Source organism: Clostridium carnis (genome assembly GCF_054657435.1).
Window position 1 is genome coordinate 1 of sequence record NZ_BAAHYS010000001.1, and the last position, 57,671, is coordinate 57,671.

General features: G+C 27.0%; 62 protein-coding genes and 2 pseudogenes (1 of these 64 running past the window's edge). 16 read left to right on the forward strand and 48 right to left on the reverse strand.

The annotated features are described in order from the left end of the window. The 9 genes from ACYQ1T_RS00005 to ACYQ1T_RS00045 all read right to left on the reverse strand — a co-directional run. The coding region (locus ACYQ1T_RS00005) for an AIM24 family protein (protein ID WP_459830532.1) at positions 1-516 on the reverse strand (516 nt) is incomplete at its 3' end. Between the two features lie 96 nt (positions 517-612). Further along, positions 613-1,098 carry an LURP-one-related/scramblase family protein gene (locus tag ACYQ1T_RS00010; protein WP_459830534.1) on the reverse strand — a complete coding sequence of 162 codons (486 nt, stop codon included), beginning with the start codon at positions 1,096-1,098 and terminating at the stop codon, positions 613-615. An 84-nt stretch (positions 1,099-1,182) separates the two neighbouring features. Further along, positions 1,183-1,851: a Crp/Fnr family transcriptional regulator gene (locus tag ACYQ1T_RS00015; protein ID WP_459830537.1), complete on the reverse strand. Its 669-nt coding sequence runs from the start codon at positions 1,849-1,851 to the stop codon at positions 1,183-1,185. A 99-nt stretch (positions 1,852-1,950) separates the two neighbouring features. Then, entirely contained in the window at positions 1,951-3,360 is a 1,410-nt protein-coding gene (locus ACYQ1T_RS00020) for an aminotransferase class I/II-fold pyridoxal phosphate-dependent enzyme (RefSeq protein ID WP_459830540.1), read from the reverse strand. A 46-nt stretch (positions 3,361-3,406) separates the two neighbouring features. Continuing rightward, complete coding sequence (locus ACYQ1T_RS00025; protein ID WP_459830542.1) at positions 3,407-4,633, reverse strand: M16 family metallopeptidase; 1,227 nt, start codon at positions 4,631-4,633, stop codon at positions 3,407-3,409. 155 nt (positions 4,634-4,788) lie between these two features. Then, on the reverse strand, positions 4,789-6,144 hold the full coding sequence (gene scfB / locus ACYQ1T_RS00030) for a thioether cross-link-forming SCIFF peptide maturase (RefSeq protein WP_459830544.1): 1,356 nt from the start codon (positions 6,142-6,144) through the stop codon (positions 4,789-4,791). Positions 6,145-6,275: 131 nt separating this feature from the next. Next, on the reverse strand, positions 6,276-6,413 hold the full coding sequence (scfA, locus tag ACYQ1T_RS00035) for a six-cysteine ranthipeptide SCIFF (protein ID WP_459830546.1): 138 nt from the start codon (positions 6,411-6,413) through the stop codon (positions 6,276-6,278). Positions 6,414-6,593: 180 nt separating this feature from the next. Continuing rightward, entirely contained in the window at positions 6,594-7,958 is a 1,365-nt protein-coding gene (locus ACYQ1T_RS00040; RefSeq protein ID WP_459830548.1) for an MATE family efflux transporter, read from the reverse strand. Positions 7,959-7,970: 12 nt separating this feature from the next. Next, entirely contained in the window at positions 7,971-8,411 is a 441-nt protein-coding gene (locus tag ACYQ1T_RS00045; RefSeq protein WP_459830550.1) for a MarR family winged helix-turn-helix transcriptional regulator, read from the reverse strand. A 212-nt stretch (positions 8,412-8,623) separates the two neighbouring features. On the opposite strand from ACYQ1T_RS00045, the gene ACYQ1T_RS00050 reads away from it, so the two are divergent. Continuing rightward, entirely contained in the window at positions 8,624-9,328 is a 705-nt protein-coding gene (locus ACYQ1T_RS00050; RefSeq protein WP_459830552.1) for a PHP domain-containing protein, read from the forward strand. A gap of 69 nt (positions 9,329-9,397) precedes the next feature. Here ACYQ1T_RS00050 and ACYQ1T_RS00055 read toward each other — a convergent pair whose 3' ends face one another. From ACYQ1T_RS00055 to hflX, 5 genes are all read right to left on the reverse strand, one after another. Further along, positions 9,398-10,129, reverse strand: coding sequence for a YebC/PmpR family DNA-binding transcriptional regulator (locus tag ACYQ1T_RS00055; protein ID WP_459830554.1), 732 nt, complete (start codon positions 10,127-10,129; stop codon positions 9,398-9,400). A gap of 125 nt (positions 10,130-10,254) precedes the next feature. Continuing rightward, a complete protein-coding gene (locus ACYQ1T_RS00060; RefSeq protein ID WP_459830556.1) occupies positions 10,255-10,902 on the reverse strand; it encodes a YigZ family protein in 648 nt (215 codons plus the stop codon). Further along, on the reverse strand, positions 10,903-12,306 hold the full coding sequence (locus ACYQ1T_RS00065; protein WP_459830558.1) for an aminotransferase-like domain-containing protein: 1,404 nt from the start codon (positions 12,304-12,306) through the stop codon (positions 10,903-10,905). Positions 12,307-12,319: 13 nt separating this feature from the next. Further along, positions 12,320-13,222 carry a nucleotidyltransferase domain-containing protein gene (locus tag ACYQ1T_RS00070; RefSeq protein ID WP_459830561.1) on the reverse strand — a complete coding sequence of 301 codons (903 nt, stop codon included), beginning with the start codon at positions 13,220-13,222 and terminating at the stop codon, positions 12,320-12,322. A gap of 136 nt (positions 13,223-13,358) precedes the next feature. After that, on the reverse strand, positions 13,359-15,158 hold the full coding sequence (gene hflX, locus ACYQ1T_RS00075; RefSeq protein WP_459830563.1) for a GTPase HflX: 1,800 nt from the start codon (positions 15,156-15,158) through the stop codon (positions 13,359-13,361). 112 nt (positions 15,159-15,270) lie between these two features. Between hflX and hpt the strand changes: the two genes are divergently transcribed. Beyond that, a complete protein-coding gene (hpt, locus tag ACYQ1T_RS00080; RefSeq protein WP_459830566.1) occupies positions 15,271-15,795 on the forward strand; it encodes a hypoxanthine phosphoribosyltransferase in 525 nt (174 codons plus the stop codon). A 59-nt stretch (positions 15,796-15,854) separates the two neighbouring features. Here the strand turns inward: hpt and yunB are convergent, their stop codons facing one another. Continuing rightward, positions 15,855-16,511: a sporulation protein YunB gene (gene yunB, locus ACYQ1T_RS00085; protein ID WP_459830568.1), complete on the reverse strand. Its 657-nt coding sequence runs from the start codon at positions 16,509-16,511 to the stop codon at positions 15,855-15,857. Positions 16,512-16,618: 107 nt separating this feature from the next. Between yunB and ACYQ1T_RS00090 the strand changes: the two genes are divergently transcribed. Next, positions 16,619-19,357 carry a transglycosylase domain-containing protein gene (locus tag ACYQ1T_RS00090; protein ID WP_459830571.1) on the forward strand — a complete coding sequence of 913 codons (2,739 nt, stop codon included), beginning with the start codon at positions 16,619-16,621 and terminating at the stop codon, positions 19,355-19,357. Positions 19,358-19,611: 254 nt separating this feature from the next. Continuing rightward, on the forward strand, positions 19,612-21,039 hold the full coding sequence (locus tag ACYQ1T_RS00095; RefSeq protein ID WP_459830574.1) for an alanine/glycine:cation symporter family protein: 1,428 nt from the start codon (positions 19,612-19,614) through the stop codon (positions 21,037-21,039). Positions 21,040-21,089: 50 nt separating this feature from the next. Here the strand turns inward: ACYQ1T_RS00095 and ACYQ1T_RS00100 are convergent, their stop codons facing one another. Beyond that, positions 21,090-21,941, reverse strand: coding sequence for a PepSY domain-containing protein (locus tag ACYQ1T_RS00100; protein ID WP_459830576.1), 852 nt, complete (start codon positions 21,939-21,941; stop codon positions 21,090-21,092). Positions 21,942-22,147: 206 nt separating this feature from the next. On the opposite strand from ACYQ1T_RS00100, the gene ACYQ1T_RS00105 reads away from it, so the two are divergent. Beyond that, complete coding sequence (locus ACYQ1T_RS00105) at positions 22,148-22,546, forward strand: YtxH domain-containing protein (protein ID WP_459830578.1); 399 nt, start codon at positions 22,148-22,150, stop codon at positions 22,544-22,546. A 27-nt stretch (positions 22,547-22,573) separates the two neighbouring features. Then, positions 22,574-22,897, forward strand: a complete 324-nt coding sequence (locus ACYQ1T_RS00110) for a hypothetical protein (protein ID WP_459830581.1) — start codon at positions 22,574-22,576, stop codon at positions 22,895-22,897. A gap of 46 nt (positions 22,898-22,943) precedes the next feature. On the opposite strand, the gene ACYQ1T_RS00115 is transcribed toward ACYQ1T_RS00110, so the two are convergent. From ACYQ1T_RS00115 to ACYQ1T_RS00145, 7 genes are all read right to left on the reverse strand, one after another. Further along, entirely contained in the window at positions 22,944-23,843 is a 900-nt protein-coding gene (locus tag ACYQ1T_RS00115; RefSeq protein WP_459830583.1) for a dihydroorotate dehydrogenase, read from the reverse strand. A 20-nt stretch (positions 23,844-23,863) separates the two neighbouring features. After that, positions 23,864-24,601 (reverse strand): dihydroorotate dehydrogenase electron transfer subunit, encoded by a 738-nt coding sequence (locus tag ACYQ1T_RS00120; protein WP_459830586.1) that lies wholly within the window; start codon positions 24,599-24,601, stop codon positions 23,864-23,866. Position 24,602: 1 nt separating this feature from the next. After that, the gene (pyrF, locus tag ACYQ1T_RS00125) at positions 24,603-25,481 is read right to left on the reverse strand and encodes an orotidine-5'-phosphate decarboxylase (protein WP_459830588.1); all 879 of its coding nucleotides are present in this window, start codon (positions 25,479-25,481) and stop codon (positions 24,603-24,605) included. Positions 25,482-25,492: 11 nt separating this feature from the next. Next, positions 25,493-26,689: a dihydroorotase gene (locus ACYQ1T_RS00130; protein ID WP_459830590.1), complete on the reverse strand. Its 1,197-nt coding sequence runs from the start codon at positions 26,687-26,689 to the stop codon at positions 25,493-25,495. Between the two features lie 18 nt (positions 26,690-26,707). Beyond that, positions 26,708-27,139 (reverse strand): aspartate carbamoyltransferase regulatory subunit, encoded by a 432-nt coding sequence (locus tag ACYQ1T_RS00135; protein ID WP_459830592.1) that lies wholly within the window; start codon positions 27,137-27,139, stop codon positions 26,708-26,710. After that, positions 27,140-28,063, reverse strand: a complete 924-nt coding sequence (gene pyrB, locus ACYQ1T_RS00140; protein ID WP_459836407.1) for an aspartate carbamoyltransferase — start codon at positions 28,061-28,063, stop codon at positions 27,140-27,142. Positions 28,064-28,290: 227 nt separating this feature from the next. Next, on the reverse strand, positions 28,291-28,428 hold the full coding sequence (locus ACYQ1T_RS00145) for a hypothetical protein (protein ID WP_459830594.1): 138 nt from the start codon (positions 28,426-28,428) through the stop codon (positions 28,291-28,293). Between the two features lie 247 nt (positions 28,429-28,675). Here ACYQ1T_RS00145 and ACYQ1T_RS00150 point away from each other — a divergent pair, with 247 nt between their 5' ends. Next, positions 28,676-28,876 (forward strand): hypothetical protein, encoded by a 201-nt coding sequence (locus ACYQ1T_RS00150; protein WP_459830596.1) that lies wholly within the window; start codon positions 28,676-28,678, stop codon positions 28,874-28,876. Between the two features lie 247 nt (positions 28,877-29,123). Here the strand turns inward: ACYQ1T_RS00150 and ACYQ1T_RS00155 are convergent, their stop codons facing one another. Beyond that, positions 29,124-29,888, reverse strand: a complete 765-nt coding sequence (locus ACYQ1T_RS00155; protein ID WP_459830599.1) for a polysaccharide deacetylase family protein — start codon at positions 29,886-29,888, stop codon at positions 29,124-29,126. 215 nt (positions 29,889-30,103) lie between these two features. Here ACYQ1T_RS00155 and ACYQ1T_RS00160 point away from each other — a divergent pair, with 215 nt between their 5' ends. Next, positions 30,104-30,451: a hypothetical protein gene (locus ACYQ1T_RS00160; protein ID WP_459830601.1), complete on the forward strand. Its 348-nt coding sequence runs from the start codon at positions 30,104-30,106 to the stop codon at positions 30,449-30,451. A gap of 140 nt (positions 30,452-30,591) precedes the next feature. On the opposite strand, the gene ACYQ1T_RS00165 is transcribed toward ACYQ1T_RS00160, so the two are convergent. The 10 genes from ACYQ1T_RS00165 to ACYQ1T_RS00210 form a co-directional block, all read right to left on the reverse strand. Continuing rightward, positions 30,592-31,263 carry a manganese catalase family protein gene (locus tag ACYQ1T_RS00165; protein ID WP_459830604.1) on the reverse strand — a complete coding sequence of 224 codons (672 nt, stop codon included), beginning with the start codon at positions 31,261-31,263 and terminating at the stop codon, positions 30,592-30,594. Between the two features lie 815 nt (positions 31,264-32,078). Next, positions 32,079-32,858, reverse strand: coding sequence for a serine hydrolase (locus tag ACYQ1T_RS00170; RefSeq protein ID WP_459830606.1), 780 nt, complete (start codon positions 32,856-32,858; stop codon positions 32,079-32,081). A gap of 227 nt (positions 32,859-33,085) precedes the next feature. Then, entirely contained in the window at positions 33,086-34,186 is a 1,101-nt protein-coding gene (locus tag ACYQ1T_RS00175) for a 6-phosphofructokinase (protein ID WP_459830608.1), read from the reverse strand. 492 nt (positions 34,187-34,678) lie between these two features. Beyond that, a complete protein-coding gene (locus ACYQ1T_RS00180) occupies positions 34,679-35,569 on the reverse strand; it encodes an undecaprenyl-diphosphate phosphatase (RefSeq protein ID WP_459830610.1) in 891 nt (296 codons plus the stop codon). 117 nt (positions 35,570-35,686) lie between these two features. After that, complete coding sequence (locus ACYQ1T_RS00185) at positions 35,687-36,790, reverse strand: hypothetical protein (RefSeq protein WP_459830612.1); 1,104 nt, start codon at positions 36,788-36,790, stop codon at positions 35,687-35,689. 83 nt (positions 36,791-36,873) lie between these two features. Continuing rightward, a complete protein-coding gene (locus tag ACYQ1T_RS00190; RefSeq protein WP_459830615.1) occupies positions 36,874-38,721 on the reverse strand; it encodes a tetratricopeptide repeat protein in 1,848 nt (615 codons plus the stop codon). 168 nt (positions 38,722-38,889) lie between these two features. After that, the gene (locus tag ACYQ1T_RS00195; RefSeq protein ID WP_459830617.1) at positions 38,890-39,678 is read right to left on the reverse strand and encodes an ABC transporter permease; all 789 of its coding nucleotides are present in this window, start codon (positions 39,676-39,678) and stop codon (positions 38,890-38,892) included. Further along, on the reverse strand, positions 39,671-40,438 hold the full coding sequence (locus ACYQ1T_RS00200) for an ABC transporter ATP-binding protein (protein ID WP_459830620.1): 768 nt from the start codon (positions 40,436-40,438) through the stop codon (positions 39,671-39,673). Before ACYQ1T_RS00200 ends, ACYQ1T_RS00195 begins: the two co-directional genes overlap by 8 nt. Positions 40,439-40,531: 93 nt before the next feature. Further along, on the reverse strand, positions 40,532-41,320 hold the full coding sequence (locus ACYQ1T_RS00205; protein WP_459830623.1) for an ABC transporter substrate-binding protein: 789 nt from the start codon (positions 41,318-41,320) through the stop codon (positions 40,532-40,534). Between the two features lie 118 nt (positions 41,321-41,438). Beyond that, the gene (locus ACYQ1T_RS00210) at positions 41,439-42,140 is read right to left on the reverse strand and encodes a hypothetical protein (protein ID WP_459830625.1); all 702 of its coding nucleotides are present in this window, start codon (positions 42,138-42,140) and stop codon (positions 41,439-41,441) included. Between the two features lie 234 nt (positions 42,141-42,374). Here ACYQ1T_RS00210 and ACYQ1T_RS00215 point away from each other — a divergent pair. Further along, positions 42,375-43,522: pseudogene (locus tag ACYQ1T_RS00215) on the forward strand (IS3 family transposase). 195 nt (positions 43,523-43,717) lie between these two features. Here ACYQ1T_RS00215 and ACYQ1T_RS00220 read toward each other — a convergent pair. The 7 genes from ACYQ1T_RS00220 to ACYQ1T_RS00250 form a co-directional block, all read right to left on the reverse strand. After that, a complete protein-coding gene (locus ACYQ1T_RS00220) occupies positions 43,718-44,509 on the reverse strand; it encodes a transposase (RefSeq protein WP_459830627.1) in 792 nt (263 codons plus the stop codon). After that, a complete protein-coding gene (locus ACYQ1T_RS00225; protein ID WP_459830629.1) occupies positions 44,502-45,359 on the reverse strand; it encodes an ISL3 family transposase in 858 nt (285 codons plus the stop codon). Before ACYQ1T_RS00225 ends, ACYQ1T_RS00220 begins: the two co-directional genes overlap by 8 nt. A gap of 32 nt (positions 45,360-45,391) precedes the next feature. Beyond that, positions 45,392-45,622 carry a hypothetical protein gene (locus ACYQ1T_RS00230; protein WP_459830632.1) on the reverse strand — a complete coding sequence of 77 codons (231 nt, stop codon included), beginning with the start codon at positions 45,620-45,622 and terminating at the stop codon, positions 45,392-45,394. After that, positions 45,570-46,067, reverse strand: coding sequence for a hypothetical protein (locus tag ACYQ1T_RS00235; RefSeq protein ID WP_459830634.1), 498 nt, complete (start codon positions 46,065-46,067; stop codon positions 45,570-45,572). The genes ACYQ1T_RS00230 and ACYQ1T_RS00235 overlap by 53 nt, the downstream gene beginning before the upstream one ends. Positions 46,068-46,207: 140 nt before the next feature. Beyond that, positions 46,208-46,384 carry a hypothetical protein gene (locus tag ACYQ1T_RS00240; protein ID WP_459830636.1) on the reverse strand — a complete coding sequence of 59 codons (177 nt, stop codon included), beginning with the start codon at positions 46,382-46,384 and terminating at the stop codon, positions 46,208-46,210. An 11-nt stretch (positions 46,385-46,395) separates the two neighbouring features. Then, on the reverse strand, positions 46,396-46,887 hold the full coding sequence (locus ACYQ1T_RS00245) for a helix-turn-helix domain-containing protein (RefSeq protein WP_343779417.1): 492 nt from the start codon (positions 46,885-46,887) through the stop codon (positions 46,396-46,398). 158 nt (positions 46,888-47,045) lie between these two features. Then, positions 47,046-47,249, reverse strand: coding sequence for a hypothetical protein (locus ACYQ1T_RS00250; protein ID WP_459830639.1), 204 nt, complete (start codon positions 47,247-47,249; stop codon positions 47,046-47,048). 134 nt (positions 47,250-47,383) lie between these two features. On the opposite strand from ACYQ1T_RS00250, the gene ACYQ1T_RS00255 reads away from it, so the two are divergent. Further along, complete coding sequence (locus ACYQ1T_RS00255) at positions 47,384-47,617, forward strand: hypothetical protein (protein ID WP_459830642.1); 234 nt, start codon at positions 47,384-47,386, stop codon at positions 47,615-47,617. On the opposite strand, the gene ACYQ1T_RS00260 is transcribed toward ACYQ1T_RS00255, so the two are convergent. Together ACYQ1T_RS00260 and ACYQ1T_RS00265 are read right to left on the reverse strand one after the other, a co-directional pair. After that, a complete protein-coding gene (locus ACYQ1T_RS00260) occupies positions 47,607-47,744 on the reverse strand; it encodes a hypothetical protein (RefSeq protein WP_459830645.1) in 138 nt (45 codons plus the stop codon). The genes ACYQ1T_RS00255 and ACYQ1T_RS00260 overlap by 11 nt on opposite strands. Before the next feature lie 35 nt (positions 47,745-47,779). Further along, the gene (locus tag ACYQ1T_RS00265; RefSeq protein ID WP_459830647.1) at positions 47,780-47,974 is read right to left on the reverse strand and encodes a helix-turn-helix transcriptional regulator; all 195 of its coding nucleotides are present in this window, start codon (positions 47,972-47,974) and stop codon (positions 47,780-47,782) included. 131 nt (positions 47,975-48,105) lie between these two features. Between ACYQ1T_RS00265 and ACYQ1T_RS00270 the strand changes: the two genes are divergently transcribed. Together ACYQ1T_RS00270 and ACYQ1T_RS00275 are read left to right on the forward strand one after the other, a co-directional pair. Beyond that, positions 48,106-48,441, forward strand: coding sequence for a helix-turn-helix domain-containing protein (locus ACYQ1T_RS00270; RefSeq protein ID WP_459830650.1), 336 nt, complete (start codon positions 48,106-48,108; stop codon positions 48,439-48,441). A 169-nt stretch (positions 48,442-48,610) separates the two neighbouring features. Beyond that, the gene (locus ACYQ1T_RS00275; protein ID WP_459830652.1) at positions 48,611-49,666 is read left to right on the forward strand and encodes a beta family protein; all 1,056 of its coding nucleotides are present in this window, start codon (positions 48,611-48,613) and stop codon (positions 49,664-49,666) included. On the opposite strand, the gene ACYQ1T_RS00280 is transcribed toward ACYQ1T_RS00275, so the two are convergent. Next, positions 49,563-50,186 carry a sce7726 family protein gene (locus tag ACYQ1T_RS00280; RefSeq protein ID WP_097034314.1) on the reverse strand — a complete coding sequence of 208 codons (624 nt, stop codon included), beginning with the start codon at positions 50,184-50,186 and terminating at the stop codon, positions 49,563-49,565. The two genes, ACYQ1T_RS00275 and ACYQ1T_RS00280, sit on opposite strands and share 104 nt — an antisense overlap. Before the next feature lie 155 nt (positions 50,187-50,341). Here ACYQ1T_RS00280 and ACYQ1T_RS00285 point away from each other — a divergent pair, with 155 nt between their 5' ends. Together ACYQ1T_RS00285 and ACYQ1T_RS00290 are read left to right on the forward strand one after the other, a co-directional pair. Then, positions 50,342-50,830, forward strand: a complete 489-nt coding sequence (locus ACYQ1T_RS00285) for an ImmA/IrrE family metallo-endopeptidase (RefSeq protein ID WP_459830655.1) — start codon at positions 50,342-50,344, stop codon at positions 50,828-50,830. Positions 50,831-50,913: 83 nt separating this feature from the next. Next, on the forward strand, positions 50,914-52,512 hold the full coding sequence (locus tag ACYQ1T_RS00290) for a recombinase family protein (protein WP_459830657.1): 1,599 nt from the start codon (positions 50,914-50,916) through the stop codon (positions 52,510-52,512). A gap of 169 nt (positions 52,513-52,681) precedes the next feature. Here ACYQ1T_RS00290 and ACYQ1T_RS00295 read toward each other — a convergent pair whose 3' ends face one another. Both ACYQ1T_RS00295 and ACYQ1T_RS00300 read right to left on the reverse strand, forming a co-directional pair. After that, positions 52,682-53,659, reverse strand: a complete 978-nt coding sequence (locus ACYQ1T_RS00295) for a bacteriophage abortive infection AbiH family protein (RefSeq protein WP_459830659.1) — start codon at positions 53,657-53,659, stop codon at positions 52,682-52,684. A 224-nt stretch (positions 53,660-53,883) separates the two neighbouring features. Next, positions 53,884-54,060, reverse strand: a pseudogene (locus ACYQ1T_RS00300) (ABC transporter substrate-binding protein); the annotation flags it as partial. A 220-nt stretch (positions 54,061-54,280) separates the two neighbouring features. Here ACYQ1T_RS00300 and ACYQ1T_RS00305 point away from each other — a divergent pair. Next, on the forward strand, positions 54,281-54,655 hold the full coding sequence (locus ACYQ1T_RS00305; protein ID WP_459830662.1) for a CidA/LrgA family protein: 375 nt from the start codon (positions 54,281-54,283) through the stop codon (positions 54,653-54,655). After that, positions 54,655-55,359, forward strand: a complete 705-nt coding sequence (locus ACYQ1T_RS00310) for an LrgB family protein (protein WP_459830664.1) — start codon at positions 54,655-54,657, stop codon at positions 55,357-55,359. Before ACYQ1T_RS00305 ends, ACYQ1T_RS00310 begins: the two co-directional genes overlap by 1 nt. A 117-nt stretch (positions 55,360-55,476) precedes the next feature. Here ACYQ1T_RS00310 and ACYQ1T_RS00315 read toward each other — a convergent pair whose 3' ends face one another. Together ACYQ1T_RS00315 and ACYQ1T_RS00320 are read right to left on the reverse strand one after the other, a co-directional pair. Then, positions 55,477-57,447: a DNA topoisomerase gene (locus ACYQ1T_RS00315; protein WP_459830666.1), complete on the reverse strand. Its 1,971-nt coding sequence runs from the start codon at positions 57,445-57,447 to the stop codon at positions 55,477-55,479. Positions 57,448-57,518: 71 nt separating this feature from the next. After that, positions 57,519-57,671, reverse strand: partial view of a TspO/MBR family protein gene (locus tag ACYQ1T_RS00320; protein ID WP_459830669.1) — the 3' end only. Its footprint extends 420 nt past the window's final position; 153 of the gene's 573 nt are visible here — the last part of the coding sequence; its start codon lies off the right edge, out of view — the gene reads right to left on this strand; the stop codon is at positions 57,519-57,521.

Sequence of the window (57,671 nt, forward strand, 5' to 3'; positions counted from 1 at the left end):
AGGTCCTAATATTTTCTTAGCTATTGTTCCCCCTGCATGTATAAAAGCTAAGCCATCTCCTTCTAATTTTTGAAGTATAAATCCTTCACCTCCAAAAAAGCCAGTTCCTAGCTTTTTATGAAATGCAATTCCAACGCTAATACCTTTAGCACAACATAAAAATGCGTCTTTTTGACAAATCAATTTATTTCCATAGATTCTTAAATCAACTGGTATTATTTTACCAGGATATGGAGCTGCAAATGAAATTTTCTCTTTAGTAACACCTGTATTAGTAAAAGATGTCATAAACAAGCTTTCTCCAGTAATAACTCTTTTTGCTGCTCCACCTAATTTACCAAAAATTCCACTTTGGCTTTTTTCACTTCCGTCTCCAAAAATAGTTTCCATGCTAATACTATTATCCATCATCATCATACCACCAGCTTCTGCAACTACAGTTTCTCTTGGATCAAGTTCAATTTCTACATACTGCATTTCATTTCCAAATATCTTATAGTCAATATCATGTACCATTTTATACCTCCTAAATAACTTTTAAATATTATTACTTAATTTCTTTAATTATACTACTATACTTACATCCATATACACATTTTAACTTAAATTATATTAATTATCAGAGTTAAACCTAACCATATCAATCATTACTAATAAACAAACTAAAAATATTTTATAATTTTCATCATATACTTCTAAGGAATATCTATCTCTTCCAAATGTGAACTCCTTATCAATTTTCCCAATTTCTATACTTCCATTTCTAACTGTATAATGTCTTCCCAAAATACTACTAGATTCCATATTTAAATTTCCTATTTCACCAGTAATATTATACTCTGGAACCATAAATTCTTTTTTTATTGTAGCAAGCTCCTTCATATCATGGTCATAAACTAAATACTTATGTGCTCCTAATCTTATTTGTTGCTTCATATATAGAAGTCTTTTTCCTTTATCTGCATTATAAATATTGATATTTTTTCCTATATCAAATTTATCTGCCTCAACTAGATATACAGGATTTTCATTTGAATCATAAACATCAAATTTTGCTCCAATAGAAAACAGTCTTTCTTTAATAAAATATTTACTCATTATACCACCTCTATTTAATAGTTTTCTAAAACCTTAAATAGAGTATATTATACCTCTTATCTGTTGTCAATATTTTCTTTAAATTTAATTGAAAAATTCATCTTCTAAAGCCTCTAAATTTAAAATAGTTATATCTTTTAAGGTAACTGATATAAGACCTAGCTCTTTCATTGTTATTAGCTCTCTTGATAATGATGGTCTAGGAATCCCAAGTTCCTCTGCTAATTCTTTTTTAGAATTTATTTTCAATGACATTGTATTATTTATTTTATAATTATCTAATAGCAATTTACATATTTTTCTTCTTATTGAATCTAATTCAACTAAATTTATTTTTCTATTCAACAAAACGATTTTTTGTGATAGAAGGCTTAATATATTTTCTGTTACCTTTGTATTTTCTTTTATAATTGATAAAATAGCTTCTCTTGAAAAAGATAATATTTTGCAATTTTCTATTGCTATTACAGTTGCTGGATACTCTTTATCTTTGGAAAATAATAATGCTTCTGCAAAAATATCACTTACATTAAAGTTTGCTAAAGTAAGAACTTTTCCATTTTCGTATATTGTTTGTATTGCTGCCTTTCCAGATATAATTACAGATAAACTATTACACTTTTCTCCTTGGTTTGCAACTATCTCACCTTTATGATAATCTTTCAACTTATAATTACTATTTTTTAAAATACCTTCAATTATACTTTCATCTATTCCCTTAAATAAAAAGGATTCTTTTAATGCTTTAATCATATTTACACCTCAATTTTTATTATTAAATATATTATAACTCAAAAAAGCCCAATAGGATTTATATAACTTCCCATTGGGCTTTAATAATAATTTAAAAACTTATTTACATATATTTATGAAGTTATCTTTAACTCCGATTATACTTCTTCTAGAGTTTACATATTCATCTATTATATCTATAACTTCTTTTGTTATTATTTCTCCTCCACAAACTAGAGGTACTCCAGGTGGATATGGTATTATAGCTTCTTTTACAACTTTTCCTTCTGCATTTCTATAATTAATCAACGTTCCTTCTTTTTCAAATATCTCATAAGGTTCCATAATTTTTTCTGGTATATAATTTAAATTTTTTCCAATATATACATCTTTTAATTTTTCCATATTTAAATTATTCATCACATTGTATATCTTTAAAAAGTCTTTTTCAAGATTAAATGGAGATAAAATTAAAATAACCCCTTTAGAAAAACTCATTTCTCCTTGTATTTTATTTTCTCTTAAATAATCTAAAAGCTTATGTCCACTATATCCATCCTCTAATATCATTATATATCTAGTTAAATCTAAGTGATATCCACTCCTTAAAGATTCTTTACTTAAAATAGTACATTTATTTAATAAATTTATTTTTTCTTTCCATACTTCTGATAATTTTATAAGTTTATTATAGTCATCTTTAGCATGATTATCTAAATAATATCTTCCATAATCTAATGAAGCCATTATTAAATATGATGGAGATGTTGTCATAAATGCTTTTAAATAAAACTCAATTTCACTATTTTCCTCATTTACTAGAAGATATCCCCCTTGAGTTAATGATGGTAAAGTTTTATGAGCACTTAAAACTACATAATCACCTAATGTTACTATTGATTTAGGTAATTTTTCATTAAATCCAAAATGTGCTCCATGAGCTCCATCTATTATTATTTTTAATCCCCTATTCTTTAATTCTAATACAAATTCCTCAATTGAATAGCTTATACCAAAATAATTTGGGTGGGTTATTATTATTCCCTTTGGGTTTTTGGATTTTTCTAGTGCTTTATATACATTCTCTTTATTGGGAGGTAAAAGTATTCCATTTTCTTCATCTATAACTGGTTCTACATATATAACTTTTAATTTTCTTAATATAATTCCATTATATATTGATTTATGGCAATTACGTTCAACTAATATCTCATCTCCTTCTTTAAAGGCAGAGAATATAGCTGCAAGGTTTCCACTAGTACTTCCATTTACTAAGAAGTATCCTTTTTTAGCTCCATAGGTTTTTGCAAGCATATCTTGTGCTTCTTTTATAACGCCCTCAGGACAATGTAAATTATCTAATGGATCTACTTCTGTAATATCTAAAAAGCATAATGTATTTGCAAATTCTTCTCCAATACTATCTCTAAGAAATCCTCTTCCACATTTATTTCCTGGCATAGATAATATTAGATTATTCTCTTTTTTATACTTTAATAATTCATTTAAAAGTGGAATCTTTTTCTCCAATAAATACACCTCTTTCTAACCTAAATAATTTAATTTTTTTAATTATTTATCTTATATTATTTTTTATAATTTCAATAGAAGGACTTTTTAATACACTTTTAGCAACTTTAAAAATTAAATCCTTTGATACTTTCTCTAAATCAACTAATTCCTTTTCATATATTTTATAATCATTAAACATAGCACTATATGTTGACAGCTCTTTTGCTAATATAATACTTTGTTCTTCTCTAAATAATCTCTTTAACTTTATAGACTTTACTAAATTAATTATATCTTCATTAGTTAATTTTTCTTTAAATAAATCTAAGTTTTCTATACTTTGATTTATTAGTTCTAATGTCTTATTTATATTATCACTAGATGTATTGAATGTTATTTTATAAAGCTTAATATATTTTTCTAAAGCTATCTTTGTAATAACATCATAAATAAGTCCATTTTTAGTTCTTAAAGTATCATATAATATAGAATTTACGCCTTCACCAAAAAATTCATTAAATATTCTTAATGCCTTTATTTCATTTTCATTAAGATTATGAATTGGAAAAACAATTTCTACTCTACAAGTATTACTTCCACTTCTTATATCTATAAATTTATCTTTAATAGGCTCTTCATACTTAACTTCACTTTTCTTTATCATATTTTTTAATGTTTTCCAACTTAAAAATAACTCTTCTACTATATTTTTTACCTCTTCAAAATCTAATGAAGTTACTATTGCAATAGATGTATTTTCTGGTACGTAGTAATTATTATAAAAATCTTTAATATCTACTAACGATATATTATTTAAATCCTCCATTGTACCTATTATTGGATATTTAATTCTTCTACTTTTAAATGAATTTATAAATAATTTATCTTCACAATATTGATCTAATTCCTCATCCCACTCTTTTAACTCTTCTTTAATTACATCCATCTCTTCTTTAAAACCAGCTTCTTCAAATAATGGATTTATTAATAAATCTGCAAAAATTTCTAACCCTTCTTTTAAGTCTTCTCCTAATAAAGTACCGTAATAAATTACATAAGGGAAATTTGTCATAGCATTTTGAAAACCAAATATTTTACTTAATTCATAATTTATATCACTTTCACTTCTTTTCTTAGTTCCTTTATAAATCATATGCTCTGTTGCATGAGCAACTCCAAGCTTTTCAGTTTCCATTGCCGCTCCCGCTTCTAAGGCAATAGAAACTGAAGTTAAGTTTGATAAACCTTTTTTATAAATTAATTTAATATTATTACTTAATAAATACTCCATCTTTCTCTTCCTTTTAATTTAAATTATTAAAGTGGCTATGTATAAAAATCTATTATCATAAGCTGACTTAAATTTTAAACAGCTAAATGATATATATCTATAATACATAACCACTTTATTAATTTTCTATTTCAATTTAGCTTATAATACAGCTACTATTCTGCTTTTAAAGCTATAGCACATTCAATTCTCTTCTTTTGCATTTTACATCCAATTTCATATGGAACTTTCATATCTCCATTAAAACTGAAATTATTTGCTTGACATCCACCGCTACAGTAGAATCTTGCCCAACAATCTCTACACTTTGGCTTATTATATATATGTGCTTTTTTAAATTCCTTACCTAAGTCCTTATTATACGTATCATCAAAAATAGTTCCAAGTTTAAACTCTTCTTTTCCTACAAATTGATGACATGGATAAACATCTCCCTGTGGAGTAATAGCTACATATTCAAATCCTGCACCACATCCTGAAATTCTTTTATATACACATGGTCCACCATTTAAATCTACATTAAAGTGATAGAAATTGTACTCTTCTTTTCCTTCTCTTTTTCTTTTAGCCATATCTTCATATAATTTATCATAGTTTTCCATAATTACAGGTAAATCTTCTTCTCTTAAAGCTAAAGCGTGTCCTTTTTCTAAAACTACTGGTTCAATTGAAACTTCATCAAACCCCTCATTTACCATAGCCATTACATCTTCATAAAAATCTGTATTAGCTCTTGTGAATGTACCTCTTACATAATACATCTTCCCTGGCGTTCTCTTTTTTATCATCTTCTTTATATTAGGAATTATGTCATCATAAGAACCACTACCATCTACTTTAATTCTTACATTATCATTTACACACTTTCTTCCATCTAATGAAAGTATTATATTTCCCATTTCCTTATCCATAAAATCCATCATATCATCATTTAAAAGAGTTGCATTTGTTGTCATAGTAAATCTAATATTCTTTTTCCACTCTTTTTCATTTTCTCTTGCATACTTGATAATTTCTTTTATAGTATCCATTATCATGGTTGGTTCTCCACCAAATAAATCAATTTCAATATTTCTTCTTGGACCACTTCTTTTTACAACATAATCTATAGCTTTTTTAGCTGTATCAAGAGACATTACTCCTTTATTTCCGTTGTATTCACCTTCATCAGCAAAACAATATTTACATCTTAAGTTACATCCATGAATTATATTTAAACATACTGCTTTTATATAATCTCTATCATCCATAGAACCATGGGCTATTTCCTCATATTGATCCTTTGAATATAATATTTCTTCATTTACTAATTCCATTATTTCATCATAAGCTTCTGATACAACACTTTCTTTGTATTTATTGGCAAATTTCGAAATAAGTTCCTCTTTAGATTCCATTTTATCTTCATTTACTAAATCATATACTAGCTCATCTACTATATGAACTGCTCCTGTATTAACATCTAATACAAAAAAGTTATCGCCTTGTTTAAATTTATGAATTAAAGCCATATTTATTCTCCTTAAAATTTATCTATTTCAATTTAAATATTTTTATATAACTAGCTACTTAAGTAGCAGTAATTTCCATACTTATAATACTAAAAATTAAGCAGTAACCTTATAAAGTTACTGCTATAATATTAGTTTTCACATTCTAAGTTTGCAACTGTACAAGAAGTCTTGCATGCAGATTGACATGAGTTAGCACACTCTTTACATCCTGGCTTAGCTAAGCTATTTTTTATATTTGATTTGTTTATTGTTTTTATGTGTTTCATACTGTGGAACCTCCCCTTTGCAAAATACAAAGTGATTATATCATAGTTTTTTTGGATAATAAAGTCTTAATTGCCAAATAGGAAAAATTCCTTTTTACTTCTTTTATTATTTATTAGTTTTTATATTATTTATAAAATTAATAAAACCTTAAGTTTCTATTTTAATTTAAAAATATTAATTTATCCTATTTTTCTTTCTTTATTATATATTTTTTCTTCTCTAACTAATACAGTAATTAATACTATAATACATAATCCAAACATTATAACATCAGTAATTGGCTGTGCATATATAAACCCACTAAATCCTGCTATTTTATTTAATATAATTATTAGAGGAATATATAATATTCCTTGTCTAGATATTGATAAAATTAATGCAGGTACTGCCTTTCCCATTGATTGAACACTTGTTGTGCTTACCATTTGTCCTCCTATAAAAGGCAAAGATATTGAAAGTGCTGAAAGTATTATTGCTCCAGTGTTTATTACCTCTGTATCATTTATAAATAAAGTAATTAAAGGTTTAGCAAATATACTAAATAATATGGCAAGGGTTATTCCTATTATAGATGTTATTAAAATACCCTTAAATATTATTTCTTTTATTCTATTTATATTTTTTGCCCCATAACTAAATCCTACTAAAGGTTGACATCCAGATGAGAATCCCATAAAAATAAATGTCCCTATTGTCATAATTTTACTTGCAACTCCCATTCCAGCTATAGTAGTATCACCATAATTTACTGCTATATTATTAGATACAATTATTGCAATGCTCATAAGCATTTGTCCTAATGATGCTGGTATTCCTATTTTAAATATCTCTTTAAATATTTTTTTATCAAATGAAAATAACTTTAAATTTATTTTAGTAACTGTTTTTTGTTTATAAAACACATACGCATAATATAAGAATCCTAAAAGATTTCCTATTATAGTTGCAAGAGCTGCACCTACTATATCCATATTAAATGTAAATATAAGTATTGGATCTAAAATAATATTTGCAACTGTTCCAATTAATAATCCCATCATAGATTGCATTGCTCCACCTTCTGCGCGAAGAAGCTGTCCTAAAGCAAAATTTCCAATAATAAATATACCTCCAAGAAGCATTATTCCTACATATTGAATGCTATATATAAATGTATTATCACTTGCTCCTAATATTGAGACTAATGGTTTTATAAATATTAAACCAAGTACTGAAATTAGTATTCCAATTGCCATACATAATACTACTGCTATACTTGCTGTTTTATTTGCAATCTCATTTTTATTATCACCTAAAGCTCTTGATATATATGATGCTGCTCCTAATCCTACTGTTCCTGCAAGAGCCATAAATACTATAAATATTGGGAAGGCTATATTTGCAGCTGCTAATTGATTTGAGTCATTTAATCTTCCTATAAAATATGTATCAACTAGATTATATAAAACCTGAACCATCATTCCCATAACCATAGGTAAAGACATTTTAAAAATTGCTTTTGTTACTTTTTCATTTGCTAATATATTTAATCTTTTTTCATTCATAACTACATTCTCCTAACTTCTTTTTGCCATTGGAGATAGTTCTGATAACACTCTAATAGCATTTAAATATTCTTTAGCTTTTTCATCTCCATCTTTATATATAAAAGCTTCAATTTTTTTTAACATTATATTTTGCATATCTTCAGCAATTAATCTACCCTTCTCTGTAAGTTCCAAAGAAATTTTTCTACGATCCTTTACATTTCTATTTCTTATAACATAACCCTCTTCTATTAAGTTATCTATTACAGATGTAAATGAACCTTTCTCTAAACCAACACCTCTACTTATTTTACTCATTGTATTATCTTTATGATTATAAATCATTATAATCACTCTTGCTTGTGTACTATTTAAAGAAGTCTCTACTTCTGAAACCTCAAAATTTTTAAACATTTCTTTCATCCAATGATAAATAATTGCTATTTCATTTAATAAGTTTTTTCTCTCCATTTTACCACCTCATTTAGTAAGAAATCTAACTATTAGTTATATAACTAATTTATATCAAAATATTGTCTTTGTCAACAATAATTATTAGTTAATATTTTTTTGTAGTGTTTATTAATAATTTTTAAATTATACTTCTAACTCCTATAATCAATGTTACATTTTTTTATCTTTATGAATACTATGTATAAGAATACTTACATTGGAGATAAAATATGTATACAAAAGGAGATTTTCATATTCACACTATATGCTCTGATGGAGCATATACCCCTACTGAAATTGTTATTATGGCAAGAGAGTCTAAATTAGATATAATCTCCATAACAGATCATAATACTACAATTGGAATTGATGAAGCTATTAAAGCTGGAGAATGGCTTGGTGTAAAAGTTATACCTGGCATAGAGCTATCTACAAGTTTTTATGGAAAAAAAGCTCATATTCTTGGGTACTTTACTACAGATATTTATAAAAATAATGATTTTTCTAGGTTATTAAAATATATAAAAAAGCATAATATAAAATCTGTAAAAAATTTTATAGGTAATTCAATTGAAATTAGGAAAAGTAATAATAAAGAAGTTCTTGATACAAATTTAGGAATTGATTTAATTAAATATTTTGGCGGATGTGCTATTTTAGCTCACCCTGTTCGTTTAAAATCTGGTATATTTAATGAAATAATAAAACTTCCTTTTGATGGAATAGAAGCAATTTACTCAAAAAACACCCCTTCTCAAACAGAATATTATAAAAAAATATCTACAGAAAAAGATATGATTTATACAGCTGGTTCAGATTTTCATACAGATTTAAGAATGGATAGACGTCATGGTAAAATAGGACAAGTTTCTTTAGATAATTACGAAATAGAAAATTTATTAATAAAATGTATAAACTCTAGTCTTAAAAACTAACAAAATACTAAAGAAAGGCTATCTTAAGATTATTTAATAATAATTTTAAGATAGCCTTTTATAGTTATTTTAATCTAAAAATTCTGATTCTGCATTATGCCAAACTTCTTGAACATCATCATCATTATCAAGTAAATCCAACATTTTTTGGAACTTTTTAGCATCTTCTTCTCCGATTTCAGTATATGTATCTGGAATCATTTTAATTTCTGCTTCTAAAAATTCAAGTCCTTCTGCTTCTAAAGCTTCCCTTACTGTTCCAAAATCTTCTGGTGTTGTTGTTACTATAAATACCTCTTCTTCAGCTGCAAAATCTTCTGCACCTGCATCTAAAGCCATCATCATAACTTCATCTTCATCTTTGTCTTCTCTTTCAATTACTATTTCACCTTTTTCTTGGAACATAAATGCTACACAACCTGAAGCTCCCATATTCCCGCCACCTTTAGTAAATGCACTTCTTACATTACCTGCTGATCTATTTTTATTATCTGTTAAAGTTTCTACTATTACAGCTACTCCTGATGGACCATAACCTTCATAAACTATTTTTTCATAGTTAACTGATGCTAATTCTCCTGAAGCTTTTTTTATTGATCTTGAAATTGTATCATTTGGCATATTTGCAGCCTTTGCCTTAGCTATTGCATCTCTTAATTTTGGGTTAGAGTCGGGCACAGGACCACCATTTTTAACTGCAATTACTATTTCTTTACCTATTTTAGTAAATATTTTACCTCTTTTTGCATCTGCTTTTCCTTTTTTATTTTGGATATTATGCCACTTTGAATGTCCTGACATGTTGATTCCTCCCAACTTCTAATTAAAAATTTAAAATATTATTTTCTAAAATTATATCACATTTATTATTTTTTTACAATTATAGCTATTTCTCTTGATTAATATCTTAATTTAAATAACCTTTATTATATTATTTTAAATAGTCTATTTTCTTCTTTAAAATATATTCCTTCTTCTGATTTTGTTATATTAATTTTTCCATTTGATGAGTCTATCATTTCTTTTTTAATTTTATCTGATATAGTAACTTCAGATAGAATATTAACAATAACTTTATCTGAATACTCAATATCTTCTATATGCCAATTATTTTGAGCACATATATATTGAACTTTTCCTAGCATATCATACTCCATATGAATAGAGTTTTTAACTCCATCAACCTTTTCAACAACTCCTCCAGCTTTTAAAGCTATAGAAGCTCCTTTTGTATATGCTCTAGTAAGTCCTCCTGTTCCAAGTAATATACCTCCATAGTATCTTGTTACTACAATAGCACAATCTGTAACATTACTTTTTTTCATTACTTCTAATATAGGAATTCCTGCTGTTCCTTGAGGCTCTCCATCATCACTATATCTTTGTATTCCCATGTTTTTTCCCACTACATAAGCCCAACAATTATGAGTTGCTTGTTTATGCATATTTTTAATTTCCATAACAAAGGCTTTAGCTTCCTCCTCTGTTTCACATCTTTTTGCGTATCCAATAAATTCTGATTTTTTTTCTATAAAATTATCTTCACCAAAATCCCTTATTGTCACATATGACATTTACTTTATCTCCTCTCTTATAATATCTATTCCTTTAATTATTTTTTCTTCATTTACTTGAGAAAAACCTATCCTAAAATAATTGTTTCCATCAGTAGGAAATCTAAAAAATATAATTCCTGGAGTTATATATATGTTTTTTTCTTTTAACTTATAAAATAGTTCTTTAGAAGTTAAATTCTTATTTTTCAATTCTATATAGAAACTTAATCCACCTTTTGGATCAATATAATTTACACTATTTCCTAATTTTTCTTTGATTAATTTATTCATAAGATAATATCTTTTTTTGTACTCTTCTTTTTGATACTCTATATGACCCTTCCAAAATCCTTCTCTTATATATAATTCAAGAGCTCTTTGCATTAAACTTGACGTTGCTATATCGGTATTTATTTTAGAGTTTTGAAGACTTTCTCTAAAAGAGGTTGGAGTTATAATATATCCAAGCCTTATTCCTGGTAAAAATATTTTCGAAAAACTTTTTATATAAATAACTCTATCGTATTTATCTAACCTTTTTAAAGGCTTATATTCTTTTTCTTCTTCATAAAGTAACTCTGATAAATAATCATCTTCAATAATATAAAAGTCATATTTTTCTGCAAGCTCTATAAGCTTTAGCTTTTTTTCTTTACTATAGCTTATTCCTGTAGGATTATGAAGACAACTCATAGTATAGAAGCATCTTATTTTATTTTTCTTAAGTATCTCTTCAAATTCTTTTAAGTTTACTCCATCACTTTCTAACTCTACTTCAAAAATATTTGCCCTTCTCCACTTAAAAACAGAAAGAGCTCCTCCATAAGTTGGCTTTTCAACTATTACATTATCATTTATATTAAGCATTGCTTTTGAAGCTATATCTATACCTTGTTGTGCTCCAGATACAATAAGCATGTTATCTAAGTTTAACTTATTCTCCCAAAAACATTTATTAATTGTTTTTCTTAACTCCTCATAACCAAGAGGTTCTTTAATAATTAGTGCATTAGCTCCATCTCTATCTAAAACTTTATTTATTACTTCTTTAAATTCTATTATTGGAAAATACACTTCTGTAGATGTTTCTCCTGAAAAATCTATTATTTCTTCTAAATCTTTTTCTGTTAATTTTTTGAAATACTTAGAATACTCTCTATTAAATAGAGGAAGTCCCTCTTTTCTTTTGGCATAAGTTCCTGATCCTACCTTTTGAAAAGCATACCCCTCATTTTTTAACTTTTTATAAGCATTAACTACTGTTACACTGTTTACTTTCAAAAAATTTGTAAGTTCTCTTATAGCAGGCAACTTCTCACCTTCACTAATGCTCTTATTTTCTATAAGTTCCTTTATATGATTTGAAATTTGAATATACTTTGGAATTTCATCATTAAATATTATATTAAATTTTCCCTTCACTTAATCACCCAAATTAAATCCTTTTATATGAATATACATTTTCTCTTGTTAATATATTTCCATAAGAATCATGAAATTCTCTTATATCTTTTAAAACAATATCATTTTTATATAGAAGCTTTAATATATCCTCTACCTTAATATCAAAATTCCTAAACTCATCATAGTCTTTAATATCATAAGAACTTAAATATCCATCATAGCTTTTTAATAAATTAATAATCATTTCTGAGATAATTACAATATTATTATTTATATATCCCTCTACTAAATCTAACATCTCTTGTATGTTTTCACTTTTAACTTCCATTGAAAATAGCTTTGTAATTTTATCATTAAAAGTATTATTTAAATTACAAGCCATAGACAAAGAGTCCTTACTAACTGTATATCCATTTATATTTAAATATACTTTAGAAAAATTATCTAAAGCTCTAATTAGAACTTCATATGACGTATATAATCCACCTTTATGAAGATACTTTTTACACACTCCAATATCTTTAAGTAATTTACCTAAGTAAACTAAGTTCCATATACCCTTATCTGATATTGTAGTATACTTGCTATTTTCATATATTCTAGATATTTCTTCATCCTTTGAATATATAAGCCTAGAGGATAGTAAAATACTTTTTATAGTATATTTATCTCCTGTGCTATAATATCCATTTAAAAATGATTCTTTATTTAAAAACTTTATATGGACTGGTATATCATTTACTTCTGAATATACATCCCTAACTTTTGAAAAATCATCTTTACATATTACAAATAAATCTATATCTGACTCTGCCCATAAATCCCCTGTTACCATACTTCCAAAAACTAATATACCAATTATGTTTTTGTTTTTTCTTAATCCGTCTGTTATTTCTTTATATGCTTTTTGATATTCTATAACAGCCTTTCCCATACAGCCTTGCCCCCTTAGTTTTATCATTGAATTTATTATATAAAAAAACTGCAATGAAGTCTAATAATCATTGCAGTAAAAATTATTATAATTTTATTTAATTTTTATAATATAAACTCTTTTTATTATACTTATATTAATTAGTTAATATACTTGTTATGAAGTTTTCTGATTTATTAAATGTTTCATCATCTACTTCAACTATCATAAATGTACCATTATCTTTATAATCTTCTTCTAAAACTCTACCATTTCTATGAAGATATGAAACTATATCACTTCTATCATAAGGAATTAAATATTCGCATCTTTTCATTTTATATGGTAAATTTTCCTCAATTATATTTAATAACTCTTCTAAAGCAATTCCTTCTTTTGCAGATATTTGAATTGTTTTGTATTCCTTACAAGCTTCTACAATTTCATTTATTTGATCATCTGTTGCCTTATCTATTTTATTTAAAACTAAAATTGTGTCTTTATCTTTTGCTCCTAATTCACTTAAAACCTCTTCAACTGCTTTTATTTGCTCTAAAGCATAATGTGATGAAGTATCAACTACATGACATAAAAGATCTGCGTATATAACCTCTTCTAAAGTTGACTTAAATGCCTCTACTAAATCATGAGGTAGCTTTCTTACAAACCCTACTGTATCTGTTAAAGTTACGATTCCTTTATTTTTTAATACTATAGCTCTTGTTGTAATATCTAATGTTGCAAAAAGCATATCAGCTTCAAATACTTTATCTTTCCCTTGAGTTTCCTTTTGAGCTGCTATATCACATAGCTTATTTCTTAATGTTGATTTACCTGCATTTGTATATCCAACTAAAGATACTTTTGGAATACTTTCTTTATTTCTCTTTTCTCTTTGCGTCTCTCTAATTTTCTTAATTTTTTTAAGTTGATCGTTTAAATCATAAATTGTTTCTCTTATATGTCTTCTATCTGTTTCTAACTTCTTTTCTCCAGGACCTCTAGTTCCTATTCCTCCTCCAGTTCTAGATAAAACAGTTCCAAGGCCCTGCAGCCTTCCAAGTCTATATTTAAGTTGTGCAAGCTCAACTTGAATTTTAGCTTCCTTGCTTTTAGCTCTTCTTGCAAAGATTTCTAAAATAAGTGTAGTTCTATCTATAACTTTTGCTCCTAATGCAGCTTCAAGATTTCTAACTTGTGATCCTGATAATTCATCATCAAAAATTATAATATTAGCTCTTTCTGTTTGTCTTAAATGTGCAATTTCTAAGACTTTTCCTTTTCCTATATAAAAAGCTGGATCTATTTTGCTTCTGCTTTGATATATCATATCTAATACAGGTATATCACATGCTTTAGTTAACTCTTTAAGTTCATCTAAGCTTTCCTTAGTGTCTGATCCTACAAGTATTGCTCTTTCACCTTCATCTTCAATTATATCTTTTTCTTTTATCAAACCTTCAATATGTTGTATTTTATCTAATATATGTATTGAAAGAATTTCATCAATAGATAAATTTGATTTTTCTTCATAATCTAACATATCATTAGTTATAGTTAACATACCTAATGAACAATCTATTATTTTCCCATTATATATACCAATAGCCATAATAGCATCTAGCTTAAGCTTTAAAAGAGCTGTTAAATCTAATGCTGAAAAGTTTGATAAACCATTTGGGTGTGTATGAATTACTCTAACACCTGATAATCTTTTTTCTCTAATATCAATCATAGCTATTTCTACAGAAGTAGAATCTCCAATAGCTACAGAAACAACTTTTCCTCTTCTATCCACTGCAATACTTATTTCTCTTTCGATAATACTTGAAACTCTCGAAATTGTTTCTATTATCTCTCTACTGCAAACTTCATCTTTTAATACTTTTGCTTTATAAAGGTTTTCAAGCTCCTCTAGAAAAGATTTTTTAATACCATCTATATTTCCATGTATCATAATATCACCTCGTATTCTTACTCTTGACAACTTTCATATAATTTTATACTATTAACTCAACATTGTAAATACGACATTACGCTTTTAAAATACACATTTTGGAGGAATACTAATGGAAGATAGAAATCGTAACATTCTTTTTACAGAAGAACAAATAAAAACTAGAATTGCTGAGCTTGGTAAGGTTATCACTGAAGAATACAAGGACAAGAAGCTTTACGTATTACCATTATTAAGAGGAAGCTTTATTTTTGGTGCTGATATATTTAGAGCTTTGGATTGCAAAGCTAAAGTTGGATTCATGACAACTTCTAGCTATGGCCATGGAGAAGAAAGTACTGGAGAAGTTAAAGTTGTTAATGATATTCCAGATAATATAGAAGGCTGGGATGTACTAATAGTTGATGACATTATTGATACTGGCTACACAATGGAATTTGTTATTAATTATGTAAAAGATCGTGGTGCTGCATCTGTAAAAACTTGTGTTTTACTTGATAAACCTTCAAGAAGAAAAGTAAATTTAAAGCCTGACTATTGTTGCTTTGAAATAGAAGATTTATTTGTTGTAGGATATGGATTAGACTACGAAAGTTTCTATAGAAATGTTCCTTATGTATTTAATTGGGAAAAATAATCCTTATAAAAAATAAAATCAGTGGCAAATTTGCCACTGATTTTATTTTTTATAACTTATCAAGGCTTATTTAGTTCTATTGCTGTATTTGGAATTTTACCAACAATTATAGTTTCTGCAACTGGTATTTGACATGTTATATTAATATCCTTACTATTCATTGGCAGTATGGCTCTAATTTTCAAATCAACATTTAAATATATTTTATGCCTAGTTTGATTTATTCCTGCGCTTTCAAAAACAGATTCATAGCTACTTGTAATATTCCCAACTTGTTCCATTTTAATATTTATTTTAGGCCCTAAGTTATGAATGACTAAATTTTTTGTCATATATCCTAATGGAACCTTTACACCAAGTTCCTGTAGGTTCATTAATTTTTTATTGCTTTCTAAGACCAATTTAGATGATAAATAATTTAATTTTACAGTATCAGCTCTTATCATAGTAATATTTCCATTATTATCTTTTTCTACTATTACCATATCAGAATAATTAAATTCTCTTGAATAAATATCAAGTGCAGTTTCATAAACTATATCTGTTGCTTCTCTTTTCATTTCTTCTTCTGCCATTTTTAATACTGCTGGTAAAATACTATTATCTATACAGTATAAAATGGAATTAAATAGAACAAAAATGATAATAATGACTAATATAAGCTTTTTATGTTTTATCCTTAGGCGTATTTTAGGTTTTTTTGTATAATACTTCATAAGCACCTTCGCCAGTTATTATTTTACTCTTTATATAAATATGCTATAATATTCTATAATATTTATTTTAAATTCATTTAATAATTTATTTTATGAGGGAGGAACAAATGGCTAACAATAAAAATTCTAGAGAAGAAAAAAGCCAAGCTAAAGCTAAAAAAGGTAAAAAATCGAATAAGAAAAAAAATCAACCTAGATATAAAAAAATAATTAAAGGTATTTTATTAACAATTTTAATAGCAGTACTATTATGCTTTGTTGTAGGATTAGGTTATGTTTTTGCAGTTGTAAAAAGTACTGAGCCTCTTGATATTAACTCTGTAAGAAACTTAAATCAAGCCTCTATGCTGTTTGATAGCAACGAAGAATTTATAGATAATCTTCCAACTGAAGAGGAAAGATATGTTGTAAAATCTGAACAAATGCCTACAAACCTTAAAAATGCTTATGTTGCAATAGAAGATGAGCGTTTTTATCAACATAAGGGAATTGATGTAAAAAGAATATTAGGATCAGCTTATAGAAGTGCTATGTATTTAGTAACTGGTAATGGTGGTATTCAAGGTGGTTCAACTTTAACTCAACAACTTATAAAAAATACACTTTTAACAAACGATGTAAAAATCGAAAGAAAACTTAGAGAAATATATCTTTCTATAAAATTAGAGAGTAAACTTTCAAAAGATCAAATATTAGAATCTTATCTAAATACAATTCCACTTGGTGGTAAAATTTATGGTGTAGAAGCTGCTGCAAGATATTTCTTTGAAAAGCATGTAGAAGATTTAACACTGCCTGAATGTGCTTTTATTGCAGGATTGACACAAGCTCCAAGTTATTATAGTCCTTATAATCCTGATAATAAACAAGATCCAACTGCATATTTAGATAGAACTAAAACAGTTTTAATGAAAATGAGAGATTTAGGATTTATTACTCTAGATGAGTATAATTCTGCATACGCTTTTGTAGATAAAAATGAATTTAAATTCTCTCAAGCTGAAATTAATTATAAATTAAACTATGAATGGTTTGCTTATCCTGCTTTAGACCAAGTAAAAAAGGACTTAAAAGAAGTTTATAAATATACTGATGAAGAAATTTCAAAGCTTCTTGTAAATGGTGGTTTAAAGATTTATACAACTATGGATAGAAAACTTCAAGACTCTACTCAAGCAATATTAAATGATAGAGAAAATTTAAGTATTGATCAATATCGTAATCCTGAGGAATACGACGCAAATGGTACTCCAAAGCTTCAAGCTTCTGCTGTAATTATGGATTACCATACTGGTCAAGTTAAAGCATTAGTTGGAGGTAGAGGTAATCAACCTGCATCTTCTACAAATAGAGCATATTTTGCTTTAAGATCTATAGCTTCTACAACTAAACCTTTAACAGTTTATGGTCCTGGAATAGATACAAAAGTTATTACAGCTGCAACTTCTATAGATGATGCTCCACTTCCATCTTCTATAGCAAATAAATATATGGATAATGGTAGTCCTTATAATCCATCAAACTGGAACTTCAAATTAGATGGTTTAATAACCTCAAGAGAAGGTCTTGCACTTTCAAAAAACATTGCAGCTGTAACTGTTGAAGACTTAATAGGCGTTGAAACTGGATTGTCTTATGGTGAGAAATTAGGATTAGTATATAGCGATGCTTCTAAAACAATTTCAACTTTATCTTTAGGAGAATTTACTAATTCACCTGAAGATCCAGATGGTGGTAATACATTCAAACTTGCTGCTGCATATGGAACATTTGGTAATAATGGTTTATATACAGAACCTAAATTATACACAAAAGTCGTTGATGCTTTTGGAAAAGTTATTTTACAACCTGAAGTTAAACAAAAGCAAGTATTTTCTCCACAAACAGCATATATAATGCAAGATTTATTAAAAGGTCCTTTAACCTTTGATGGTGCTAAGGCTAAGCTTCCTAATATGCCTATAGTAGGTAAAACTGGAACAACTAGTAATGTAACTGACTTTTGGTTTGCAGGACTATCACCTTACTATTCTGGAGCTGTTTGGATAGGTTATGATAACCACAGTGTAATGGGTGGTCAAAGTTATAGTTCTTCTGCTGCAGGACTTTGGGGAAAAATTATGACTCCTGCTCATGAAGGATTAGAATATAAGGAAATATCTCAAAAACCTGATGGTGTTGTTAGTGTTGATATCTGTATAGATTCTGGTAAGCGTCCTACTGATCTTTGTCATAAAGATCCAAGAGGTTCAAGAGTAAGAAGTGAACTATTTATTAGTGGTACTGAGCCACATGGTGTATGTGATGTCCATGTATCTGCTAAAGTAAATAAAAACAACAATAAACTTGCAACTGATAATACTCCAAAGGATTTAATTGAAGAAAGAGTCTTTATAAAGAAACAAAATCCAAATCCTAAAACAGCTGACTTTAAATATATTCTTCCAACAGAGAAGGATGATACTAAAGCTAAACCAAAAGATGAGGGCTTTAATTTATCTGATCTTGGAATAAATATTGGTAGTAATGTTGATTCAGCAATTTCTGCTTTAAAAGAAAAAGGTGTTAATGTCACAATTTCAAACCCTGATTCTAAAAATAGAAATATTAAAAGTCTTTCAGCTACAAAAGCTAAAAAAGGAGATACAATTATAATTGAACTAGAAAAAGATAATGCAGGTGAGGCAACAAATCCAGCGCCACCAGAAAATCCAGAATCTCCACCTAACAATCAGCCTCAACCAAATGCACCAAACCAACCAAGTGCTAGAGGAAATTCTGGATCAAACTTTTTTGGCATATCCCCATTTATAGCTTTTAGAAATGTATTGGATATATTTTCTTAAATAAAGTTTTTAAAAAACTTATAAAAGAAGTCTAATATGGATAAAATCCTATTAGACTTCTTTTTTTCGTTTACATTACCTATTCTTTTGCATAAGTTGTCAGTTCATAATTCAATATATTTTGTAATTTTAGTATTTTAATATAACTTTTTAAGTTTTTATGAATTAACTTAACTTTATTCTTGCATTTTCTTTATATATATTATATTATATAAACATTAATGAAAAGAAGATAATAAAAAGGGGGAAATAATATGGATTTTTTAAATAATTTTATATTAAAAATTAATGATTTTATATGGACCTATATTTTAATAGCTCCGTTAATCCTTATAGGATTATACTTTACATTTAAAACTAGATTTGTTCAATTCAGAAATATAAAAGAAATGTTTAGACTTTTAGGTGATGGTGCATCTAAATCAAAGGATAGTAATACTGTATCATCATTTCAAGCATTCTGTATTAGTACAGCTTCAAGAGTTGGTACTGGTAACTTAGCAGGTATAGCAACAGCTATAGCTATTGGTGGACCTGGGGCAATATTTTGGATGTGGCTAATAGCACTTGTTGGAGCTGCTTCTAGCTTTATAGAATCTACTTTAGCTCAAATATATAAAGTTAAAGATGGTAATTCCTTTAGAGGTGGTCCTGCTTATTATATGGAAAAAGGACTTAATAAAAGATGGATGGGTGTATTATTTGCAATATTAATTACTATATCTTTTGGATTGGTATTTAATTCAGTTCAAGCTAATACTATAACTGTTGCTTTAAATGAATCATTTGGTTTCAATAGAACTGTACTAGGAATAATTCTTACTATTTTCACAATAGTTATTATATTTGGTGGTGTAAATAGAATTGCTAATGTTTCATCAGTTTTAGTTCCTATAATGGCAATTGCATATATATCTGTTGCATTATTTATAGTAGTAAAAAATCTTGGTTCTATTCCATCAGTATTGAAAATTATTTTTGAAAATGCTTTCGGTTTTGAACAATTTGTTGGTGGTGGTATTGGAGCCGCTTTAATGCAAGGAATTAAAAGAGGCCTTTTCTCTAACGAAGCTGGTATGGGATCTGCTCCTAACGCAGCAGCAACTGCAACTGTTTCTCACCCTGTTAAACAAGGATTTATACAAACACTTGGGGTTTTTACCGATACAATAATAATTTGTAGTTGTACAGCCTTTATTATACTGCTATCTGGTGCTCCTATTGATGGATCTGTAAAAGGAATTCAACTTACTCAAATGGCACTTACTTCACAAGTAGGCTCATGGGGCGGAGTATTTATATCAATTTGTATTTTACTTTTTGCTTTCAGCTCTATAGTTGGAAATTATTATTATGGAGAATCTAATATTCAATTTATTACAGATAAAAAAATATATCTTCAACTTTATAGAGTTTTTGTAGGATTTATGGTGTTTTTTGGTTCTTTAGTAAGCATGGATATAGTTTGGAATCTTGCTGATGTGTTCATGGGGCTTATGGCAATTATAAATCTTATTGCAATAGTTCTTTTAAGTAAGATAGCTTTTAAAGCTCTTAAAGATTATAACACACAAAAGAAAGCTGGAATAAAAGATCCTATTTTCAAAGCTTCTTCTATACCTGAATTAGGTGATGAAGTGGAAGAATGGAAAGATTACGAAGAAGAAGAATATTTAGCATAAATTAATGGATATAAAAAAAGCTATGAATTTCATAGCTTTTTTTATATCCATTAATTTGATACTAACGCTTCTAAGTCAGACCATAAAACTTCTCCACTATTAGCGCTAACATATAACTTATATTTAATTGATTTTCCTTCTTTATTTTTACTTTCTATAGTATAAACATATGCAAGTTGTATATGTTTATCTTTATCTGAGACATATGCAGTAAATGGATTTTCATCTATCTTACCTTCTATTTTTAGTTTTCCTAGATACTCTTTTGCAATTTTATTAGCATCATTCTTATCTATTTTAATTTTACTTATATGCTTAACGTGGTCTAATGTATAATTAGTATATCCATCTAATTTTCCTGTACATTTGTTTATTTTAGCTATAATCTCATATTCATAATAAGGATATCCATTTTTACACTTATAAAATACTACTGTATAAAAAGGTTCATTAGATCCTTCTACTATTCTTATTTCCTTAAACATTATTTTTTCATTTGCAATTTCTTTTAAATATTTTTCTGCTTGTTTTTTAGCTTCTTCTTCAGTATATTTTATTTCTTTTACTTCACATGATGATTCCTTTTTAGAAAAGCCAATAACATTATAATCACTATCTAAATCTACTCCATAGTTTTGCACTATTACTGAAAACTGTATTTTAGAATTTGTATTTGTAGATTTATTTAATGGAATTATTTCTGTATTAGATTCTTTACTATCTTTAATATAATTTTCACCAATATCTATTACATTATTTTCTTGCAATTCTTCTATGAATTTAGTTGCTGCAACAATTTCTTTAGAATCTTTCGAAATTATAGCCCTTCCTACAACTAAAATAGCAATAATTAAGCACCCTATTATAATACCAAATATAATAGTACCTTTTTTATTTTTCATTTTAGTCCCCCTTTGTTTAACTATTACAAGAAATTACAAATAAAACTTTTAAAGTTTTATATTTATTCTAATTATATATTACAATATTTTAAGAATAATATAAAGTTTTTTATTTTTCTTTATATTTGCTTATATTCTCTCTTAACCCTTGTATTTAAGCCATATTAAGGTTATAATTCCATTATATAAGTAAAGGGGGATTTTAAATGAATTTAACAAAATTAATTGAACAAAAACGTAAAGAAAAAGCAAAAAAAGAAAAAGCTAAAACTGCTAAAAATGTTGCTATTGGAGCTACTTTAGGGGTTGCCGCTGGACTAGCTAGTGGATTACTATTTGCTCCAAAATCTGGGAAAGAAACAAGACACTCTTTAAAACAAACCGCTTCTGATTTAAATAATACAATTAAATCTAAAGCTAACGAAGCTACAGAAAATATTAAATGTAAAGCTATTGAAGCAAGTGAAGTTACAAAATCTAACTTCTCTGATGCTAAAAATAAAATTTCAAGCTACTTAGAATCAAAAAAGCATGAAACTGACGATTCTAATGAAGTTATTTCTGAAGAAATCGCTGAAGAAAGTAAAGATGAAACTTTAGTTTAATAACTGTGAATACGAAAGGATAAAATTATGACTATTACAATAGATTTAAATACTCTTTTCTTAGGAGTTATTGCAATTGTAGTTGTTATAGCCCTAATTTATCTTATAATAACATTAAGAAAAGTTAGTGCATTAATAACTAATATTAATAAAACCCTAGATGATAATAGAAAAAATTTAGATTCTACTTTAAGTAATTTAAATGGAATCTCTGAAAATATAAAAGACATAAGCGATGTTGCTGTTGAAACTACTGCCGAAGCAATTGTAATGAAGGAAGGCATCGTTAATCAAATTGATATCATTAAAGATATCTTTAACATAATTGCTGGAGTATTCTTAAAAAAATAAATTGAACAAAAAATAGGTAAGAGCATATAAGCTATTACCTATTTTTTTATTTTATACATCCAACTATTTCATTTATATTTTTAATTCCTTGAGATAAACAAAACTCTTCTATTTCTTTTATTATTTCTTTTCCTGCCAATGGATTTATAAAATTAATTGTTCCTATTTGAACTGCTGATGCACCTGCCATCATAAATTCTATAGCATCTAATCCCGTTGAGATTCCTCCTAAACCTATTATAGGTATATTTACAGCCTTTGATACTTCATGTACCATTCTAAGTGCTATAGGCTTTACTGCTGGTCCTGAAAGTCCTGCATACATATTATTAAATATGGGCTTTCTCTTATAAGGATCTATTGCAAATCCCTTTAATGTATTTATTAAAGATATTGAGTCCGCTCCCGCCTCTTCACATTTTACAGCCATATCTACTATATTTTCAGCATTAGGAGATAGCTTTACCATTAATGGCTTATCTGATATTTTTTTTATTTTAGAAACAACATCAAAGGCAACATTAGATTTTATTCCAAATGCCATTCCTCCTGATTTTACATTAGGACATGATATGTTAAGTTCTATCATATCAATATCTGTTCCTACAAGTTTTTCTATTGCCGTTTCATAATCTTCTATACATCCCCCACCAACATTAGCTATAATGTTGGTGCCTAATTTTTTCATTCTTGGAAGTTCCTCTAAAATAAATTTGTCTATCCCTGGATTTTGAAGTCCTACTGAGTTCATCATACCTGAAGATGTTTCATAAACTCTTATTCCCTCGTTTCCTTCTTTTGGATTTAAAGTAAGTCCTTTAGAAGATATCCCCCCTAATATTCCTACATCATAAAAATTATTATATTCTGCTCCAAAACCAAAAGTTCCTGAAGCTGCAATTATTGGGTTTTTAAATTCTACCCCATTTATATTTATCTTTAACATTACTTCTTTCCCCCTTTGATTTATAGTTCTACATATCTTCCATCAAATACTGGACCATCCTTGCAAGTTCTTTTATGTCCATCTTTAGTTTTGCAAGTACAAACTAAACAAGCACCAACACCACATGCCATATGTTTTTCCATAGACACATATATTTTAGTGCCTTTTTCTTTACACATTTCAGCTACTTTTTTCATCATAACTTCAGGTCCACAACATAAAACTGTATCATATTTTGAAACATCTAATAAATCAGTTACAAAGCCTTTATATCCATATTTCCCTGTATTAGTTGTAACAAAAGATTTATTAACATAATTATCTATTTCCTCAATTAAATATGTATCATCTCTGAATCCTGCATATAAGTCCATTATAATATCTTTATCTTTTTCTCTCAATTTTTTGGCTAACTCTAACATAGGTGCTGTACCTATTCCACCTGAAACTAAAGCTACCTTACCTAAATCCTCTTCGATATTAAATCCATTTCCTAATGGACCTGTTAAATTTATAAAATCGCCTTCTGTAAGCTTTGTATATTCTTTAGTACCATTTCCAACAACTGCATATAAAAACGTTATTGATTTAGATTCTTTCTCACATATACTTATAGGTCTAGGTAAAAGAGTTGCACCATTTAACTTAAGCATATAAAATTGACCTGCTTTAACTTCATTATTGTCTTCTACAATTAATTTATATATTCCGTCTACAACTTTTTCATTTGAAATTACTTTAGCTTTAGTATAATTCATACTAACCGTTCCTCCTTACAGCTTCTCTTATCTCATCTCTCATTCTTATAGTTTCTTCTCTTGAACAATTAGCAAAATCCTTTTCTCTACCTTCTTGTCTTTTATAAGCTAAAAGTATTGCTCTTGATGAATTAACAACTCCACCATTTCCATTATTAAGGTATAAAGCAACATCCTCTGCTCTTCCACCTTGTGCTCCATATCCTGGTATAAGGAAAAACATTTTATTAAACCTATTTCTTATTTCTTTTCCTTCTTCAACATGAGTACAACCAATAACTCCACCAATTGCAGAATATCCACAGTCTCCAATTATATTTTGCCCCATTTTTATTAATTTATCTCCAACTATAGTATATACTTTTCTTCCATCTACTATCTCAAGTTCTTCTATATCCTCTGCGCCTTTATTTGAAGTTCTAACTAGTGAAAATACGCCTTTTGTTCCTTTTTCCATATACGGAATATATGGTTCTATACTATCCATTCCCATATAAGGACTTAATGTTATAAAATCTGCTTCAAAATCTCCTTCAAAATGCGCTTTTGCATATTGACTAGCAGTTGCTGCTATATCTCCTCTTTTTATGTCAGCAATTATTATTGCATCTTTTTTTCTTAAGTATTCTAAAGTTTCTTTATATGCAATGATTCCATTTAACCCCAATGCCTCATAATATGCTATCTGAACTTTAAAACATGCACTTACATCTATTGTTGCATCTATTATTTGTTTATTAAATTCAACTAATGCTTCTATCTCGCTTCTACCTTCAAAAAGATGCTTTGGTATATAAGAAATAGCTGTATCTAACCCAACACATACAACGCCTCTTTCTTCTACTCTATTAAATAATTTATCTATTATTGTACTTTTCATTTTATCTCCTCCTATTTTCTATATAATACCCTTCCAGATTTTATTGTAGTTATAACTTCACCATAAAACTCCATACCTTCAAAAGGTGTATTTTTACCTTTTGAATAAAACTCATTTGAATTTATTGTTACTTTCTTATTTAAATCTACTATAACTAAATCACCATCTAATCCAACACTTATAATCCCCTTATTCATTCCAAGTATTTTAGATGTATTTTTAGACATTATTTCGCTTAATTTATTTATTGATATAACTCCATTCTTTACTAATGTTGTAAAACAAATAGGAAATGCTGTTTCCAACCCTACCATTCCTGGAGAACCTTTTTTCTTATCTTCATCTGTATGTGGTGCATGATCTGTTCCAATACAATCAACTACTCCATGTTTTATGGCATTTAAAATAGCATTTACATCTTCTTTTTCTCTTATAGGAGGATTTACTCTATAATTACTAACTTCTGTTGTTAGAAATATATGATGTGGTGTTACTTCACAAGTGACATTTACTTCATCATCTTTTGCTTCTTTTATATATCTAATTGCTTCCTTTGTGCTTACATGAGACATATGGAGCCTCGCTCCCGTTTCTTTTGCTAAATATATATCTCTTTGAGTCATCATATTTTCTGCAATTCTCATATCAACCTTAGAAAACTTATGATCCTCTGCATGAGACATTATTACCCATCCATTTTCTTTAGCCTTCTCCATTGCTTTAAGCATTATTAAAGAATCCATAACTCCAACACCATCATCTGATATTGCTTTTATTTCCTTATCATTTTTTAATTCATCTAAGTGTTCTAAAGTTTTTCCATCAAATTTTTTAGTAACAGATAGACATTGATGTATATCTATTAAATTTAATTCTTTTGACCTTTTTCTAACTATTTGTAAAACTTCATCACTTGAACAGATTGGTGCAGTATTTGCCATTAAGCATACCCCTGTATACCCACCTCTTAACGCAGCCTTTGACCCAGTTTCTATATCTTCTTTGTAAGTTAATCCAGGTTCTCTAAAATGAGCATGTGTATCAACAAAGCTTGGCATTACTGTAAGTCCCTTTGCATCTAATATTTCTACATTATCTATTATTAAATTGCTTCCTATACTTTTTATTTTTCCATCTTCTATATAAATATCTCCAAAAAAATTTTGAGTACTATCTATTATATTTGCATTTTTAACTAATAAATTCATTTTTATCACCCTTTTCCCTTATACTTCTGATAACTTCATTATATGATCACAGTATTCACATCTATATGTTCCTTTTTCATTATCAACTAATTTAAAGGAATGCTTTACATATGTTTCATCAACTGTAATACATCTTGGATTATTACATTTTAATATATCTAAAACTCTTTGTGGTAATTGGGGCTTAATTTTTCTCACTATTTCACCTTCTTTTACTTCATTAATAGTAAGATTTGGTGATAGTAATCCTAATACTGTATAGTCTATTTCCTTACACTTTTCTATTTTTATTATATCCTTTTTGCCTAATTTTTTACTTTCAGCATTTATAATTAAAGCTACTTGATTTTCACCCTTTTCTAAATCTAAGTAATCAAATATTTTTCTTCCAATTCCATTCTTAATGTGGTCTATAACAACTCCATTTTTAATACTTGTTATTTGTAACATCTACATTACCCCCAAAAGCTTCACTATTAACGCCATTCTTGCATACATACCATATTCTGCCTGCTTAAAATATGCCGCTCTATGATCATTATCAACTTCTACTGTAATTTCATTTACTCTTGGCAGAGGATGCATAACAATCATATCGCTTTTTGCTTCTTTCATTTTTTCTTCATCTAAGATATAACTATCCTTTAACCTTATATATTCCTCTTCATTAAAGAATCTTTCTTTTTGAATTCTAGTCATATATAAAATATCTAAATCTGAAATAACATCTTCTAAACGCTCTACTTCTTTAAAATTTATATTATTTTTCTTTAATATCTCTTCTCTAATATATTCTGGTATTTTTAACTCTTTTGGTGATATTAATATAAATTTACTTTCTTCGTATCTTGACATGGCTTTTATAAGGGAATGTACAGTTCTTCCATTTCTAAGATCACCACATATTCCTATTGTATGACCGTTTAAGCCATTTTTTAGTGACTCTATAGTTAAAAGATCTGTTAGAGTTTGTGTTGGATGTTGATGCCCTCCATCACCTGCATTTATTATTGGAACACTTGAAAACATACTTGCTACCTTTGCTGATCCTTCTTTTGGATGTCTCATCGCTATTATATCAGCATAAATTGAAACCATTTTTATAGTATCTGCTAAAGTTTCACCTTTAGCAGTTGAGCTTGAATTTGGTTCAGAAAAACCTAAAATTTTCCCACCTAATTTCATCATTGCTGCTTCAAAACTAAACCTGGTTCTTGTACTTGGCTCATAAAATAATGTTGCCAGTATTTTTCCATCACAGATATGTGAAAATTCTTTTGGATTTGAAATAATTTGATGTGCTAGTTTAAATATTTCTTTTAATTCTTCTTTTGTAAAATCCATTGGATCTATTAAATGTTTGTTTATCATTATATACTCTCCTTCTTAACCTCTCTGTGTTAATTTAAAGGTCTCATTAAAATAATATAAAAAAGCCTTCCTTAAAAAGGAAGGCATAATTAGTCCTATAAAATGGGCATTAATATAACTTCCTTTTTAATCTCTCGGATTAATTTAAAGGTTTTTCTATTTTTTCATAGGATAACACGTATATCTTTTATTGTCAATATACTCACTAATACAATTATAAAATATCTTATTTATTTTTTTAGAACTAACCCCTTACTTCTTATACAAGTACACTCTTTTACTTCTTCTGTATGTAAGCATTGATATTTTACTTTTTTAGGCGCTTCAACTTCAATTATTTTTTTATCTTTTTCTTTATTTGAATTCATTCTACACACTCCTTCTAATAACATTATATATCTATTAATAATTATTATCAACGTATTTTCACCTTGTTTTTATATAATTCCACTTCTTATAGTACTTATTAAAAAAACACATCACATTAATATTTAAATGTACTATGTTTTTAGATATTATATAATTAATTTATATCATATCTGTGCAAAGTCTAAGGTTGTAAGATAATTAAAATTTAACCCCCTATAAAATCAATTAAGAAATGATATTATACATATGAAATTAATTTTAGATACGATTGCTAAACAAATTGGAGTACCTGATATAGTAACAAATGATGTAAAAAATGAATTGAAAAATCTTATTTTAGAAGGTAAAAATATTAAAGCAATAAAAAGATATAGAATGATTACTGGTTTAGGTCTAAAAGAAGCTTACGAATATATTAATCAATTAAGTAAAAATGAAATAAAATAAATTCGTCTATATCATTTCATTAATATTTTAAAAATAAACTTGAGAAAATTAGGGCTATCTCATTAAAAGATATAAATATGATATTAGGTATTTAAATAAATTTAACATACTAAAGCACTGTATTTAAATTTTCTTATGAGATAGTCCTATTTTTATATCACTCTTTGAAAAAATACACCATCTAATACCATAATTGCTAACTTTAATAACTTAAAGCATTTGTACTCTTAGTTAATAATTATTTATTTTATGATATTTTAAAGTACATTTCTGGAGTATTCTCATTAATTGTTTTAAATTCATATCCCTGTGACTTATAGTATTCTATTATTTTAGGTAAAGCCTCACAAGTATTTTTGTGCATGTCTGTACAATGCATAAGCAATATTATTCTCTGCAAACCATCTCCTGCATTTATAGCTTTTCTATATAATTTATATGGTGAAAGTTTAGGATTTAAACCATCTGTATTATCTAAATTCCAATCATATACTTTAAAATTATTATTATGTAGTTTTTCTAAATAGCATTTATTTAAATGCTTATAGCTTCCTCCTGGAAATCTAATTATATTAGGTGAAACTCCAACGACCTTATTTATTTCATTTTGACACTCAATCATCTCTTCTATAAATGTATCCTCATTACAATAAATACATTTATATTTATGAGTAAAGGTGTGTAATCCTATACTATGTCCTTCCTCATTTATTCTTTTTACTATCTCCTCTTTATCTTTAATTTGATTACCAATTAAAAAAAATGTCGCTTTTACTTCATTTTCTTTAAGTATGTCTAGAACTTTACCTGTTATTTCATAACTTGGACCATCATCAAAAGTTAGATATATCTCTTTCTTATTAGAAATATTATTTTTCTCGTCATTATTACACTCTTCTGAGGATTTTAGCTTTGCTCCTACAGAAATACTATTAATACTTTGCCATGTTATACAAATAATAAGAAGCAAATTTATAGTAAATAATAAAAAGTACTTCATTTTATTTTTCAATTTATTTTCCTCCTTACAACTTGTTTTATTATTTATTAATTTAAAATTCATTACATATTATCATTTACTTTATTCTTATTTTTATTTGTGGTAATTTTGAACAATCATTAAAATTATTTATTTTTACAATATAACTTCTCATAAATTCAATCCAATAATTTCCTATAATAAATTAATATATTTACTATAATACTAATCAAAAGGAGGTGGTAAATTTGAAAAAATTAAATTTATTTATAGCATCCTTATTAGTTTCTATATTTTTCTTTTCTATATCAGTAAATGCTATTAATTTAACCCAACCTATATCAGATACTTATAAAGAAGGAGTATATAGAATTAACGATAAAGCTAAATATTATGCAACTGCAACACTTTCAAATAAAAATAAAATAGCATCCTTACTAATTATTGATAGTGAAAATCGTATTAGATTATATAAAAATTTTGATACAAGTCAAGTTAATGATTCTTTAAATATAGGATATATTTCCTCGGAAGATACAATTGTTGTATTAGGAATAGGAGAAATAGCTATTAGATTCTACTCAACTTCTCCTTAAATTAGACCAAACAGTTAGAATGAGTGGTTGATTATAAATATTATAACTACTAATACTTCTGTTAAATAAATATAATATTGTATATAAAAATAAAAAACACTTAGGATTTTTTCTAAGTGTTTTTAATTTAATTAATAAAATTATCTTGATGGATTTTCAAATGATGGTGGTGTTGGATTAAGACTTTTATGATTCTCACTTGGTGATGATAAGTCAAAATAAAGTTTTGAATCTTCTGTAACTCCAAAATCCTTATTTGAACCTGTATTTTGTACTTTGTTTAATGCTTCTCTAAATAAAGCATTATGTGCCTCTTCTCTATTAAGTAAAAAATCTATAGTTTCTTTTACATATTTATCATTAATTTGACGATATAAATATTCATATACTACTTTCGCTCTTTGCTCTGATGCTATATTAGAAAGTAAATCTGCTACTAAATCCCCTGTAACTGTTACATAATCAGCTGTCCATGGGGCTCCTGATGAATTTATTAAAACTGGTGATAATCCACATTGTACATGAGTTTGTATTTCTCCACTGCTAACTTTACAATTATCTACATCATGACCATTTAATAAATTTATTGTTTGTGCAACCATTTCCATATGGCTTAATTCTTCTGCAGCAATATCCAGAAATAAATCTTTTATTTCTTTATCTTTTATTCTAAAACTTTGAGCCATATATTGCATAGCTGCTTTTAATTCTCCATTTCCTCCACCTAATTGCTCTTGCATTAAAACTGCATATTGTGGGTTTGGTTTTTCAACCATTACATCTCTTAATAATTGTTTTTCATGTTTAAACATATCTTTACCTCCAAACCTTAATTTCCTATATTATGTTTTCCTTTAATATTCTCTATTATTCATCTCTATAAAAATTTATATTTTAATAATTTGTTAATATTTAAATTTAATAATTAGATATATATAATTTTTTGAATAGTATTTATTAACACTAAACATAATAATATAGAAATATACTATAAGAAGTAATGAACATTCCAAATTTAACACAATTAAAATTACAAAATCTAATACATCTTATAGGTACATAGTACAATTGCAAATAAATTAGATGATTTTTCAAATCCATTCATCTATTCCAAAACATATGAAACACTTCAATAAGGTGCTAATTTAGTAAAAGTCAGTAAAGATAAATTAATTACATTTTTAAAATAGATCATTAGAAAATTGGAAAAAATATATACTGAATCCTTACTTAAGTATGATTAATAGTAGTTTAACTGGATATGCTAGTATAATAGTTCAATCAGACAATCAAGCCTTGTTCCAAAATATACAATAAATAAAGAATAAACACGGGATTCGTCAATCTTGAGTTTATCAAAAAGCAAAAGGTAGAAGATTTTACCCTTCCGCTCTTTCGATTATCACTAATTTCCTATAAAAATATCTATATTAATTTTTTCTAAAATACAATATGTATTTCTTAATTTTTTCATTACTTTATACTAATACAGACAATAAAAACTTACTTCCATGTAAATAATGATATGATAAAAGAAGCCACAAACTTAATAAGCAGAATTTTTGACGAATTGGCTTATAGTAAAAAAATAACCCCTAGAACCCTAGGAGTTATCAGATTTCATTTATTAATGCCACTTATTCATTACATTATCCCACATCATTTTTCCACATTTAGCTAAAGTAACTGTTCCATAAACACTATTTGGAACACTCATAGATAACACAGTAAATGTAAAGTCACCTTTTGATAAATGTATAAGTGCAGTATCATTTTCTACACCATTTTTATCACCTGTTTTGCTTGATATTTCATACTTTAAGTCATCTGGAATATATAATGCTAATTTATTTTTTATTTGTTGTCTTCTTAGAATATCTATCAGCATTACACTATTTTCTGGATTTAGGAAAGTTTCTTTATATAAGTGTTTCCATATCTTTGATAAATCTCCTGCTGATGTAATATTTTCAATTTCATTTTTAGCTTTTCTTTCATCTGTTGTCTTTCTATTTAAAGTAGTATTTTTTAATCCCATATCTTTTATATCTTTATTAATTTGATCTATTCCTACTATATCTATTATTTTATTTGCAGCTGTATTATCACTTTGAATTAGCATTGCAACTAAAAGCTCAAATATAGTATATTCTCTTTCATTAAACTCATGAATTATTCCTGTTCCATATACTTTGTCTTTTCCATCTATTTTAATTTTATCCATGAAACCTATTTTTCCATCTTCTACAGCCTTAATCAAAGACACTGATATAGGTAGCTTCATACATCCAGCTGCTACCATTTGAACGTTTTCATTATACCCATAAACAAAACCGCTTTTTAAATCCTCAAAGAAAAATCCATAAGTACCTATTCTTGATTCTAAATATTTCTTTATCTCTTTCATAATACCCTCCAGCTTCTTTTATGTAATCTGCTTATCTAAAGTATAGCATATTTTCAGAAAATTTTGAAGTATTAAATAAAATTTAATTTACTATTTTTACAATTAAATCTACTATATTAAATAAATTTAATTATATCTTTTCTCTTTTATATATAACCTATGCAAAACTTTATTAATTTATTTTTTCATATAAAAAAGGAGAAGTTAATCTTCTCCTTTTTATATAATTAATCTGCAAAAGAAATTCCAATTTTCTTAGCTATTTCAACTAATTCACCTTCTGGGTTTACTAATTTAGATTTCTGTCCTATTACATTTTCTAAACTATCACTTGATAGTTTATCTGCCTTTAGACAAACCATTTCTCCAAACTTTCCTTGATTTATAAGTTCTACAGCACCTACTCCATATCTTGTTGAAAGAATTCTATCAAATGTTGAAGTATTTCCTCCTCTTTGAATATGTCCTAGAACTGTACATCTTATTTCTTTATCTGGTAATAATTTTTCTAAGTCATCAGCTAATTTATTACCTATTCCTCCAAGTCTAATTGGATCTGGACTATCTTTTACAATCTTAGCTACAACTACCTCTCCATCTTTAGGCTTTGCTCCCTCTGCAACAACAATAATACTAAATCTTCTTCCTTGAGCTTCTCTTTCTTCAACCTTTTGTACTATTTTATTTATATCATATGGTATTTCTGGTAAAAGTATTACATCTGCTGAACCAGCAATTCCTGATTCTAGAGCAATCCAACCAGCACCCCTTCCCATTACTTCACAAATCATAATTCTATGATGTGATTCTGCTGTTGTATGAAGTCTATCTAAAGCTTCTGTTGCAACATCTATTGCTGTATTAAATCCAAAAGTCACATCTGTTGATGCTAAATCGTTATCAATTGTTTTTGGTACACCTATAACTTTAACTCCTTTTCTAGCAAAATCTCTTGCAGAGGTTAAAGTTCCATCTCCTCCAATTACAACTAATACATCAACACCTTCTTTTTTTAGATTTTCAACTGCTATATCAGATACATCTTTTTTAACCATTTCTCCATTTTCTTCTACTAAATAATCAAAAAGGTTGTCTTTATTTGAACTATATAATATAGTTCCTCCTCTATGAAGTATTCCTGATACAGTATCTATAGTTAGAGGAACGAAATCATTATTATAAAGACCTCTATATCCAAATTTATATCCAATAACTTCTATTCCATAATTTAATATTGCAGTTCTTGTAACAGCTCTTATAACTGCATTTAACCCAGGACAATCTCCACCACCTGTTAATAACGCTATTTTTTTAATTTCTTGTGCCATATGAAACTCCCCCTTACCCAAATATCAATAGTTTTTTGAATTGAATTTACTTTTATAATTTTCTGTAAATTTAAATTAAAAATATTGATGTTTTTCTACAATTTTTCACAATTGTTATCAAAAAACATCTACTAACTTTTCTTATATAATAATATCATAAATAAAAGTTAGTTAAAAGTATATTTTTTATAGAAATATTACTTTTTTAGAATTTTAGTAAAATTTTACTATTTTTCTTTTTATATTTTGTGCTTTTTTTATAAAACGCACTTGATATATAGTATATAATACCTTAAAGAAAGAAAAGTCTGATGTTGATAATCTAGAGTCTTTATCTTTGACTGCTATTTTCTTCAAAATTAGAGGAAATAAAGATACACTTAAAAAACCTTTACTTTAATCATCATAATAAATTAATAAAAAAGACCTAAGCTAAATTAAAGATATCCTTTATCAAGGAAATTTTAAAAGCTAGGTCTTCTTTTTTTATATCTATACTGTTAAACTTACTATTCCCGCAAGTGATAATCCTAATAAAACTATTCCTGCAATTATTCTATAAATAGCAAATATTCTCATAGGTCTCTTCTTTAAGTAACTTACGAACTTTTCCATAACTACTATAGAAACTATAAATGCAACTATAAATCCTGCAATAAGAGCAATTGTATAAGTTGAGTTCATTATTGAAAAATCAAACCCTGCCAAGTCTACTACTGTTGATCCTACCATAGCAGGTATCGCTAAGAAGAATGAAAATTCTGCTGCAGCTGGAGTTGCTATTCCTGCAATCCATCCCCCCATTATTGTAGAAGCACTTCTTGACATTCCTGGCCACATTGCCAATACTTGGAAACAACCAACTTTTAGCGCTTGAATAGGTGTAAGATCAAAAACATCTACTGTAGCTATATTGCCTTTTCTTGATACTTTATTTCTAAATCTATTTTCTATTATTACTAGTAAAATACCTCCAACTATAAATCCTACTACTACTGCTGAAGGTTTAAATAGTTCCTTTATTTTGTCATGGAAAGGAAAGCCTATAGCCATAGCTGGAATTGAAGCAATAATTACATTAATTCCAAATCTAAAACCTGTTTTTCCTTTTTTGCCAGCACTAAAAATATAAGTAAAAAATTCTACAACTGAACTCCATAGCTTATTCCAGTATAAAACAACAACGGCTAAAATAGCACCTAATTGAATAACTACCTCAAACATTTTAGCGAATTCTTCTGCTCCAACTCCACCTGATCTAAAGCCTATTAAACTTCCAAATAGAATCATATGTCCTGTAGATGAAACTGGTACGAATTCTGTTAATCCCTCTATAACTGCTATAAATACAGCCTTAAGTATATAAATTAAATCTAACCCCATTACCTTTCCTCCCTTTCAAAAGTGCATTAATTTCACAATATTTTCATTATACATATTTTATCAGTTAATGTCTATAACTTAAAACTTAATAAAATCTTACATATTTCTATGATACTTTTACTTCTTTTGAACTTCTATCATTGAAATAACATTTTCTCCGTCTAAAGAAAGTTCAATAGTATTACGACCCTTTTTAATAAGTATATCTGAATACTTACTAACCTCTCTAAATTTTTCCTCACTAGATTCTCTTACATAATACTTGTCCATTATTTTACCATCCTTAAATCCTCCAACTACAAAACTTTCAGCTTCTTCTTCATTATTTCTATTGGAATCTTCACTCTTTTTTAATAATATTAAATATGCCTTTTCATCTTTTCCTATTATATTATCAATTGGATTTTTATTAATTAAGTCTTTATTTTCTGTAAAGATAGTTGGCTGTATATATCCACCCTTAAATTTTAATGATATATCTTGTACATTTTTTATATACGTAATATAACTATTGCTTTTTTGCATATCAAATGTATTATCTATCATTATTGTGTATGTATATAATGATTTTTTTAATTTAGGTATATAATCTTTTCTATCACTTTTTCCTGTATAATTAAAATTTCTTATTTCACCATCTAGCACTTCCATTGAACTACATGTGAATCCCTCTACATCAAAATATCCCCTATCTATAAAGTCTATCATGATCCATTTATTATCTTCTTCGCTCCAGTACTCTACTACATAATATGAGTTTTGTTTACTAGATTTTGTATTAATATTTCTAAATTCTCCTATTCTAGCTGTAAATCCAACACTTGATAAAAAGTCTCTATATATTATTGCCATATCCCTTGCTGATACTTTTTTAGCTCCATTTTTTTCCTTTAATATATCATATCCATTTATACCCTTTGAGTTATCAACATCATCAAACTCTACTGTATCTTGCAAAATATCTACAACTTTCAATGCCTTGTTTAATAGGCCCTTCTCACCTTTAATATTACTTTTTATTTTATACATATCATTTAAAACTTTGACCTTAGTATCTTTTTCATTAGAGAAATAGTACACTATATTACTTTCATTATATATGTTATCCCATTTTTTAACTTTTAATTTTTCTCCAAATGATCTTTCTATTAGAAATTTAAAACCCAATATAATTATTAAAACTAATATTGATATTTTCATTACTCTTTTAAATTTTTCCATGTTTTCCCTCCAAATTTTCACACTTTATAATAATAATAACAAATTTTTTCTTATTATACAAAAAAGAGTGCCTAAGGCACTCTTTAATAAAGTAATATAAGCTCAGATTTTTTAAATTCTTTTAAAGTTCCAGAAATATAGTTATTATATAGTTCTTTGGCTTTATTATAATTATTTAAAATGCTCTTTTTGCTATCTTCATCTATTGTTTTTGGCATTTCTTCATATGCTGACTTTATATTTTCAAAACCTCTTTCTATTTCACCCTCAACAGAAATATAATAGCAGCCAGCATTATTTAAAGATAATACATCTTTACTATCAATAGAATACGCATTTCTTATTTCCTCTATACCTTCTTCATTCATTTTTGAATTTAAATATAGTGTTCCAAGAGTTCTATGATATTTCCCTTTTGACTCATTTAAAGAAATAGCCTTCTTAAGTTCTTTTATTGCATCTTCCTTCTTTTCATCAGATATATATAATTTTGCAATATTATAATATAGTTCACTATTATTAGGATTAATTGTTAATGCTAACTTATAGTATGCTATTGCTTCCTCATTATTCATTGAAATATTGGCATAGTAATCAGCTATTTTAATAATTATATTATAATTAAAAGGTTCCTTTTCAAGAGCTGCTCTAAAATAACATTCTATAGATTTTATATCTCCTTTTGCCATCATTATATCTGGCATTAATATTCCATAGACCTCTGGATAATCTTTATTCTTTAATATGCTTTTTTTACATAATTCAAATGCTTCACTATAATTTCCATCATTAAAAGCTTTCCACGCTCCAGTATAATATCCTATAAATGTATCTTGTTCACTATTACTTATATTTTTTAATAACCTAGACGCTTCTGCTTTTCTATCTGTATTTATATATATTTCAGCTTTTATCATATCTAATGCAATTTTGCTAACATCATCTTGTTGAAGTTTATTTATACTATCTTCTGCCATATAGGCTGTTTCTTTTAAATTTGAATATACTTTAGCTATCCATACCTTATATACTATTTTATCTGGATTTTCATTTGATACAGCTGTTAGTTTTTCTAAAAAAACATCTCTATTATAGTTTGCAATATTATTTATAACATCATAAATTTTAATTTCATTTTCATTTTTTTCCCAGGCTTCTTTTAATGTTTCAAATCCTTCATCCCAATTATCTACAAGCATATTCATTTCAGAGAATACTGATAAATCATATGAAGATTCTTTATCAACAGGATATATATCTAAAATATCTTTAGCTTTATTTTTTTCATTATTTGCTAAGTAAATTGTAAATATAGTTTTCATAAGCTTCTTTTCATTAGGTACTTCCTTAAGATAACTTTCTCCTAAACTTATAGCTTCCTCATACTCCTTATTCATAAAGAAAGTAAATATAGCCTCATTCATAAGTTCTATATCTTTTTCTTTATACTTAGCTGAATCCTTTTTATTTGCTATTATTTTATCTCTAATTAATATAGATTCTTTTAATAAATTATTAGACTTAACTATATCACCTTTATATGAATAAATTTTCGCTGATTTAACTTTCCATATTGGCCACTCATCTTCTTTTTGCAGTTTTTCATATTCTGCCAAAGCTCCTTGATAGTCGTTTTCATAATATAGTTCCTCTACTTTATTAGTAGTTATACTAACAGTATCCACTTTAAATATGCCTTGAATATATATAAGAATTAATAAACATATTAGCATAGAGGATCCAATAATTAAAATTGCTTCAATTGCAGAGTTTTTCTCATAAGTTTTTTTATATAACATTTTTATTTTATATGTACTTTTCTTAAATAAATTTTTAATAGGCTTTAATATATTAAATATCGGTTTCATTTTACTTCTTAAAGGCTTTGTTTTAATCCACAAAGATTTAACTATTTTTTCTATTGTATCCATAACTCCCCCAGCAATTAAATATTTATAATATGCATAAATATTACATATTAATTATAATATCAAACAAAAGTATTTTTTACAATTAAAAAAATATCACTTAATTTACATATATTAATAAATTTTTATAAGATAATAGCCTTGGTATTAAAACCAAGGCTATTATCTAAACTACTTTATATCTGCTAGCTTTTGTTCTAAAATAGCTACTAACTTATACATTACAAATGCTATAAATGATAATATTACTATACTCATCATTACCATATTTAATTGAGATATTTGACCTCCATAAACAATTAAGAAGCCAAGCCCTTCTCTAGCTACTAGGAATTCCCCCATAATTACACCTACCCAGGAAAGACCAACATTTATTTTTAATGCTGATATTAATACGGGTATATTTGATGGAAAAACTAAGTATTTTAACTTTTGATACTTATTTGACTGTAATGTTGTCATTAATCTCATTTTTCCCTTATCAACTTCATTAAATCCAGTTAACACTGTAATAATTGTTGTTACAATTGAAATAAGTAATGCTATTACTATTATTGCTGTAACTCCATTACCTACCCAAAATATTATAATTGGTGCTAATGCTACTTTTGGAAGTGCATTTAAAACTACTAAATATGGATCTAGCACCTTTGATACAAAAGGCATTGCCCATAGTATAATAGCAATAATCGTTCCTATTATAGTTCCTAATGTAAAGCCTAAAATAGTTTCATAACATGTTACCCATATATGTCTAAGTATCGTGCCATCATTTACAAAAGACATAAATGATTGAAACATTCTACTAGGACTAGATGTTAGAAATGGATCTACCCATTTTAAATTTGCTGCAATTTCCCATAAAGCAATAAATATAACTAAAATTGATATTCTAAAAAAAGCAAGCTTAACTTTATTTTTTTTAACATTTTTTAAATATATATCATGTTCTCTACTCATTTACTTTGTCCAACTCCCTCCATAATAAATTAAAATACTCATTAAATTCCTTTTCTTTTCTTCTTTGGAATGGAGTTGCTTCTTTATTTTCAAAATCTATTTTTATATCTAATTTAACATTTGCTGGTCTTTTAGTTAACATTATAATTCTATCAGAAGTTGCAATTGCTTCTCCTAAATCATGTGTTACCATTATTGCAGTCTTTCCCTCTTTTTTTATTATCTCTGTTACATCATCACAAACTTTTAATCTAGTTTGATAATCTAATGCAGAAAAAGGTTCATCTAAAAGCAGCACTTCCGGATTTAAAGCTAATGTCCTAATTAAAGCTACCCGTTGTCTCATTCCTCCTGATAACTCATTAGGTTTATGATCTTTAAATTTTGCTAAATCATAATTTTTTAACAGACTATCTGCACGACATATATTTTCTATAGTACACAGTTTTTTTATCTTAAGGCCTAAAAGTACATTACTCCAAACTGACAACCATTCAAATAGATAGTCCTTTTGAAACATATATCCCATTTTATCTAATCTATTTTTCATATTAGGTTCATTATATATAACCTGTCCAGATGATGGCTCTAGCAATCCACTTATAATATTTAAAAGTGTAGATTTTCCACAGCCTGATGGCCCTATTATACTTACAAATTCCCCCTTTTCAATTTTAAAGTTTAACTCTTCTATTGCTTGTGTTTCACCTTTTAATGAATGATACGTTAAATTTATATTTGATATTTCTATTAAACTCAAAATTTACACCACCTTTCTATATTAGTATGTATTTTAAGAAAGGGGATAAAGCATCTAGCTCTAGAATTCTAGAACTAGATGTTACTTTAATAATTACTTTTCATTAATTGTTTTGTTTGAATAGGTGTTATCAACTATTTTATTAAAACTTGGTCTTTCTGGTAATAATGTTTTATCATATTCTTCAATTATATCCATAAGCCTATTTAAATCTTCTTCTTCTATTGTTGGTTTGCTTGCAAAAGCATCTATTTTTTTATAATTTTTTATAACATTAATTATTATCTCTTTATCAGTTCCTGGAAAATAAGATAGAATCTTATCTGCTACTTCTTCTTCACTATGAGTTTTAACCCATTGTTGACCTTTATATATTGCATTTGTGAATTTTTGGATAACTTCTGGATTTTTTTCCATATAAGACTTAGTTGCAAAAAAACAAGTATAAGGTATGTTTCCAGCTGATTCACCTATTGATGCAACTATTTTTCCACTACCATCCTTTTCTAACATTGATGCTGTAGGTTCAAAAAGTGTTACATAACTTCCTGTACCTGCTTTAAAAGCTCCAGCTGTTGCAGTGAAATCAATATTAGTAATTAAATTAACGTCTATTTTAGGATCTAAACCATTTTGCCTTAACACATATTCAAAAGCCATTTCTGGAACACCACCTGGTCTTCCACCTATCATGTCAACACCCTTTAATTTCTTCCAATCAAAATCCTTTTCCTCTGTTCTTCCAACTAAAAATGATCCATCTCTTTGAGTTAATTGTGCAAATAGTATTGGATAATCTTCTCTTCCTTGATTATTTATATAGATTGTTTGTTCTGGGCCACAAAATCCTATATCTGCATTTTTACTCAATACTTGTTGCATAGTTTTATCTGCAACATATTCTTATAGACAAGTACTTTTTATAGTAGTACTATTTAATAAGATACTAAAATAATTCATAAAAAAAGAGATAATTAGATATTATCTCTTTTTGAAAATTTTATTCTTTTTTATTGAATTTATTATCTCGTGTAATTATGTAGTTTATTGAGAAAGGTATTAAACTTATAACAAATACACTTTTATACAATTCATAATCTCTATTAAAGTAACTAATTTCTTCTAGTTCATGAGCTATTATCTTTAAATCTAAATAATTACTAACATACGATAACATAATAATACCAGATAGCAAATAGCATAAGAGAAATATTATTTTTATTATTCTAATAACATTTATTTCTTTTAAATTTATTGTGTACAATGGATTAAAATGTTTATTAATGTAGTTAATCCCGTTAATAAAAAAACATTTACTCTTAGTTAGTAAAGGAATATTAATATCTCTTTCGTTTTTACTCTTATTAGTGTTAATTACCTTTTGTGTTTCTTTGATATTATTATTTGTCTTATTAATAATAATCAATATTCCCCACAAAATACAGCATAAAACACAAGCAATAATTAAATGAAATACCAAATATATTGGTATAATACTATACTTTGTTAAAATACTATATTTCTGAAGGACAAAATCATTAAAAAGTGATAATGCAATCATTAAAATTGTTGTTGATATTAACGCTTTAATAAAAATATATCTATTCCCCAGCTCAATTTTTTCATTAAATACTTCAACAAAAAACTTAGTCGTGTACAACCCAGCTAGAATAGAAATGATTATAATAATTATAGACTCCATATAATCCCCCCTTTTCTAAAATTATATAATATTATGTAATTAATTGGAATATTTTATTTTATAATAGCAAATTTTCTTTTTAATATTAATTCCTTCTTTGAGAATTTGAATAAAAAATATACTCCTAATAAAATTAGGAGTATAAATTATGCCTATTGGTGTTAGTATAAAGTAGTGGACACATTAAGTCGAACTAAGTAAAATTATATTTAGTTAAGAAAGGATGTGTCCATTATGGGAAGTGGCAAAAGGTATGATCAAGAATATAAAAATATGATAGTAGATTTATTTAAATCAGGAATGAGCTTAGCAGAGCTAAGTAGCGAATATGGCATTGCAAAATCAACAATCAACGGCTGGGTTAAAGATGTAAAAGAAGTTAAAATAGATGAAAATGAATCTATGACACTTAAAGAAGTAAAGGCTTTAAAAAAGGAAATGGCAAGGATTAAAGAGGAAAATGAAATATTAAAAAAAGCTATGGCCATATTTGCAACAAGAAATTAAATCAAGTAATACTATTTATAGATAATAATAAAAACAATCATGATATTAAGACTATGTGTACCGTTCTAGGCGTAGCCAGAAGTACATATTATAAATCTTTTGATAAAATTAAATCTTCAAGAGCAATAGAAAATGATGCATTAAAAGCAGCGATTACAAGGATATATAAAGCTAATAAAGGAATATATGGTGCTCCTAGGATTCATCATATACTTGGTACAGAAGGCTTTAATGTGTCAATAAAGAGAGTTCAAAGAAAAATGACTGAACTTGGTCTTTATGCAATAACTGTAAAAAAATATAAGCCTCATTCAAATAAGAAAGTAGTAGAAGATTTAGAAAACGTTTTAAATAGAGATTTTGCAACTACTTCTATTAATGAAAAATGGGTTGGCGATATTACATATATTCATACTATCAAAGATGGTTGGTGCTATTTAGCTTCAGTTCTTGATTTACATTCAAAAAAAATAATTGGCTACGCCTTCGGTAAAAGAATGACTAATGATTTAGTTATTAAAGCTTTAAAAAATGCCTACTACAGCCAAAATCCAGATAAAAATAAAAATTTAATATTTCATACAGATTTAGGCTCTCAATATACTAGTAATGATTTAAAAGAGCTATGTATACAGTTTAATATTATACAATCATTTAGTAAAAAAGGTTGTCCATATGATAATGCTTGTATAGAATCTTTTCATTCTTCAATAAAGAAGGAAGAAATCTATAGAAATACATACCGTACCTTCGAAGAAGCCAATATAGCTATATTTTAATATATTGAAGGCTGGTATAACAGAAAAAGGCTACACTCTTCTATTAATTACATGACTCCAAATCAATGTGAATTATTAGCTAGAAGTGTAGCATAAAAAAAGTTTGACTTTTTGTGTCCAAGATATTGACGTAAGACCAATCTACTAAACTATTAACTTTAATTTCTGAATTAACATTTACTTTTATAATCATAATTACCTCCGATTTCTCTTTGGTAATTATACTTTATAAAGTTATTTTATTACATTATTAAATGATCATTTATTTACATTCCTATGGTTCTTCCGTATTTATCCGTTCGGAGCTAACATTAGTTTTGCTGTAAGAAGTTTCTTACTGCATCTTCCATACATAGTTCTTTTTATCATTTTTAATTTACTATTAGTACCTTCTACAAATCCATTACTTAAATCACTACAAATAGAATTTTCAACTGCTTCAATATCTTTTAATAATCCATTCGCTAAAGATGATAATTCACTAATATCTATATTTATATATTTCTCAATAAATATATAAAACAATGCAAGATTCTTTTTCTTAAATAGTTCTCTAAATTCCATAATACACTTTTTCAAACTAAATACCTTTGGATAATTAGCATATATATGATTCTTTTCTATTTTAGATAGTTCAGAATCCATCCATAAGTAATCAAATATATATTTTCTCTTTAGATAAATATATTTTTCATCTCTAGCACCATTTTTAGTTTTAACACTTTCACTAACAGGAGAATACTTATTTATCTTTAGATTATTTTCTTTAACAACCTTACGAATCATATGCCTTGCATTGCTTTTTGAAAGTTTATAACCCTCTGATAACAATATATCTACAATCTGTTTTTCAATATATCCTATATTTATTAAACTAATTACTCTATTTTTATATGGGTTATTTCTTTTTCTGGGATGTTTACATAAATCATTTACATCTCCTTGAATGTATCTTTTAATGGTACGTCTATCTTTACCTAAGAGTCTTGATATTTCACTAATTGAATATCCATTATTTTTCATTTCTTGGATTTTATATATTAATTTAATGCGTATCTGCTCAGCATCTGTAAAGTTATCCACAGTTTTTAGGATTTTTTTTACCGTGGTCATTCTGTTCAGAGTTACATTGAGTTTTAATATCATTTTCAATTTTTATAGTTGAAGGAATTTCTTTGTAAAGAGCCTTTTTTATAGCTTGCAATAGATTTTGGTGTATATGGAATCTATCTGCTATTTGCATAGCGCTCGGCAATTCTTGCTCAATAACTTTAGCATATGCACTTGCACGATCTCGTGTAACTACTTTTAGATGCTTATTATCTTTTAACCAAGTTGATAAAGTTTTACCATCTCTACCATCTAATATGGCTATTGGTTTATGAGTTTTTTCATCAACAATAATAGTTCCATAATTATGTCTTTTTTTAAAAGCAAAATCATCTATTCCAACAGTACTGCTACAAGTATTTATTTTCATTTCATCATATTTTTTTAGTAATATTTTTATAATTGTATCCCCACTAACTTTGATATTCATATTTTTAGCTATACGTGCAGCCCCTTCACAGCTTGTTTCCAAAGCTAAGGTACATAAAAAATCAGATAAACGCTCTGTCATTCTGCTATAATAACTAATAAAACCATCAAAAGATTCTACTATAGTTTTATTAGAACAATCAATATTTTTACATTTATATTCATATGAATTGATTTCTAATAATACTTGCTTACCTAATATAGGTAAATCCTGAACTTTTCTTATATATGTTCCATGATATTTGTTCGATATGATATTGCATTTAGGACAAATACAATTATTACTTTGTGATTTTAAACTTATCTTAATCACTTTTGTATCTTCTAATATATTAGTAATTTTTAATTTGTTAGTTGGAAAAAAGTTTTGCAGATCTATTGATGAATTACACATTATTAATACCTCTTAAATATATGATATATTAATTATATCATATATACGGAAAAATACGAAAGAACCATTCCTATCTTAACACTTATAAGCTTAATAGTATTTCCAGAATTTGATTTATATCTAGCTCCTGTTTTTATGTTTAAATACTCAACTACCTCATCAACATCTTTTTTTATATATTTTTTATTAAGAGTTTTTTTAGTAGATGAGTTATTTAATAGATGAGTCTTTGTTGTACATTCTGATGCACACCCGGTGTTCATTTTCATGCACACCCTGTTCATTCCTATGCATACCCTGTTCATTTTCATGCATACCCTTTCTTGCATTATATGGCTTGGTCACTTTCTCATTAACATTTTCTTCTTTTATATCTTTAGTGCTGCTTATAAGCTCAATATATTTAGGTCCTAAAGCGAAAAATGAATAAGTTCCTCCTTCTTTTTTTGTATAATGAGTTAAAATATCTAAATTTCTTAATTTAAGCATTCTTAGCATTATTGTTCTTTTACCTAACTCTAAGAAAGGCATTTCTTCTGCCATTGAATTATAATTAACCCAATAATATGCCTTACCTTCAATTATTTCAGCTTTCATTCTTCCTGTTTCTCTAAAATCAACAAAATATCTACGTATAGCCATATCTTTCATATCAAGCTTTAATTCCATAATCTTTGAAACTGAAAATCCTAAAAATGAATATTGCATTCTCTTTATCTCCTTACTTAAATTACTAAATAATTCTAATTATATTTTTACTTTATACTTATTTAATGTTATAATAGAGATACGGATGGCGGTCCGTATCTTTTCGATTGATGAACCTTTTTATAAGGTTCTTTTTTATTTTAAAACCACTGAATTTCACCATTATGCTCTACTACATGAAGCCAAAACTTTTCATTCCCTTCTTTATCAACTATTCCAACAGTTAGGTTTCCATCTTTATCTAAGTTGCTCCAGGAAACTTTAAAATCAGTCCCACTTTCATATATTTCTTTAAATCTGCCTAATAAACTACTCATTATATTGCCTCCTATAACATTAACTTCGTAGCAAATATCTTAAGTTCCGATGCTCTCATTTCTAATTTGCTAAAGAAATCAATTATCGTTCCTAGTTCTTCTTTTTCTGATTCATCAATAACCCCATCTTCAACTATTTTAAATAAAAGCTTTTGGATCTTAGGGCTTTCTTCTAAAGTATTAGTTGTTAATACTGCAAATCTAAATAAATTATCAATATTTTCATTATCTATAGGTTGTATAATCTTTTTTCCTATTGGACATTCATTACAACAATAGTTGTTTAATAATTCTGGAGCATTATATACATCCGCCATAATAACAACTTTATCTACTGGTACAACTTTACATAAACCAAGTTCATACTGTGCTAAAGAATCTTTGCTCCATCCTAATTCATCACTTGCACTTTCTCTACTAGCAAATTTAGAATTATATTTTGCTGCCTCAATTCTTGCTTTACAATAAGGGTTTTCTATTGCTTTACTAACTGCTCTTGTCATTTTTATACCTCCTAAAACTTAACAATAATAAATTTATGTAGCTTCTAAATTTATCCATATTCAATTTAAAAGTTAAATTGAACATGAGATAATTAATATAAAGAAAAATATTACATATCTACTTTTAAGAATATTTAATCTATACTTTTCTTATGAAGCTATTCAACATCTTTATCTGCGGCCTTAACCTTTTGCATAATAATTGTGCCCCAGTTTGGGCCGTATTGCTTTTCTAAACCTTCTATCATAGCCTTGTAATATCTATCACTTAAAGCTTCAAGTTCTTCTTCTGTGCTTGGGTAATTTAAACAAATAGCTGTTAAATCACTTTTGTCACTTTTAAATTCTTTAATACAAGCCATAATCTATACTCCTTAAAACTATTTATAATCTAGTATATTTTTATAAAAATTATTTGTTACTTATAAACCACTTCCACTTATTTGTGCTGTTTTGAATAACATGATAAAATTAATGTGAAAGGGGGGTAGATTTTATGGAAAATAGTGCAATTATAACTTTAAAATCAGGTAGAGAAGTTCCAATCAAAGACTTTGAATATATTACTTATCCAAGTCTTTCAGATAGTAAAAACATAACTACAGTAAAAACATTTGAGAACTTTTATCTCTATGATAGACTTTTAACTTTTGTTGGAAGAACTGCTGTTATATCCTTACATTCAAAGGATATAGAATTTGTTAGATTCATTGGCTCTTTTAATGAGTAATAGTTAGATCTAGAGTGCAAGTGCAATTGCACTCTTTTTCTAAAATATCTTTAACTTCTTTTATTACTTCCTTTACATCACTTAAATCATTTAAGTTAATTTGAATTTTAATATCTAACTTTGACATTTTCTCACCCCCTAAATATAAAACAAAACGTAGTATTACATTTCAAAAATATCTTCAAAAAGAATTAACATACTAATCTGGTAATAACCTTGAATTTTTTTCATTAAATCCACACTAGGGTTTCTATAACCCCTTTCTATAGAACTTAGTGTTTTTTGTGATATACCTATGGAGTCAGCTACTTCTTTTTGAGATTTATCTCCTCTCGCTTCAATTAGTTTTTTTCTCATCACTATACTCCCTTAACAACATTTTGTAGTAACCATATTTATATGGCATACTCCACCTTGTAGTAAGTCAATGTTTTTTACAACATATACGTGTATTTTTTTACTCCATAAAGTAGTAAAATTATAATGAGGTGATAATTTTGAATCGTTTAAAGGAACTTAGACTTGAAAAACACATGAGCCAAGCTAAATTAGCTGAAGCTTTTAATATATCCCAACAAGCTGTAAGCCATTATGAAAAAGGATTAAGAGATATGGATAGTAATTTAGTTACTTCTATTGCTAGTTATTTTAATGTTACAATTGATTATCTCCTTGGTAAATCAGATATAAAAAATTATGATAAAGTAAAAAAAGAGCCTACTATAGCTCTTCATAGTGATTATGAATATGATGAACTTCCAGACGAGGCCAAAAAAGAAATTGAGAACTTTATAGAATATGTTAAAGCTAAATATAAAAAATAATGTGTTCGTGACGAGCACTATTATTTTTTACTATTTATATGTAATTATTTAACATAATATAATAAATATTCATATTATGTATTTTTATTAATACTTTTCAAGAAATAGTTTTATTTTCAGTATGAAATAAATCAGAAATTTCTGATTAATAAATAAATGAGGTGGTTAAATGAAAAAATACGTTCCTATCATTAAATGGAAAGCAGGAGAAAAAAGTGGTTTATTACATTTAGATGAAAATACTAAAAACTCAATAATTCCCTTAATTGAATTAGTTGATTACTGTGAGCCTGAAAAGTTTGCCGAAGATATTAAGAATTGTTTTAACAAACCAGTCTATATTGATACTATTATAAGTGAAGATGATTATCGTAATGATTTAAAAAATCTTATTACCAGTACAAACTCTATAGAACTTAACTGCATTCCAGTCTTATATCCAGTGGATTTAGAAGATTACTTTGATGACTTCAATGATATTTCATCGAAGGTAGCTGTAAAAATCGAACTACCTTTAGATCTAGAGCTTAATTCCATAGAAGATATTATTGATAATGTAATAACTAAATTAAACGCAAATAATGTAATTGACGTAATTCTTGATATTGGTAATATAGAAAATAGTAGAGATGCTGCAAAACAATATAATGAACTCGTTGATGCATTAAAAACTTTGAAAAATTATTGTAAATACCTTGATTCTATAATTATTGCTTCTACTTCATTTCCCAAAAATATCTCAGGAGTCCCAAGTGATTCAGAAACTGCTTTTAAGAGATATGATTTTATAGTGTACAAAAAAATAATGGAAAATAGTTTTTTTGATGAATTAAGAAATACTATAGCTTATAGTGATTATGGTGTAACCAAATACCAAGATACTGAAATAGACTTTTCAAAAATGAGTAGTCCTATAATTGCTAAGATAAGATATACAACATATGATGATTACATTATGTTGAAAGGTAAGAATAAAAATATCACTAATCCTACTGGTATAAAATTTCCTGATTTAGCAGCAAGATTAGTGAAAAAATCATATTATTTTGGTAGTACATTTAGTTTTGGTGACTTAGAAATATATAAAAGAAGTAACGGTATGTTAGGTCCTGGAAATGGAACTAATTGGGTTGCAATTGCTGTAAACCATCATATAACTGTTGTAGTGAAACAGCTCTCCAGTCTTGACGAGACTTTAAACAAGCTCGAATATAATTTCGTATAGTAATTTCATCTATGTTAGATATTGCAATTTCACAAAGAGCAGACCTTGTTTTGCTCTTTATTCCTTTTGTAATCCCATTATTCTTTAATAAATTTAATAATTCATCTTTCCACAACAACTGAGATAATGAAAATATATCAGTTTCCTTATTTACTTTCTCTTTTCTTTTCCTTTTTAAAACAAGTTCTCCTTTTAAATTTTCTACATAATATATCCCCCACCAAGATGGCACTTTTTCCTTTACTTTTTCTAGATGATTCTTACATGTTACTATAGTCATAGTATCAAATATCTTATTATAAGATTCTATTTGATATTGTAATCTATCCAAAGTATCTCTTTCACTCTTTATCTCAAATCCATGGATTTTACCGTTTATAACTGCTATATCTACTCTTGAAAATCCCTTACACACTTGCATTTCGTCAACTACTTTTGTTGTAGAATCTTTAGCAAATTCCTCTCTTATAACAAAGCTTTTATATAATACTTTCCTTATATCTGGATCATAAATATTCATATCCCTCACTCCTATACATAATTATAAATATATTTCATTAGTTAGTAAACATAAAAGATGTTTATTATTAATATCTTTTTATTTACACCTTGTGCGAACATATATTCGCAATTATAATAATATTACTAACATAATTTTATACGAGGTGCATATATATGAAAAAAATAAATAATATTTTTAATATTATAGAAAAAGAAAATATAATTTATGAAGAAAGCAATTTAGAAGCAAAGGGCTTATATCTTAAAATCCATGAAATTGCCCCTATAATTGCTATAGATAACTCAATAATAAATAACACTAGTATTTATATTTCTATTCTCTCCGAAGAACTAGGACATCATTTTACTACCTATGGTAATCTTTTAGAGCCAAGCAAGAGTTATGTAGATAAATTAATAAAACATAAGAAAGAAAATATAGCTAAAAAATGGGCAGCTAATTTTTTAATACCTGATGAAGATTTTATAGATGCTTTAAATAAATGTGTTGCTTCAAAATTCGAAATGGCTGAATATTTTGACGTCACAAATGAACTATTAGAATATAAAATTTTATCCATAGTTCATGATGAAAATAAGTACAAGTCTATAAAAGAAAATTTTATGAGTAAAGAAATACAATATAACCAGTGTACTGTGTAGTTCTAATAAATTAATTAACCTTTATAGTTTAACCAACATCAATTTAATTTTTAAGAGTTTTAGTGAATAGTATATACAAAGGGGTGATTAAAATTAGAGCTGCAATATATGTTAGAAAATCTAGATTATCAGAAAAAGGTGAATCTATTAATAACCAAATAGAATTATGTAAAAAGTATTTTTCTAATCTTCACCTAGAAGACAATATTGAGTTTATTATATATCAAGATGAAGGCTTTAGTGGTGGAAATATTAATAGACCTGAGTTTCAAAAATTAATTAAAGATGTTAAAAAGAGAAGATTTAATTATTTAGTTTGCTATAAGCTTGATAGAATTTCAAGAAATGTAGCTGACTTTACTTCTACCCTAAAGATATTGGAAGAAAATAACGTCAACTTTATTTCTATAACTGAACAATTTGATACAACTTCTGTTATGGGTAGAGCCATGATTAATATATCTGCAACTTTTGCTCAAATGGAGCGTGAAAGTATTGCTGAAAGAATAAGAGATAATATGCTTGAACTTTCTAAAACTGGTAGATGGCTAGGTGGTACTTGCCCATTAGGTTTTAAATCTATTCCTGTTGTTTATGAAAGTAATGGCCATAAGAAGAAAATGTATTCTCTTGAAGTTATAGATGAAGAAATTGAAATAGTAAAACTTATTTATAATATGTATATTGAAAAACATAGTTGCAGCCCCATTGCTCGTTATCTATGTACTAATAGCATTAAAGGAAAAAATGGTGGTGATTTTAGCCGTAATACAGTATTACAGATATTAACTAATCCTGTGTATTGTACTGCTGATAAAAAAGCTTTTGAATATTTTAAATCTAAAGGCTCTACCATTGAAGGTAATGCTAATTCTAGTAATGGTATTATGGCTTATAACAAGCGTAAAAATGGTAGGAAGGATAATCCTATGGATCAATGGATAATTTCAACTGGAGGCCATTTAGGGGTAATTCCTTCTGATAAATGGATACAATGTCAGCAAATATTAGATGCTGTAAGAAAAAAATCTAATAATAAATCTGGTACTGGTAATAAATTTTTATTGTCTGGATTATTAAAATGTGAACATTGTGGTTCTTCTATGTGCTCCTGGAGTAGAAATAATCCTAAAAACAATAAATATGAAAGATATTATAGATGTGAGCTTAAAAATAGAGCATCTAAAAGATGTACTTGCAAAATGTTAAATTCAGATAAAGCTGAAGCTTTTGTAATAGATCTATTAAAAAACTTTAATATAAAAATGCTTGATAATTTTAAAAGCAAATCAAATTCTATTAACGCTGCAAGCATTGAAAAAGAAAAAAATCTATTAAATAAATCTTTAAATGAAAACAACAAAATAATCTCTGGACTCATAAAAAAGATAGCTTTACTTGATGATATTGATATTCTTAAAGCTATTCAAAGTGAAATTAAGACTTTAAAAAGTGATAACGAAGTTATTGAAAAAAACATAAATGATTTATCTATAAAATCCTTCATTGTTGAAGATGAAACAGAAAATAAAAAAGCCTTCATAGAAAGCTTAAATTTATTTAAAAACACTATTGATTTCATAGATGATGTTGAAATAAAGAGAAACATGATAAAGAATTTAGTTGAGTACTTTACTTATAATAGTGATACAAAACAAATTAAATTTAAGATAAGATTATAATTATTTATAATTAACTTAAAAAATATAAAAATATAGTCACAACACATAACCTTATAGATGGTATTTATAAATTACAAATTTAAAATACCGTATATTTTTCATATTGAATAATACGGTATTTTAATTGTTTTTATATATAATTTGTTCTAACAAACTTATTTAACAGCTACTAGAATTCTTTTACTATGCCACTATATCCACATTTTTTAATTACATTTTTATAATCTTGCTTCTCTTTTGGTGAAGGAAATTTATTTATCATCCATTTAGCATTAGTCGGTATATTATCAATAACCTTTTTAATATATGGTTCATCAACAGATCCATATGAAAAGCCAAAACTATATACTTCATCAACGTCTTTTATTGACTCAAAAAATAATGAATTTTTATTTAATACAACTTCCACCGGTTTACGTAAAGCATAATTAACCATATTTTCCCCTTCTGCCGTTGATAATTCATTAATATCCTTACGATTTATAAAATATTGATAATCTAAACAATTTCCATGTCCAAAATAAAGTATATTATTGTCCTTCGCTTTACCATGTATATAGCAAATATTCTTTCGTTTAATATTGTATAAATACTCTAATGTATCAGTATAATTAAAACAAAGAAATTTTGTTTCATCATCGAATAAAGAACTTAATTGCCCATCAATGTTTTTCTTATAAACTTCATTTATACTAATCTGATTAATCCATCTTGAAAAAAAATTAGGTATTGATTTAAGAACATCTACATAAGGCGAAAAAATATTTTCATTTATAAAATTTGCTCTTTCTTCTTTATCATATTTGCTCTCATCAACATACAGCCATGAAAAATCATCATAATTGAATTTACCTACTGATTCCTCAACATTTCTCCACAAACCTTTTTCCTCTTCCTCAACATTTTTTATCAAATTTTCTTCCTCTGCATTTGATAAAAAATACATAATAGTTAAAATGTTATTCCTTAGGTTTTCTATATAATCAATTGTAATAATTCCATTGTCTACTGTGAAATCATAATTACAATAATTCTCACCAGTCTCCTTAGTTAATGTAGAAATTAAATATTGTCTAAAGTCTTCATATTTTGACGGAATTCCATGCGCTAAATCGAACCCATTTCCTATAATAAATAATTTGCTCATAACTTACTCCCAACTCTAATTACAGTGTATATATTTATTTATTAATTGCAAATATATACTTTTAAGTATAATTATTTCTAACTATAAATATTATACCATTCTTTTCTAATATAATAATGTTCAATTTTAGTGTCCTTTTAATTATTTACAATACTATTAAATTTATATTAATTTAATTAAAATATAAGAATTTCAACATTTCACCCCTGTTGTGTAAAAGAATATGTTGCATCTGCACCTTGACCCGTAGTTAAATCAATCTCCAATCCTTCATCGCTAAAAAAACCTTCATTAATAGCAACATACATTGGTGCATAAAAAACAGAACGAACAACTTCATTCAATCTAACCTTCATTACAGTATCTGTTTTTTTATCTTTTGCACATGACATAAAACTCATTGTGGCTACACCTATGATGGCTACTAAAGATGCTATTTTTATCAATCTTTTTTTCACCAGGTCCTCCTTCACTTTATTAAAAGTTAAATTACTATCATGGTTTATTATATGAGAAAAACTCTAAATTTGTTAAAAATTAAAGATTTATAATTTTTTATGCTATTTACATATAGTTTTAATAGTGCTAAATTAATAAAGGAACAACTAAGGAGGTTTTATTATGAAACTATTTAGAGAATCAATCTTAATACTTGGAATTTATTTAATTGGTGAATTAATTTCAAAGGGATTTAAATTGCCAGTTCCAGGTAACATTATAGGTATGCTAATATTACTTTTACTACTTTGTACTAAAGTAATAAAGGTTGAAAAAGTTGAAACTGTATCTAACTTTTTCTTAGATCATTTAGCATTCTTTTTTATTCCAGCAGGTGTCGGACTACTTACCTCCTTTGGCTCGGTTAAAGATAGCTTATTGATTATTATTATTATATGTATTATAACAACTATAATTGTAATAGCTGTTACTGGACTTATGGTCCAAATTATAATAAATAAAATCACATCTAATCCTAAGAAAGGAAGTGTTGAATAATGGATATTTTAACTAATAATATATTATTTGGGATAATTTTATCATTATTAGCTTTTGAATTAGGGTTATTTATTTTTAGAAAAACTAAATTCCCCCTATTTAATCCTTTATTAATTGCAATTATATTTACAATTGCTTTTCTTGTTGTCTTTAACATTGATTTTGAAAAGTATAATAATGGTGCACAGTTTATAAACATCTTTTTAGGACCTGCTACAGTAGTATTAGCAGTACCCCTTTATAAACAAATTCAACTTTTAAAAGATAATTTTTTACCTATAGTTGCAGGAATATTTATAGGTAGTACAGTTGGAATATTATCTGTAATTGTCTTATGCCTTACATTTGGGCTTGAAAATGTATTAACTATATCGCTTTTATCAAAATCTGTTACTACACCTATCGGTATAGAAATTACAAATCAACTTGGTGGACTTGCCCCTGTAACTGTATTAGCCATAATACTTTCAGGAATATTAGGTGCTGTAATTGGGCCATCAATTTGTAATATTTTCAAAATTAAAAATGAAGTTGCTATAGGTATTGCAATAGGTGCAGCTTCTCATGCTGTTGGTACAAGTAAAGCTCTTGAACTTGGAGAAACTCAAGGTGCAATGAGTTCATTATCAATAGGTATTACAGGATTAATAACTGTATTTTTAGCACCAGCTTGTTTTGCTTTAGTAAATATATTTATTAAATAACTTTAGATAAATATATTAAAATGTAATTTAGTTTTGACACCTTTAAATGAATAAAATAGAAAATCCTTGAAATCATTAGTGATTTCAAGGATTTTCTATTTTTTAATACCAAAATAATTATTTAGATTCTTCATATTGATTTTTTACATTTATAAGTTTTCCGTTTAATTTGCCTATTAACGAATTTTGTAAAACTTTTCTAGTATTATTTATTGTATATGCCTCAAGCTTAACCATAAATTCATTTGGCTTTATCTCTTCATCATTTACCATTTTCAATCCTTTTTCCCAAGATGCTGTTAAAGCTGGATTTAATAATGATGGTATAGATACTTTTATTGACTCATATATCATTTCTCCAAGTTCTGTTGGTGTAAGTATTTGAGTTTTTTTATTAGATTTTATATACTCAATATTAATTAACTTCTTTAGTATTTCCGCCCTTGTAGCTGATGTTCCTATTCCCGCACCTTTTATATGCTCTCTTAATTCTTCATCCTCTATTAACTTTCCTGCATTCTCCATAGCTATAATCATTGACCCTGTTGTGTATCTCTTTGGTGGAGATGTTTCTCCTTCTTTAATTTCAAGCTCCTCTATTGAAAGCTTTGTACCTTTTCTTAAATTTTCTGGAAAATACTCTTCTTCTTCTTCACGATCTCCTTGAATAATAACTAAATACCCCTTATCAATACATATTTTTTTATTTAATAAAAAATTTTCTGTATCTATACCTATTGTTACAGCCATTTTACTATATATAGCTGGTGGATAAAAAATAGATAAAAACCTTCTTAAAATGATAAAATATACTTTTCTATCTAATTCGTTCAGTTTTACTAAAGCATCTTTTCCTTCTCCAGTTGGTATAATAGCATAGTGATCTGTTATTTTGCTATCATCAACATATTTGCTTTTTATAATACCTTTAGAATAATCCTTTTCTATTATATTTTGAGCTATTAATGTAAGTTCTTCTCCTAAATTCATATTTTTAAGCTTTATTATATTACCCTTAATTCCTTTTGCTACAGCTGTTGAAAGAACTCTAGCATCTGTTCTTGGATAAGTTACCATTTTCTTTTCATATAATCCTTGAACTATTTTTAAGGTTTCATCAGGACTTATTTTAAATTTTTTAGTACATTCATTTTGAAGCTCAGCTAAGTTAAATAAAAGAGGAGCATTTTTCTTCTCCTTTGTTTTTTTCACCTCTTTTATTACCCCACTTCCAACATCTCTTAATGTTTGCATTAACTTCTCTGCATCTTCTCTTTTCTTAAATCCAACTTCACTATAAAGTTTTGGAGATTCAAAAAGTCTCGAACCTTCTATAGCCTTCCATTCTCCTTTTATAATTACACTTTTTTCATCTTCTTTTGAAAACTCTCCAGCTATCTTATAGAAAGACATTTTTCTAAAATCTCTAATTTCTCTTTCTCTTTCTACAACCATACCAAGTACACAGGTCATCACTCTTCCTACTGCTATAACTACATTTTTATCTTTCCTAAGTATATTGGCTATTGTTTTTCCATACATAAGAGTTAATAACCTTGAGAAGTTTATACCAAAAATATAATCCTCTTTAGCTCTTAAATATGCTGAATGAGCTAGAGAATCATATGCTCCAAGTGGTTTTGCTTCTTTGATTCCTCTTTTTATCTCTTCTTCTGTTTGTGAATCTATCCATACTCTTTTCTTTACTTTATTTGGCTTACCAGCCATATCGTCAACAAGTCTATAAATATATTCTCCCTCTCTCCCAGAGTCAGTACAAACGTAAATGGTATCTACATCTTCTCTATTCATAAGAGAGCTTACAACATTAAATTGTCCTAAAGCTGATGGAATTACCTCATACTTATATTCATTAGGTAAAAAAGGTAAATCTTTTAAATTCCAAAATTTTAACTTTTCATCATAGGCTTGTGGGTAACTCATTGTAACCATATGTCCAACACACCAAGTGAAAATACTCTTTTCACCCTCTATGTAACCATTATTTCTCTTTGCTTTAATATTTAATAGTTTAACAAAATCCATTGCTACTGATGGTTTTTCTGCTATAAATAAAGTTTTACCCATACAAACTTCCTTTCTAATAAAAATAAACCCTCTAACTTAAGAAGGTTTACCTTATTATACTACATTATTCATTACATTTCATTAAAGATCCAGATAAAAAAATTTAAAACTCCTGCAAAAAGCACCCATATTATATATGGTGTTAGAAGAATTGCTGCTATTTTATCTACTTTAATAAACTTTATAAATGTTATTATAATTAATACAAATAATATAACTAACCA

Coding starts and splice junctions, on each gene's coding strand:
- ACYQ1T_RS00010 (WP_459830534.1), bottom strand. CDS start 1,098: ATGAGTAAATATTTTATTAAAGAAAGACTGTTTTCTATTGGAGCAAAA.
- ACYQ1T_RS00015 (WP_459830537.1), bottom strand. CDS start 1,851: ATGATTAAAGCATTAAAAGAATCCTTTTTATTTAAGGGAATAGATGAA.
- ACYQ1T_RS00025 (WP_459830542.1), bottom strand. CDS start 4,633: ATGGAGTATTTATTAAGTAATAATATTAAATTAATTTATAAAAAAGGT.
- scfB (WP_459830544.1), bottom strand. CDS start 6,144: ATGGCTTTAATTCATAAATTTAAACAAGGCGATAACTTTTTTGTATTA.
- scfA (WP_459830546.1), bottom strand. CDS start 6,413: ATGAAACACATAAAAACAATAAACAAATCAAATATAAAAAATAGCTTA.
- ACYQ1T_RS00040 (WP_459830548.1), bottom strand. CDS start 7,958: ATGAATGAAAAAAGATTAAATATATTAGCAAATGAAAAAGTAACAAAA.
- ACYQ1T_RS00045 (WP_459830550.1), bottom strand. CDS start 8,411: ATGGAGAGAAAAAACTTATTAAATGAAATAGCAATTATTTATCATTGG.
- ACYQ1T_RS00050 (WP_459830552.1), top strand. CDS start 8,624: ATGTATACAAAAGGAGATTTTCATATTCACACTATATGCTCTGATGGA.
- ACYQ1T_RS00055 (WP_459830554.1), bottom strand. CDS start 10,129: ATGTCAGGACATTCAAAGTGGCATAATATCCAAAATAAAAAAGGAAAA.
- ACYQ1T_RS00060 (WP_459830556.1), bottom strand. CDS start 10,902: ATGTCATATGTGACAATAAGGGATTTTGGTGAAGATAATTTTATAGAA.
- ACYQ1T_RS00070 (WP_459830561.1), bottom strand. CDS start 13,222: ATGGGAAAGGCTGTTATAGAATATCAAAAAGCATATAAAGAAATAACA.
- hflX (WP_459830563.1), bottom strand. CDS start 15,158: ATGATACATGGAAATATAGATGGTATTAAAAAATCTTTTCTAGAGGAG.
- hpt (WP_459830566.1), top strand. CDS start 15,271: ATGGAAGATAGAAATCGTAACATTCTTTTTACAGAAGAACAAATAAAA.
- yunB (WP_459830568.1), bottom strand. CDS start 16,511: ATGAAGTATTATACAAAAAAACCTAAAATACGCCTAAGGATAAAACAT.
- ACYQ1T_RS00090 (WP_459830571.1), top strand. CDS start 16,619: ATGGCTAACAATAAAAATTCTAGAGAAGAAAAAAGCCAAGCTAAAGCT.
- ACYQ1T_RS00095 (WP_459830574.1), top strand. CDS start 19,612: ATGGATTTTTTAAATAATTTTATATTAAAAATTAATGATTTTATATGG.
- ACYQ1T_RS00100 (WP_459830576.1), bottom strand. CDS start 21,941: ATGAAAAATAAAAAAGGTACTATTATATTTGGTATTATAATAGGGTGC.
- ACYQ1T_RS00105 (WP_459830578.1), top strand. CDS start 22,148: ATGAATTTAACAAAATTAATTGAACAAAAACGTAAAGAAAAAGCAAAA.
- ACYQ1T_RS00110 (WP_459830581.1), top strand. CDS start 22,574: ATGACTATTACAATAGATTTAAATACTCTTTTCTTAGGAGTTATTGCA.
- ACYQ1T_RS00115 (WP_459830583.1), bottom strand. CDS start 23,843: ATGTTAAAGATAAATATAAATGGGGTAGAATTTAAAAACCCAATAATT.
- ACYQ1T_RS00120 (WP_459830586.1), bottom strand. CDS start 24,601: ATGAATTATACTAAAGCTAAAGTAATTTCAAATGAAAAAGTTGTAGAC.
- pyrF (WP_459830588.1), bottom strand. CDS start 25,481: ATGAAAAGTACAATAATAGATAAATTATTTAATAGAGTAGAAGAAAGA.
- ACYQ1T_RS00130 (WP_459830590.1), bottom strand. CDS start 26,689: ATGAATTTATTAGTTAAAAATGCAAATATAATAGATAGTACTCAAAAT.
- ACYQ1T_RS00135 (WP_459830592.1), bottom strand. CDS start 27,139: ATGTTACAAATAACAAGTATTAAAAATGGAGTTGTTATAGACCACATT.
- ACYQ1T_RS00145 (WP_459830594.1), bottom strand. CDS start 28,428: ATGAATTCAAATAAAGAAAAAGATAAAAAAATAATTGAAGTTGAAGCG.
- ACYQ1T_RS00150 (WP_459830596.1), top strand. CDS start 28,676: ATGAAATTAATTTTAGATACGATTGCTAAACAAATTGGAGTACCTGAT.
- ACYQ1T_RS00165 (WP_459830604.1), bottom strand. CDS start 31,263: ATGTTTAAACATGAAAAACAATTATTAAGAGATGTAATGGTTGAAAAA.
- ACYQ1T_RS00170 (WP_459830606.1), bottom strand. CDS start 32,858: ATGAAAGAGATAAAGAAATATTTAGAATCAAGAATAGGTACTTATGGA.
- ACYQ1T_RS00175 (WP_459830608.1), bottom strand. CDS start 34,186: ATGGCACAAGAAATTAAAAAAATAGCGTTATTAACAGGTGGTGGAGAT.
- ACYQ1T_RS00180 (WP_459830610.1), bottom strand. CDS start 35,569: ATGGGGTTAGATTTAATTTATATACTTAAGGCTGTATTTATAGCAGTT.
- ACYQ1T_RS00185 (WP_459830612.1), bottom strand. CDS start 36,790: ATGGAAAAATTTAAAAGAGTAATGAAAATATCAATATTAGTTTTAATA.
- ACYQ1T_RS00190 (WP_459830615.1), bottom strand. CDS start 38,721: ATGGATACAATAGAAAAAATAGTTAAATCTTTGTGGATTAAAACAAAG.
- ACYQ1T_RS00195 (WP_459830617.1), bottom strand. CDS start 39,678: ATGAGTAGAGAACATGATATATATTTAAAAAATGTTAAAAAAAATAAA.
- ACYQ1T_RS00205 (WP_459830623.1), bottom strand. CDS start 41,320: ATGCAACAAGTATTGAGTAAAAATGCAGATATAGGATTTTGTGGCCCA.
- ACYQ1T_RS00210 (WP_459830625.1), bottom strand. CDS start 42,140: ATGGAGTCTATAATTATTATAATCATTTCTATTCTAGCTGGGTTGTAC.
- ACYQ1T_RS00225 (WP_459830629.1), bottom strand. CDS start 45,359: ATGTGTAATTCATCAATAGATCTGCAAAACTTTTTTCCAACTAACAAA.
- ACYQ1T_RS00230 (WP_459830632.1), bottom strand. CDS start 45,622: ATGAACACCGGGTGTGCATCAGAATGTACAACAAAGACTCATCTATTA.
- ACYQ1T_RS00235 (WP_459830634.1), bottom strand. CDS start 46,067: ATGCAATATTCATTTTTAGGATTTTCAGTTTCAAAGATTATGGAATTA.
- ACYQ1T_RS00240 (WP_459830636.1), bottom strand. CDS start 46,384: ATGAGTAGTTTATTAGGCAGATTTAAAGAAATATATGAAAGTGGGACT.
- ACYQ1T_RS00245 (WP_343779417.1), bottom strand. CDS start 46,887: ATGACAAGAGCAGTTAGTAAAGCAATAGAAAACCCTTATTGTAAAGCA.
- ACYQ1T_RS00250 (WP_459830639.1), bottom strand. CDS start 47,249: ATGGCTTGTATTAAAGAATTTAAAAGTGACAAAAGTGATTTAACAGCT.
- ACYQ1T_RS00255 (WP_459830642.1), top strand. CDS start 47,384: ATGGAAAATAGTGCAATTATAACTTTAAAATCAGGTAGAGAAGTTCCA.
- ACYQ1T_RS00260 (WP_459830645.1), bottom strand. CDS start 47,744: ATGTCAAAGTTAGATATTAAAATTCAAATTAACTTAAATGATTTAAGT.
- ACYQ1T_RS00265 (WP_459830647.1), bottom strand. CDS start 47,974: ATGAGAAAAAAACTAATTGAAGCGAGAGGAGATAAATCTCAAAAAGAA.
- ACYQ1T_RS00275 (WP_459830652.1), top strand. CDS start 48,611: ATGAAAAAATACGTTCCTATCATTAAATGGAAAGCAGGAGAAAAAAGT.
- ACYQ1T_RS00280 (WP_097034314.1), bottom strand. CDS start 50,186: ATGAATATTTATGATCCAGATATAAGGAAAGTATTATATAAAAGCTTT.
- ACYQ1T_RS00285 (WP_459830655.1), top strand. CDS start 50,342: ATGAAAAAAATAAATAATATTTTTAATATTATAGAAAAAGAAAATATA.
- ACYQ1T_RS00295 (WP_459830659.1), bottom strand. CDS start 53,659: ATGAGCAAATTATTTATTATAGGAAATGGGTTCGATTTAGCGCATGGA.
- ACYQ1T_RS00305 (WP_459830662.1), top strand. CDS start 54,281: ATGAAACTATTTAGAGAATCAATCTTAATACTTGGAATTTATTTAATT.
- ACYQ1T_RS00310 (WP_459830664.1), top strand. CDS start 54,655: ATGGATATTTTAACTAATAATATATTATTTGGGATAATTTTATCATTA.
- ACYQ1T_RS00315 (WP_459830666.1), bottom strand. CDS start 57,447: ATGGGTAAAACTTTATTTATAGCAGAAAAACCATCAGTAGCAATGGAT.